This is a genomic window from Salinimicrobium flavum (assembly GCF_042684505.1).
Classification (GTDB): Bacteria; Bacteroidota; Bacteroidia; order Flavobacteriales; family Flavobacteriaceae; genus Salinimicrobium; species Salinimicrobium flavum.
Map to the genome: position 1 here is coordinate 692,060 of NZ_JBHULT010000006.1, position 56,174 is coordinate 748,233.

Consider the following 56,174-nt stretch of genomic DNA (forward strand, 5'->3'; position numbering starts at 1 on the left):
AGGCGAACAGGTTGAAGCTGCGTTACAAAACTGCCGACGGCAAAAAGCAGCTGGCCCACACCCTTAACGGAAGTTCCCTGGCATTGCCCAGAGTACTGGCGGGGATCCTTGAGAATTACCAGACTCCGGAAGGAATTCAGGTGCCGGAAGTTCTTATACCCTATACCGGTTTCGATATGATCAATTGATCCCGGATACTAATAAATAGAATTAAAACCTCACAGTTTTCAAAACCTGTGAGGTTTTTTGTTTGATTCAACGAGAAAATATTTCGGAAGAAATAGAGTCTTTTCCCTCTAAAACTTATTTACCGGTCAATAATTCCCTCTCTTTCAAAGTTCTGAATTTGCATTTTCTTATCTTTATTAAAAACTACTGAATGCGGTTTATTTACGCCTTGATCCTGATGCTTTTTTTCGCTGTTTCCGGTTTTTCACAAACTGAGCAATTGGCGAAGAATTATTTTGATAGAGGGGAGTTTGAAAAAGCGGAAAATATCTATGAGAAACTGCTGGACAATGAACCGAATAATGCAGAGATCTTTTTTGGCCTTATAGCGACCTATCAGCAACTGGAAAAGTTTGGAAAGGCAGAAAAACTGTTGAAGGATAAACTCAATACTACGGCCAATTCTCCTCACTACCTGGTAGAGCTTGGCCAGAACTTTGCCCTTCAAAAGAACCCGGCACAGGCAGAGAAATTTTTTGATGAAGCCCTTCGGGCAATAGAATCAAGACCAAATTTCGCATTTTCGATCGCACGTACTTTTGAAAAGTACAGCATGCTTGACAATGCCGTTGCTGCTTACGAACTTGGAATGAAGATGAACCCAGATGCCGAATACAGCATTCAACTCGCGCGTTTGTACGGGGAGCAGGGGGAGATCGAAAAAATGTTTAGCAACTATATAAATGTATTAGGTAACAATCCTGCACTGTTGCCGGGAGTAAGCCGTATCTACGGGCAGTTCATAACAGATGATCCGGTCAATGAAGCCAATATTATCTTCAGGAAATTACTGCTGAAAAAACTTCAGGAAGACCAGAACATACTCTATAACGAAATGCTAAGCTGGCTTTTTATTCAGCAAAAGGAATTTCAGAAAGCTTTTTTACAGGAAAAAGCAATTTACCGCAGGTCGCAGGAGGGCTTAGCTTCTTTAATGCGCCTTACGATAATGGCCAGCGAAGAAGGACAGCCAGAAACCGCCCTTGAGGTACTTGACTTTATTATTGAGGAAACCCCACAGGAGGAAGTTAAGCTGCAGGCGCACCAGTTAAAGCTTAATATCCTTCAGGATACTCTTCCGGAGAAACAGTATCCCGAAATTGAAAACTCCTATCGTGAACTTTTCAACACTTACGGTACCGGCTTAAATATGCTGTCACTGCAGATCGACTTTGCTAATTTTCTCAGTTTCCGGCAGGGGAAGATCGCAGAGGGGGAGGCCATTCTAAAGGCATATCTTGACCAGGGATTAAATAAATTCCAGGAAGCTGCCGTTAAAATGGCCCTGGCCGATATTCTCGTGCTGGATGAAAAATTTAACAGTGCACTTATTTATTATACTCAGGTCCAGAATCTGGTTGAAAATGATGTGCTGGCGCAGATGGCCCGTTTTAAGGTGGCCAAGACCAGTTATTATAAAGGAGATTTCGAATGGGCAACCATCCAGCTTGATGTGTTGAAGTCGGCAACTTCTCAATTAATCGCCAACGATGCAATGGAATTAAGCCTGCTCATTTCTGAAAATTCAATTGAAGATTCCACTCAAACAGCTTTGAAGCAATATGCCCGGGCAGATCTCCTGGCTTTTCAGGAAAAAGACTCGCGGGCAATTAAGATCTTAGATACAATTCTTATCCAACACAAAGGGGAAAGGATCGAGGATGATGCCCTTTATAAACAGGGACTTCTGTATGAAGATTCGGGGGATTTTACCAAAGCTGAAGAAAACTACCTGAAGATCGTGGAGTACTATAAAGATGGTGTGTTAAGTGACAATGCCCATTTTCGTCTTGCCGAGTTGTATGCGCTGCAATTGGGACAACCACAAAAAGCGCAGGAGTTTTATGAAAAAATTATCTTTAATTACGCTGATAGTATTTACTTTGTCGACGCCCGGAAGAAATTCCGGAAATTAAGAGGTGACGAACTCGAATAGTCTCTTCTTTCCCAAAAATTTTTTAGCGATGTATATCTATAATGTTACTATAAACATCCAGGAGGACGTTCACGATGAGTGGGTGGAATGGATGAAAACCCGGCACATTCCCGAGATGCTCAACACCGGGAAATTTCAAAAGGCCCTCATGACCAGGGTTATGGTAAACGAGGAAATGGGCGGGGTCACCTATTCTGTACAATACACAACGGGAAGCCGGGAGATGCTCCAGAAGTATTATGAAGAGGATGCACCACATATGCGGGCGAAAAGTGCGGCTTTTGAAGGTAAATTTGTGGCTTTCAGAACCGAGCTTGAGGTGATAAGCGAACAATAATTCCATCAGGCTTTTCAGGAGCCAAAAATCCGGTACATGAAGAAGAACTACGGCAAAAAAGGTCCGGCAAAAGGCCGTCGAACCAAATATGAAGAAACCCAGGGAGAGGTAAGGGCGAAAAAGTACCTGGGGCAACATTTTTTGAGGGATGAAGATGTAGCCTCAAAAATTGCTGACACCCTTACTTATAAGGGTTACGACCATGTACTGGAAATTGGTCCGGGAATGGGCGTTCTTACCAAATACCTTCTGAAAAAGGAAATTGATGTTCAAGTGATCGAGATCGATACCGAGAGCGTGGTTTACCTCCAGGAAAATTATCCCGTCCTTGAAGGGAAGATCCATGAAAAAGACTTTTTGAAATATGATGTAAGTGAGATCTTTGGAATGGATGAATTTGCCATCATCGGGAATTTCCCTTATAATATTTCCACACAGATCGTTTTCAAGATGCTGGAGTTAAGGAATTACATTCCTGAATTTTCGGGTATGTTTCAGAAAGAAGTAGCACAACGCATCTGTGAAAAGGAAGGAAGCAAAGCCTACGGGATCTTATCTGTCCTGGTACAGGCTTTTTATGAAGCCGAATATCTTTTCACCGTTCCGCCCACCGTGTTTGATCCGCCGCCAAAAGTTGACAGCGGGGTGCTGAGGTTGACCCGGAAAGCTGATTTTTCCCTGCCCTGTGATGAAAGACTTTTTTTCAGGGTGGTGAAGACCGCTTTTCAGCAAAGACGAAAAACCCTTCGCAATAGTTTGAAGATATTTGACCTGCCAGAAGATATCAAAGAAGATAGTATCTTTGGACTGCGGCCGGAGCAGCTCAGTACTGCCCGATTTATTGAATTGACCCAAATTATCGAACCACATGCAGTTTGAGGTAAGCGAAGAATATATCGACAACATTCAGCTTCTCATTGAAGAAAAGCGTGATACAGAGCTCCTGCAGTTGCTGGAGGAGGTCCACCATGCCGATATTGCAGAGATCATCAGCGATCTTGATCTCGATGAAGCTACCTATATCATCAAACTTCTCGACAGCACGCAAACTTCCGAAGCCCTTATGGAGCTTGAGGAAGACGTGCGGGAGCGTATTCTTGACAACCTTTCGGCCAAAGAGATCGCCGAGGAGCTCGAGAATATGGATACAGATGATGCTGCCGATATTATCGCCGAGCTTTCCGAAGAAAGAAAACAGGAGGTAATAGGGGAGATCATTGATGAAGAGCACGCCGAGCATATTGTGGAACTGCTGCGATATGACGAAAATTCAGCCGGGGGTTTAATGGCCAAGGAGCTGGTGAAGGTCAATGAGAACTGGAGTGTTACCGGTTGCATGACCGAAATGCGTGCCCAGGCAGAGAACGTTACCCGCGTGCATTCCATTTATGTAGTAGACGACAAAGGGAAATTAAAGGGCCGACTCTCTTTAAAGGATCTTCTTACCGCGCCCAGTAAGGCAAATATCAGTGACATATATATCCCTAAGGTAGATTATGTGAATGTGCACACCAAAGGTGATGAGGTCGCCCGTATCATGCAGAAATATGACCTGGAGGCAATTCCTGTAGTAGATGAAATGGGCCGGCTGGTAGGACGGGTGACCATTGATGATATTGTGGATTTTATAAAGGATGAAGCTGAAAAGGATTACCAGATGGCTGCAGGTATCTCTGAAGATGTAGAGGCAGATGACTCTATTTTAAGGCTCACCCGCGCGCGTTTGCCATGGTTGATCCTCGCACTGCTTGGAGGTTTTGTATCGGTTACCGTTTTGGGGACTTTTGATGCGGCCATGCAGGAACATGCCGCCCTGTTCTTTTTCGTCCCTTTGATCGCTGCAATGGCCGGGAATGTGGGAGTACAGTCTTCAGCCATTATTTTACAGGGTCTGGCAAATCAAAGTCTTAGCGGTTCTTTATGGAACCGTCTTGTTAAGGAAATCCTGCTTAGTTTATTGAACGGCGCTGCCCTTGCTTTGCTCCTCATTGTGGGAGGAATATTTTTGCTAGGCTTCGATTTCTGGTTTGGGATGACCGTGGGGATCTCGCTTATTTCTGTGATAGTGATCGCATCACTTATCGGGACTTTTGTTCCTATTATCCTCGATAAATTCGGAATTGATCCTGCAATGGCTACCGGGCCTTTTATCACTACCAGCAATGACATTTTTGGGATCCTTATCTATTTTACCATCGCAAAAGTTATTCTGGGATTTTAAAAAAGCAAAGGGACTTCTAATTCAGCACCTGCTCAGTGCTACTTATTTGAAGATTTGGATTTTGGAATTTGTTATTTGGAATTTCTTTTTTGGAGCTGCTGCGCACCGGGCCTGCAGGCTTTCCGCTATATTTTTTTGTCCCAAAAGGCCAAAAAAGATGCTGCTGCAATCCCTGCCCCCAATTTGATTTAGTAATTTAGTTTCTACTGAAAAAGAAGTTTCCAAAAAGCGATTTATGAAAGCTATTGATCCAAAGGAAAAACTTACCCGGTTTAGTCAGCACTGGCACCCCCACCAAATAGGTGTGGTCAATGACATGCAGGTGCTGGTAGCGAAAGTGAAAGGGGAATTTGTGTGGCATCAACATGATGAAGAGGACGAATTGTTCCAGATTTTGAAGGGTACTTTATACCTTCAGTTTGAGGACAGGACCGAGACCGTGAAGGAGGGTGAGATCATCATTGTTCCTAAAGGAGTGAAGCACTGCCCCATGACCAAAAACGGGGAGGAGGTCCATATCATGCTTTTCGAGAAGCTCAGCACCCGGCATACCGGGAATGTGGAGGATTCGCTCACTCAAACCGATTATCCAAAAATCTGATTTTCTATGATCATTCTGCATGCAGACAGTAACCATCCTACCTTAATTCAACAACTCGCAGCCGCGGGACATGAAAATATTGAAGCCTATGATCAGTCACCTGAGCAGATCCTGGAGAACCAGCATCTCTATGACGGGATCGTAATTAGAAGCCGCTTCAGGATAGACAGGGATTTTCTGAAGGCTGCCCCAAATCTTAAATTCATTGCCCGCGTAGGGGCAGGCCTGGAAAGTATTGATGTAGATTATGCCAAAGAAAGAGGGGTGGCCCTTTTCTCTGCCCCCGAAGGTAACCGGAATGCAGTTGGAGAACATACCCTTGGAATGTTGCTTTCCCTGTTCAACAAATTGAACCAGGCGGACAGGCAGGTGCGTGAAGGCTTGTGGTATCGCGAAGCGAACCGCGGAGTCGAACTGGAAGGGAAAACAGTGGGTATCATTGGATACGGGAACATGGGGAAAGCTTTTGCGAGAAAGCTTCAGGGTTTTGATGTTAAGGTGGTCTGTTACGACATTTTGGACGGAGTGGGAGATGAATTTGCCGGGCAGGTTTCCCTTGAAGAATTCCGCCGCCAATGTGACGTCGTTAGCCTTCATACTCCCTGGACCCCTGAAACCAACAGGATGGTAGACAAGGATTTCATTGCCGCTTTTGCGAAACCTTTCTGGCTGCTGAACACTGCACGCGGTAAAAGTGTAGTGACCGAAGATCTCGTGGCTGCCTTACATTCGAAAAAAATCATGGGAGCAGGCCTTGATGTGCTGGAGTATGAAAAAGGCTCTTTTGAACACCTTTTTACCGAAGGGGAGGTCCCAAAGGCACTTCAGGAATTACTGGTATTGGAAAACGTACTGTTTAGCCCACACGTGGCTGGGTGGACCTATGAGAGCCATATCAAATTAGCCGATACTATTGCTCGAAAGATCCTAGATCATTTTAAGGAGGCGTCCCGGTAATATGGTACAGTCCGTCTATTAAATCGACTCCATATACTAAACTTATACTAAAACTGGACTAACTTTTTACCTGCCGGGATACGGCTTTTACCTTTGCAGGTTTGAAAAGGAAAAAACCTGGTGATTTGAAAAACTACTTTTTCTTCCTTAAAAGAAACTTCCGAACGGTAAGCTTTGGATGGCTGCTCACGCTGCTTTCCGGCTTCGGCCAAACATTTCTTATTTCCCTTTACGTCCCGGAGATCATCAGGTCTTTCAGAATTTCTGAAGGGGCTTTTGGAGCCATTTATGCCGGTTGTACAATTGCCGCTTCCTTCGTAATGCTTTCTGTGGGTCATACGGTAGATCATAAACCGGTAAAAAAGGTCACCACTTTTACCATTATTGGTCTTGGACTTTCAAGCATCCTCCTGGGTGTTTCTCAGAATATTTTCCTCCTCATTATTGCAATTACAGGTCTCAGGCTCTCCGGCCAGGGACTGCTTACGCATATAAGCATGACGATCATGTCTAAACAATTCGTAGCCGATCGTGGAAAAGCCCTGAGTTTTTCCTCCCTGGGCTTTTCTGTGGGGGAGGCCGTTTTTCCACTTATCATTGCCTTTTTGATAAGTTGGTTTGACTGGCGTGTAGCGGCAATAGCAAGTGGAGGGGGTTTACTGCTATACTTAATTCGGCTGAAGTTTAGCAGGCTGGAGAATTTTGATGAAAAGCTTTCAAAAAAGGGAAGCCCTTCCCCATGGTCCTTACTAAAGGATTATAAAAGTGTGGTTTTTGACAGCAGGTTTGGGGTAATGATGCCGGCTAGTTTTATCCTTAGTTTTGCGGCTACGGCCATCTTCTTTTATCAATACGTGTTCGTGGAGAACAAAGGCTGGTCGGTTCAGCTTTACGCAACTTTCTTTACCGTGTATGCGGTCACCAGGTTCCTTTTTTCTCTCTTTGGAGGTATCTGGGTGGATAAGTATACAGCCAGAAGACTGTTTAGGTATTATTTGATCCCTATCAACATTGGGCTCCTACCATTTGCCTTTATGGACGGGATACTGGGGGCCCTTATTTTCCTGGTTACCGCGGGAGTAAGTATGGGAGTATCGGGAACGGTGAAAACTGCTCTTATTGCTGAACTCTACGGCACTGAAAAAATGGGCGTGATAAGAAGTGTCTTTACTATGTTCTCTGTCATTAGCACAGCTTTGGGACCATTGGTCGTTGGATTACTCATGGATGCCGGAGTTAGTTTTGAATACATCATGGCCGGTATCTTTACAGTAATGGGGACCATTATTCTGAACAACCAGCGAATCAGATCGTATCAGGATCAGACAAAGAGTGAGACCGCTTGAAAATGCACCATTTACTAAAAACAGGTGAGTGAGATCAACCGGGGTCCTTCCCGAGCTTCTGAACTCTTCCTACTTCCCCTGTCTCCAGCCTTACTTTAATTCCGTGGGGATGGGAAGGGGATTTGGTGAGAATATTAGCGACGATCCCCTCTGTTAATTTCCCGGAACGCTGGTCCTGTTTTTGAACAATACTGACGTTTGTTCCGGGAGTGATATCTTTCCGAAGTGGCTTCATTATCCGCGGCTGAGTTCGATCATTGCCGATTTGATGGGTTCATCTCCTTCCACAGCCTCAAAGGTCATGTTTTGTACTAATGGGTCGGCAAGGGACATGATGAGCAGAAAAGCCACATCATCCCTGGGGATTTCTCCCGGCGCTCCCAATTTGCCCGCCAGTTTCACCTTTCCCAATCCCATATCATCGGTAAGTGCTCCGGCCCTTAAAATTGTATATTTCAGGCCGCTTTCCCGAAGATGTTCATCAGCTTCGGCCTTTGCCTCCAAATAATGCTCCAGGTCTTTGTGTTTTGAAGGTTCATCGGCACCCATAGAGCTTAGCATGATAAACTTCTTGATTTTTGCTTTTTTGGCGGCATCAATAATCTTGATTGCTCCTTTTTCATCAACTTCGGTGGTTTTGTCCGGGCCGGTTTTACCGCCAGATCCTGCTGCAAATATCACTTTATCAATTCCTTTTAAAGCCTGGCTAAAATCATCCTGCTCCAAATCGGCAAGCACCCATTTCACCTCCATATCTTCAAAAATGTCCTTTTGCTCTTCTTTTCTTATCATGGCGACAGGATCAAAACTCTGGCTGTTATTGAGGATCTCAATAATGCGTTTTCCTGTGCTTCCTGTAGCACCAACAATCAATATTTTTTCCATTTTCTGAATTTTATTTCTGAAATAGCAAGTTAAGCATCAAAAGAGGCAAATCCAACCTGAAGTTATTTAAAGGAAGAAAACTCTTAATTCGAAGCCTGGGCATTTTTCCTCATTTCGGTAACCTTGTGCTCCAGCTCCTTCTGTAATTCTTCCATAACCGGTTTTACCGTACCTTCCGGTAGGTCTGCGATCTTTATGTACATAAGTCCATCAACGACATCATTGAACAGAGGGTCCACATTGAATGCAATTACCTTTGCGTTTTGCTTGATGTATTTTTTTATGAGTACCGGCAGGCGAAGGCTTCCCGGTTCTACTTCATCAATGATCTTGTCGAACTTATTGAGGTCTGCCCGGGTCTCATCAAAGACAAAATCCTTGTCCCCATCCTTCAGCTTCACTTTAAACTCTTTTTTAGGCCTTACGAATTGCGCTATATAAGGATCATAATAATGAGATCTCATAAATTCGATCATAAGGGACTTTGAAAAATTGGAGAATTTATTGCTGATGCTTACTCCCCCTATCAGAAATTTATGGTGAGGGAATCGCAGGGTACAATGAACTATGCCTTTCCATAAAAGGAACAGGGGCATAGGTCGCTGCTGGTATTCCTTACAGATAAAGGCGCGGCCCATTTCAATGGATTGGCTCATCATTTCGTGAAGTTCGGGTTCAAACCTGAACAGGTCCTGAAGATAGAATCCATTGATCCCGTATTTTTCATAGATCTCAGCTCCCATTCCCATTCTGTAGGCTCCGGCAATCTGGTTGGTCTCATTGTCCCAAAGGAACATGTGGTAGTAATAGTCGTCAAATTTATCAAGGTCGATAGGTAGATTGGTTCCTTCTCCAATAGCCCGGAAGGTGATCTCCCTTAACCTCCCTATCTCCTTTAAAATATTGGGGATTATTTCTTTTTTGGCCAGGAAAACCTCGTAATTCTTACTTTCCAGCAGGCGCTTATCCAGTCTTCGGCAGGTTTCCACTTCTTCCATCATTAGATTTTGAGCGGTGGGATCTACGATCTTTTGAGGTGGTTTTGTTTTTTTTAGGTTCTTTGGCAGGTTCTTGTAAAAAGGTTTTTTTTCAAAGGCATTGGCAAGCATGTAGGTTTTGCGCCTTAAAAAAGCAGTAAGCGCTTCAATAGTAGGTGTCTCCTTTATATCCTGTGGTGAAACCGGATTTCCTATGCGTACCTTTATCTTCCTTTTCTTCTGGGAAAGCATTTCACTGGGTAATTTTGCCGTGCGCAATACATCGCTGACAGAAGCCAGCCTGTAAAAGAACGTGCTGTTCTTCGCATGGAAATAAATAGGTATCACAGGTACTCCGGCCTTCTGGATAAGTTTAATGGCCGCAGGATCCCATGGCTTGTCCACGATCATCCTTTTATCCCTGTAAGTAGATACTTCTCCTGCCGGAAAAATGCCCAGGGGCTTCCCTTCCTTAAGGTGTAAAATGGCATCCTTGATCCCTTTCATGCTGGATTTGGCCTCTTTGTGTTCCTCAAAAGGATTAACGGGCATAATATATGGCTGTAAAGGGTCAATGCGCTGCAACAGGAAATTGGCGATAACTTTATAATCTTCCCGCCGGGATAGCAATAGCTTTAAGAGGATCATCCCGTCTATACCACCTAAAGGATGGTTGGAAATGGTGATAAAGGCACCGTTCTTTGGGATACGTTTCAGGTCCTCTTCCGGGATCTCAAAATCTATTTCGAAGGCTTCCAGAATAGAATCTATAAAACGGGGTGCCGGAAAGTCTTTTCTCTTTTCATATTCTTTATTGATCACTGAGAGTCGGGTGGTTTGCAGAATGATCCATCCCATTGAGGTACCTAAAAATCCGAATTTATCGAGATTCATTACCTTGGCAACTTCCTTTGCACTTACAATTCCCATTGATTGCTTTTTTTTATTCTGAATAATTAAGGAATTGCCACCAGTTGTACCGTCTCTCTTGTAATTTGCTTTAGCAGTACCTTTTTGTCCTTTTCAAGCTCCTTAATAGCTGCTTCATCAAAATGACGAATGGTGTAAAGAGATACGCCGGTATTATAAGTGACCCTGTATGTGGCTTTTAATTCCTGGATTAATTTCTCCAAGTTATTAAATTTATTATCAACACAAACTGAAAAGCTGATGGCCGAATTCTGGATGAGGTCTACTTTAACCTGGTGATGATGCAGTAAATTGAAAATATGGCTAATATTCTTTTCCAGAATGAACGAGAAATCAAGGGAGGAAAGGGATATTAATACCTGGTCCTTTTTAACGATGAAACATGGCACTTTTGGGGATATTTGCTGTCCTTTTCTTACCGTAGTACCCGCTTTTTCCGGATTTATAAAAGAGCGTACATAAAGGGGGATTTCCTTTTTCTGCAAAGGTTGCAAGGTTTTAGGATGAATAACCGATGCGCCGTAAAACGCAAGTTCAATGGCCTCTTCATAAGAGATCTGCTCCAGAAGGCTGGGATTGTCAAAAAATCTGGGATCGGCATTCAAAACTCCCTGCACATCTTTCCAGATGGTGACACTATCTGCACTAAGACAATAGGCAAAGATCCCTGCGGAATAGTCACTTCCTTCCCTGCCGAGAGTGGTAGAAAAGTTATTGCTGTCAGCTCCAATAAATCCCTGGGTGATGGTGAGGTTTTCAGGCTTGACGTTTTTCCTTATTTGAAACTGGGTTTCGTCCCACTGTACCTGGGCATCCCGGTAAGTGTCGTCAGTCCTGATACAATTACGGGCATCAAGCCAGTCATTTTTTATCTCCCGGGAAGAGAGATAATCACTAACAATAGTTGTCGAGATCAATTCGCCATATATTACTACCTGGTCATAGACAAAATCATATTGTTGCGACCTGTTATGTTGCAGGAAATTCTCCAATTCCCTGAAATACCCGTTGATCTTAGCCAGAGTCGTGGCCTTCCCGGGTCCAAATAGATCATCGAGTACTTTATAGTGATATTCCTTTACCGGCTGAAGGCTCTCCTGATATTTTCCCGTTTCAAGATATTGCTTAAGTACAAGTTCCAGAGCATTGGTTATTTTACCCATGGCAGAGATCACAATCACCTTATTGCTGTTGCCATTGGCTTCAAGGACTTTCAGCACATTTCGAACACCCTCGGCATCCTTTACTGATGCTCCTCCAAATTTGAATATTTTCATGAGTTGGTTTCAACATATTTAATGATCCCGTCCTCGTCCATTTGTACGGTGTACCAGTCCTTTAAAACATTGGCGCCACTACGTTCATAGAAATCTATAGCGTGTTTGTTCCAGTCCAGAACTACCCATTCCACCCTTTTCAAACCTTGCTCCCTGGCGAATTCCAGGACCTTTTTGTAAAGTGCGTTCCCAAGTCCGGTCCCTCTTTTTTCCTCTTTTACAATAAGGTCCTCCAGGTGCAGGGTACGGCCTTTCCAGGTAGAGAAGCGGTAATACACCAATGCCATACCTTCGATCTTCCCGTCAACTTCGGCTACAAAAACATGAAAAAGAGGGTTTTTACCGAATCCTTCCTTCTCCAGAGTTTCCACGGTGGTGATCACCGCATCGGGTTCCTTTTCAAATGCTGCCAGTTCTTTGATCAATTCAAGAACGGCCGGCATATCTTCTTTTCTTCCTTTTCTAATAACAGTTTCCATAGACCTGGTTTTACAACAAAAGTAGAAATTGATTTTTAGATAAAATTTACGAAATCGTTATAGTTGCTTAAATTAATTTGGGTTAGTTTTGTTCGGTATCAAATTCAAGTGTATAAAATGGTCCAAAAAAACCAAACTTTAGGGGAGTTTATAATTGAAAACCAGTCTGAATTCGCCTATTCTTCAGGGGAACTTTCAAGGCTTATCAATTCCATACGTTTGGCTGCAAAGGTAGTGAACCATGAAGTAAATAAAGCCGGACTTGTCGACATAACAGGTGCTGCCGGAGAAACCAATGTACAGGGAGAAGACCAGCAAAAACTGGATGTTTATGCCAATGAAAAATTCATCCAAACCCTTACTAATCGCGAGATTGTGTGCGGAATTGCTTCCGAAGAAATGGAAAATTTTATCACTATCGCCGGAAGTAAGAATGACCATGCAAACAAGTATGTGGTCCTTATGGACCCGTTAGACGGAAGTTCCAATATTGACGTCAATGTCTCTGTAGGAACCATTTTTTCTATCTACCGCAGGGTTACTCCTGTAGGCACTCCCGTTCAAATTGAAGATTTTTTACAACCCGGAAATAAACAGGTAGCTGCCGGATATATCGTTTACGGTACTTCTACCATGCTGGTTTATACCACCGGATTCGGAGTGAACGGCTTTACCCTCAACCCGGCATTGGGTTCGTGGTATCTGTCTCACCCCAATATGCAATACCCTGAAAAAGGCCATATTTACTCGGTAAATGAAGGTAACTATGTGCATTTTCCTCAGGGAGTGAAAGATTATATCAAATACTGTCAGGAAGAAAAGGATGACAGACCTTATACCTCAAGGTATATAGGTTCATTGGTCTCAGATTTCCACCGGAATATGATAAAAGGCGGGATCTATTTCTACCCTACCAGCTCCAAGGCGCCACATGGTAAGTTGAGGTTGCTATACGAATGCAACCCCATGGCCTATATCGCCGAACAGGCCGGGGGCAAAGCCAGCGACGGGTTTACCCGTATTCTGGACATTGACCCTACTGAGCTGCACCAGCGTGTGCCGTTCTTCTGTGGTAGCAGGGACATGGTAGAAAAAGCAGAAGAATTCATGGCCAGATATAAATAAGACGACTCTGAATACCCAATAAAAAAAGGACCTCAAAAAGGTCCTTTTTTAGTTATGTGAAAAAAGTTATTCGTCTTTGTTCAGCAAATATAAGTAGTCGTCAAAACTAATTTGCCCATTGAAAATCTGGATCGATCTTTTGATGATCCCTTCAGAAACTTTAGGTGAAAATCCGAGTCCTATTGCATATTTTCTCAAAAGATCCTCTTCCTCCTCATCGATATAGTGGTCTGAATAAATAATTTTGAACAGGTCATGCAATCGCTCCAGCCTACCCTGTACGCTGTTGTTCGGGTGGATTGGAAAAGCAGTAGGGTTTTTTAAAACTTTCTTGTACTCCTCTTCATGAATATCCAGTTTGCTGGCAAACCGCTTTAATTGAGCTTCCTCTTTTTCGTTGATTTCCCCGTCCACTGCGGCCAGGTTTACAATGGCCGCAAAATGGCCCAAATTCCTCAGGTGTTCCCCTGTTCCAAATAGATCTGAAAATGACATATTTTAATGTTTTACCCAAAGATAAATAATCTGTGTTTACTATGAATAAAACTTTGGGGTTTCCCTCCAAAAAGTCGGGGCCGCACTTTCCGCTTATCGTCTCTTGGTTTATGGGCACCTTCGGAAGCTATCCTTGCCTGCCGGCAGGCAATTGCTAACCTGCTAAAGAAGACTTTTAATTTTTTCCTAATGCCTCAGCTGCCCTGCAAGAAAAGTCCTAACTTGAAACTATGCCGGTACGAAGAGATAAAAATCCCCTGCTTGTTTTCAATGACAAAGGCATCTACTGTGAGCAGGCAGATGTCTACCTGGATCCCTGGAGGCCGGTAGATAAAGCCATTATTACCCATGGGCATGCAGATCATTCCCGCTGGGGCCACAAGCAGTACATCACCCACCATACCAATGTACCCATTATTAAACACCGACTGGGAGATATTGAAGTGTCCGGCATTGGACATGGAGAAACCATCAGCATCAATAATGTAAAATTCTCCCTTCATCCGGCAGGCCATATCATAGGTTCATCCCAGGTGAAGGTGGAATACAAGGGAGAGGTGTGGGTTTTCAGCGGTGATTATAAGACCGAAGATGACGGTATCTCGGTTCCTTTTGAACCTGTAAAATGCGACGCTTTTATTACCGAATGCACCTTTGGTTTGCCGGCTTTTAAATGGCAACCGCAACAACAGGTGATGGAAGAGATCAACACCTGGTGGCAGCAAAACCGGGAAGAAGGTAAAACCTCAGTTCTGTTTGGATATTCCCTGGGAAAGGCGCAGCGTTTGCTTAAATTTTTGGATCCTTCGATAGGAAAGATCTTCACCCATGGGGCTATCGAAAACATGACCGAGGTACTGCGACCTCTGGCAGATTTCCCTGAAACTACCAGGATCACAAGGGAGGTTAAAAAAGAGGAAATAAGAGGCGGCATGGTGTTGGCTCCGCCAGGTGCGCAAGGCAGCACCTGGATAAGGAAGATGGTACCTTATGAAACCGGAATGGCAAGCGGCTGGATGGCTTTCAGGGGTGCAAGACGAAGAAGAGCCGTTGATCGCGGCTTTGTTTTGTCAGATCATTGTGACTGGCAGGGACTGCTTTCATCCATTAAAGCCACAGGCTGCGAGAGGGTCATCTGTACCCATGGATATTCAGAAATATTCTGCAGGTTCCTGAATGAACAAGGTTACGACGCCCGCACCGCCGAAACTCAGTATGAAGGAGAACTGGCAGAGATGAACGCCAAAGCTGAAGATACGGACGAAATCAATGATCAATGAAAAAGTGGACAGTGGACAGCGGTCCGTGGGCAGGAAAAAGAAAAGGCTCCTCTCCTAGGAGAGGAAAACAACTCATAAAAGCTCCCTCACTTTTTTCTAGGGAGGGCCGGGACAAAAAAAATAACTTTAGAATACGAAAAAATTCCCTCTCCTGTTAGGGGAGGGCCAGGGAGGGGTTATGGAAGAATTCGCAGCACTCATAAGAGAACTTGACAGCACCAATAAAACCACGGTGAAGGTGGCGGCGTTGACGCGCTATTTTCAGACGGTTCCCGGGAAGGATAAGGTGTGGGCTATTGCCATCCTCTCTCACCGGCGGCCGCCGCGACCTGTAAATACGACTTTGCTGCGGACATTTGCTGCCGAACTCGCTAATATTCCACTATGGCTCTTTGAAGAATCATATCACATTGTGGGTGATCTTGCAGAAACTATTGCGCTGGTCATTCCGCCGGCAGAGGAGTCCAGTGAAAAGAGTCTGACACAATATCTGGAGGAGATCATCGATCTAAAAAAAGCCTCAGAAGCCGACAAAAGAGAATACCTACATGAGAATTGGGCAACGCAGAATTACTATGAAAGATTCGTTTTTACCAAGCTCATCACCGGAAGTTTTAGAATTGGGGTGAGTCAGAAGTTAATGACCCGCGCACTATCCAAAGCAACAGATATTGATGAAGATGTACTTGCCTATAAGCTAATGGGCGACTGGGATCCGCAGAAAATTACCTTTCAAAAACTTATTTTAGAGGAAAATGAGGAAGACTACCTCTCCAAGCCTTACCCTTTCTACCTGGCCTATGCTATTGAAGGGGAACCGGTCGATCTGGGAGATCCTGCCGACTGGTCTGCCGAGCATAAATGGGACGGTATACGATCTCAGGTGGTGATTCGTAACCGTGAGATCTTCGTTTGGAGCCGGGGAGAAGAATTGGTGACAGATAAATACCCCGAATTTTCCAAATTTTTGGAGGTTATTCCCGACGGAACAGTGATAGATGGGGAGATCCTTCCGTTTCCCGATGGAGACATTGGCACCTTCAAGGACCTTCAAACCCGGATTGGTCGTAAAACTGTTTCCAAAGCTCTGCTAAATAAAACTCCTGTGATCCTGAAGGCTTATGATGTATTGGAGTGGGAAGGGAAAGACATCCGCACTTTACCCTTTTTGGATCGGCGGAAGATCCTTGAGAAATTACACGCCACTGTTGGAACAGAGGAGTTGCCATTTCATCTATCTGAAACCATTTCCTTCAATAAATGGGAAGAAGCTACTGCAGAACGGGAACGTGCCAGGGAGGTGAAAAGTGAAGGTTTGATGCTCAAGAAATGGGATTCGCCTTACCTGGTGGGTAGAAAAAAGGGAGACTGGTGGAAATGGAAAGTGGAACCACTCACCGTTGATGCCGTGTTGACATACGCCATGCGCGGTCACGGGCGCAGATCTAATCTTTTTACAGATTACACTTTCGCCCTCTGGCAGGATGAGGAGCTGGTGACCTTCGCCAAGGCATATTCAGGCCTGACCGATGCCGAATTCAGGCAGGTTGATGCGTTTATCAAGAAAAATACACTGGAGCGATTTGGACCTGTACGTTCCGTAAAACCTGAACTGGTATTTGAGATTGCCTTCGAAGGTATAGCCGAATCCAAAAGACACAAAAGTGGCGTTGCAACCCGCTTCCCGAGAATATTGAGGTGGAGACAGGACAAGAAAATAGAAGAAGCAAATACCATAGAAGAATTGAAGCAGTTGATCCCGAAATAAACCACCCCGTCTCCCTGCCGGCCGGCAGGCGGGCGCTACCACGGAGCCACCCCTCCTTGAAAAGGATGGGAACTATTACGCTTCTGCTAGCAGAAGCTGTAAAATTACTGGGTTTAAAAAAATATAATTTGAAGTAGAATTTTAAATAGTAGCACAAATAGCTCCTTCCCTTGCTAAGGGAACCTGCCTGCCGGCAGGCAGGGGTGGATCCGCCGCAAGGCGGAGACGGAAGGGTCCAACGGCTGCTTCTAAATTATTACACAGTTAAAATGAAACGCAGAATCCACAACCGAAAACCCCTCGAACCCTACCGCAAAAAGCTCCGCCACCACGGAACTACAGCCGAGGCCTATTTGTGGACACATTTGCAACAAAAGAAACTGGAAGGAAGAAAATTCAGGAGGCAACACAGCATCCTGAACTTCATTGTGGATTTTTATTGTGCCGAGGAAAGGCTGATCATAGAACTCGATGGGCAATACCATATGAATCCAACAAACGAAGAAAAAGACGCTGCCAGAACTAAAAAACTGGAAGAGTTAAATATGAAGGTGCTGAGGTTTGAGAACAGAACAGCTTTTGAGAATCTGGATTGGGTGCTGGAGGAAATTAAGAGACATTTCGGGAGTGGACCACCCCGTCTCCCTGCCGGCCGGTAGGCGGGCGCTCCCTCGGATCCACCCCTCCTTAAAAAGAGGAAGGGGAGCTTTGGGAACAGCTTTGCTGTTCCTGTGGTCAAATGTGGGTTTAGCAAATTTTAATAGTGAAGTAGAATTTTAAATGGTAGTACAAATAGCTCCTTCCCTTGTTAAGGGAAGGTGGCATTCCGAAGGAATGACGGAAGGGTCCAAGCTTGCAGAATCATGAATAAAAGAGAACTCATAAAACTCGCCGAAGACTGGTTCAAATCCCGGTCCTGGAAATCCTTTGCTTTTCAAAAGGAGACCTGGAAGGCATTTTTGTCAGGTAAACACGGCCTACTAAACGCCCCCACCGGGAGCGGAAAAACCTATGCACTGTGGATTCCGATTGTTCTGGATTACATCCGGCAAAACCCTGATTATAAAACCAAACACAAACCCGGCCTCAAAGCTATCTGGATCACGCCGCTGCGGGCCCTTTCCGTAGAGATAGAGCAGGCGGCAAATAGATTTTCCCAGGATATTGGCAGCGGACTTACAGTGGGAATCAGGACGGGAGATACTTCTCAAAAGTTACGGGCTGCCCAAAAAAAGCAAATGCCCGATCTCCTTATTACAACACCTGAAAGTTTGCAGTTGCTATTATCTTCCAAAGGTTATGAAAAAACATTCAAAGATCTTAATGCTATTGTCATTGACGAATGGCACGAGCTGCTGGGAACGAAACGCGGAGTTCAGGTGGAACTTGCCCTTTCCCGACTTAAAAATGTTTCTCCAAAAATGAAGATTTGGGGAATATCGGCTACAATCGGGAATCTACAGGAGGCACGGGAGGTGCTGCTGGGACCGGAGTCGCCGGCATTCAAAAATTCAGTGTTGATCAGGGCAGATATTAAAAAGAAGATCACAGTAAAATCCATCATTCCGGAGAAGATGGAAACCTTTCCCTGGCGGGGACATCTCGGGCTGCACCTCATTGATGAGGTGGTCCCCATTATTCGCAATTCCAGGACTACGCTGCTTTTTACCAACACTCGCTCCCAGTGCGAGATCTGGTTTCAGAGGATACTTCAGAAGTACCCGGAATTCGCCGGGGAACTGGCCATGCATCACGGGAGCATCAATAAAGAAACAAGAATATGGGTAGAGCAGGCAATTCGTGATGAGCGGTTAAAGGCGGTGGTGGCAACCTCCAGCCTCGATCTGGGAGTGGATTTTGCGCCGGTGGAGACCATTATCCAGATTGGGGGACCAAAAGGTGTGGCGAGATTTCTTCAGCGGGCAGGCCGAAGTGGTCACCAGCCTGGAAAAGAGAGTGTGATCTACTTTTTGCCCACCCACGCGATGGAACTCATAGAGGCTTCAGCTTTACAAAAGGCGGTGAAAAATACGGTAGTTGAAGATCGGATCCCGTACCTGAACTCCTTTGATGTTCTGGTTCAATATCTCACAACCCTGGCAGTTTCCGACGGATTTTTTCCGAAGGATATCTGGCCTGAGGTTAAGTCGACTTTTTGCTATCAGGCAATTTCCGAAGAGCAGTGGGAATGGCTCCTTAATTTTATTACAAAAGGAAGTCAGACTCTGCAGGCTTATGACGAATATAAAAAGGTAGAAATAGAAGAGAACGGACTTTTTAAAGTGAATAACCGCGCCATTGCGATGAGGCACCGGTTGCAGATAGGAACAATAGTAAGTGACGCCGTTCTGGCGGTAAAATACCTGGGCGGTGGGTATATTGGAACAATTGAAGAATGGTTTATTTCGAAGTTAAATCCGGGGGATGTATTTACCTTTGCCGGGAAAAATCTGGAGCTGTACCAGATCAAGAATATGCAGGTGATCGTAAAGAAATCGAAGGTGAAAAACTCCCGCTTTCCCAGCTGGGCCGGGGGAAGGATGAGTTTTTCGGCGCAGATGAGTGAGCTGCTTAGGGAGGAAATGTTTGTAGCTTCAGAAATTGAAGAAGCCGAATCGTCGCAGAATGTCACCCCGAGCACCTCGGCTGCGCTCGGCACAGGCTCCGTCCAGAGCTCAGTGGAACTGCAGGCCATGACCAACATCTTCAAAAGGCAGAAAAAGGAATCCATTATCCCCAAAAAAGATGAATTCCTCATTGAAACCTTTAAGACGCGCGAAGGATATCACGCCATTTTTTACCCCTTTGAAGGGCGGTTTGTACACGAAGCCATGGCCAGTCTGCTCGCCTACAGGATCAGCCTGCTGTCACCAATTACTTTCTCCCTCGCCTTTAATGACTACGGATTCGAGCTGCTTTCCGATCAGGAGATCGATATGCAGCAGGTGTTCGACAATGATCTGTTTTCTGCGGAATACCTGATGGATGACCTTCAGAAGAGTTTAAATGCGACAGAAATGGCAAGAAGAAAATTCCGTGACATTGCGGTGATTGCCGGAATGGTTTTCACCGGGTTTCCGAACAAGATGATCAAAACAAAACATTTGCAGTCGAATTCGCAGCTATTGTTCAGTGTTTTCAGGGATTATGAGCCGGACAATTTATTGTTTCAGCAGGCGTTTAGGGAGACATTCGAGCACCAGTTGGAAGAAGGAAGGTTAAGATTGGCTATGGAACGAATTTCGGAACAGAAGTTGGTTTGGAAACAATGTGAAAAACCCACACCATTCGCTTTCCCGATCATCACCGACAGGATGCGCGAAAAATTATCTTCAGAAAAACTGGAGGATAGAATTAAGAAAATGATGGCTCAATGGGGAGACCTGTAGCTTCAAAAATGACAAAAACACTTACTCTTTATAATCAGAATTTTATTTTACATCCATCCGGCGCTATGTTTTGGGAGGAAGAAGATATACTGGTGATAAGCGATGTTCACTTGGGAAAGATGTCGCATTTCAGGAAATTTGGCAGTGCCGTGCCGCAGCAGGCGGTGAAAGGCAACTTCCAAAAAATGGATTCAGTAATCGCATTTTTCGCACCTCAGAAGATCGTTTTCCTCGGAGACCTTTTTCACAGTTCAATGAACAAGGAGTGGCTAATGTTTGAGACCTGGCTGAAAAATATCCCTGCGGAAGTCATTCTAGTAGAAGGAAATCACGACATTATTTCTCCCCTAAAATATGAAGCCCTGGGAGTCAGGATTACATCCGAAATTGTGCTCCACAATTTTCTTTTTACCCATCACCCCGAAGAAAGGTCCGGACTTTTCAACTTTTCGGGACATATACATCCAGGGGTAAGGATCAACGGCCTCGGCCGGCAGCAACTTAAGCTCTCCTGTTTCTTCAAATCCAAAGACCAATTGATCCTTCCTGCATTCGGGGAGTTCACCGGTAAATACATTCTCATACCGCAGGGAGATGATGAGGTGTATGTGGTGACGAAGGAGGAAGTGATTTGTTTGAATGATTAAAAAAGAATCAAGAGCCTAGAGCCAAGACTTTTTTCTGAATTTTGGGCTTAAGCCCAATCATAATCCTGATCCTTTAACCACAGGCTGAAGCCAGTGGTAATTCCTGGGTTGCAGAATATAAATCATTTCCCAATTCATGAATTGCCTCCGCTGAATTGCCTCCGCCTTCAGGCGGAGGATCAGAGAATGATGAGAACAAGGGCTTTAGCCCAATTTTCTATCCTCAAATTTTTTGAAATTATAATTCTTTATGTATACTTCATATTCCTCCTGAAATGATTTCTTCCTGTGATGCTCTTCCTGATTTTTAATATAATCTCTCACCCTATTAAGATTGGAAGCAGAAACAGAGACAGCGAAATAATCATTTTGCCATTCAAATCTTTCTGAAGTTAAATTATTTTTGTTGATCCAATGAGAAGATTCTCCTTTGATCAAATTGATCACCTTTTGAATGGTTTGATCAACTCCTAAAGAGACAAGACAATGACAATGATCTGCGTATCCATTGACGAAATCTACAAATATTCCTTTTGATCTGGCATTTTCTGCTATATGCTGCCACACCTGTTTTCTGAGTTCTGGAGTTTTGAGGTGAGGAACTCTGTTTTTAGTGCTCCAGACAAAATGGATGTAAACCTTTATGTGAGGCATGATGTTGTGCTAATTGGCTGATGCTGAATTTAATAAATTAATTTGAGACAAAAAGATTGGGCTAAAGCCCTGTTTTGATTCTGCTCTTAAACCACTGGCTGAAGCCAGTGGCCATTCATGAAAAGAGGTGTTCTGTTTTGCTCGATCTTTTATGCCTTGAGCAATTCATGGGTTGCAACATAAATTATTTTCAAATTCATGAATTGCCTCCGCTGAATTGTCTCCGCCTTTAGGCGGAGGACCAGAGAATGATGAGAAATAGGGCTTTAGCCAATTCTCTTGGAAGCGATACAAAGTAGACAACATCTAATTTAACTCTTCCTTAATTCCTTCAGCTTTAGCTGAAAGGCAATAACTTCTTATCTTTGCACCAAATTTTTAATTTTTGACTAAATCTTCTATCGCCCAAAGCTTTGCACAGTCGGCTCAACAGCTTGAACTGGGGAAAGCCCTTGCCCTGCCGCGAACTCATGTTGAATTAAAAGGCCTTGTTGGGTCGGCACTGTCTTTCGTGATTGCCAATGCTTTTGAGCAGGCAGAAAAGCCATTTTTGCTGATCTTCAATGACAAGGAAGAAGCAGCGTATTACCTCAATGACCTGGAGCAACTGGTGGGGGAGAAGCACGTCCTCTTTTACCCCGGAAGCTACCGCCGGCCATACCAGATAGAAGAGACAGATAATGCCAATGTGCTTTTGAGAGCAGAGGTGCTCAACCGCATCAACTCCCGCAAGAAGCCCGCGCTCATAGTCACCTATCCCGATGCACTTTTTGAGAAGGTAGTTACACGAAAGGAACTTGAGAAGAACACCCTGAAGATCCACGTGAACGATGAGCTTTCCATTGATTTTGTCAACGAGGTGATGTTCGAGTACAAGTTCAAAAGAGTGGATTTTGTGACCGAGCCGGGAGAATTCTCAGTTCGCGGTGGGATCCTGGATGTGTTCTCCTTCAGCAATGATGAGCCATACAGAATTGAATTTTTCGGAGACGAGGTGGAGAGCATCAGGACATTTGATGTGGAAACCCAGCTTTCTACGGAAAAAGTGAAGAAGATCAGCATTATTCCGAATGTGGAACACAAGAAGCTGGAAGAGGTTCGGGAAAGTTTTTTGAAGTACATATCCAATAAAACGGTAGTCTTCGCCAAAGATCTTGAAATGCTTTCGGCACAGATCGACAAGCTTTTTGGGAAAGCCATTGAAGCCTTTAAGGAGCTTTCCGAAGAAGTGAAACACGGCACGCCTGAAGAATTGTTCTGTAATTCTGCACTTTTAAAGGACCAGTTGCAGGAATATTCTTTGGTGGTAACAAATTCCAACCAGACCCTGAAACCAGTTCAGGGTGACGCGGAAGTCTTGCAAATAGAATTCAACACCAAACCCCAACCTTCTTTCAACAAGCACTTTGACCTGTTGATACAGGATCTGCACGAGCGTTCTGAAGAAGGTTATTCCAACTATATTTTCTGCGTTAGTGAGCAACAGGCGAAGCGCTTTCACGACATCTTTGATGATGTTGACAAGGAGGTTAAATACAAAACCGTGGTGCTTTCCATGTACCAGGGATTTATTGATGAAAATTCAAAGATGGTCTGCTATACCGACCATCAGATCTTTGAGCGTTATCACAAATTTCATTTAAAAAATGGTTATGCCAAAAAACAGGCGATAACATTAAAAGAATTGACGAGCCTCGAGGTGGGGGATTATGTCACGCATATTGACCACGGGATTGGAAAATTCGGCGGACTTCAAAAAATAGATGTAGAGGGTAAAAAGCAGGAAGCGATCAAGTTGATCTACGGTGAGCGTGACATTCTGTATCTGAGCATTCACTCGCTGCACAAGATCTCCAAGTATAACGGGAAAGACGGAAAGCCGCCAAAGATCTATAAACTGGGCAGCAACGCCTGGAAGAACCTGAAGCAGAAGACCAAGGCACGGGTCAAGCACATCGCGTACAACCTTATCGAACTTTACGCGAAGCGTCGTTTGCAAAAAGGCTTCGGATTTGGTCCTGATTCCTACCTGCAGCACGAGCTGGAAGCCTCCTTCCTTTACGAAGACACCCCCGATCAAAGTACTGCCACGGCCGATGTTAAGGCCGATATGGAAAACGAACGCCCCATGGACCGCCTGGTGTGCGGGGATGTTGGCTTCGGAAAAACTGAAGTTGCGATAAGGGCAGCCTTCAAAGCGGTAGATAATGGGAAACAGGTGGCCGTTTTAGTGCCTACTACCATTCTGGCATTTCAGCATTATAAAACTTTCACCGAACGCCTGAAGGATTTCCCGGTTACCGTAGATTACCTGAACCGTTTCAGGACCGCCAAAGAACGGAGAACAACCCTGGAAGAACTGGCAAACGGAAAAGTGGATATCGTCATTGGAACTCATCAGCTGGTGAATAAAGCGGTAAAATTCAAGGACCTCGGATTGCTCGTCGTGGATGAAGAGCAGAAATTCGGGGTAGCCGTAAAAGACAAGCTGAAGACCATTAAAGAAAATGTGGATACGCTTACATTGACTGCGACGCCTATTCCGCGGACGTTGCAGTTCAGTTTAATGGCCGCGAGGGATCTTTCCACCATTACCACTCCGCCGCCAAACAGATATCCAATCGAGTCTCATGTGATACGGTTTTCCGAAGAGACCATACGCGATGCCATTTCGTATGAAATTCAGCGGGGTGGGCAGGTGTTCTTTATTCACAACCGGGTGGAGAATATCAAGGAAGTTGCCGGAATGATACAGCGACTGGTGCCCGATGCTAAGATCGGGATAGGTCACGGGCAGATGGAAGGTAAGAAACTGGAAACCCTTATGCTGAAATTCATGAACGGCGAATTTGATGTACTGGTTTCGACCACGATCGTAGAGAGTGGACTCGACGTTTCTAATGCCAATACTATCTTTATCAACAACGCCAATAACTTCGGACTTTCAGACCTGCACCAGATGCGGGGAAGGGTTGGAAGAAGCAATAAAAAAGCATTCTGTTATTTTATTACTCCGCCGTTTTCGGCCATAACCGATGAGGCGCGGAAGAGGATGACAGCTCTCGAGCAATTCAGTGAACTTGGCAGTGGTTTTAACATCGCTATGAAGGATCTGGAGATTCGCGGGGCAGGAGATCTATTAGGAGGTGAGCAAAGCGGGTTCATAAACGAGATTGGTTTCGATACCTACCAAAAGATCCTGAACGAAGCCATTGAAGAACTCAAGGAAAATGAATTTAAGGAGCTGTATGCAGACCAGGTGAAAGAGGATAAGGAATACGTGAAAGATACACAGATCGATACCGATTTTGAACTGTTGTTCCCCGACGATTACATCAACAACATTTCCGAAAGGCTGAACCTCTATACCCAGCTCAACAATCTGAAAACCGAGGAAGAGCTTCAGAAATTTGAAGCTGAACTCGTAGATAGGTTTGGAGAACTACCCACCCAGGCAGAAGATCTGCTGAACAGCGTCCGCATCAAATGGATAGCGTCGAAGATAGGGCTGGAGAAGATCGTGATGAAGCAGGGAAAACTCATCGGCTACTTCATTGCCGACCAGCAATCACGTTTCTACCAGAGCCAGGCTTTTACAAGAGTGCTGCAATACGTGCAAACACATCCGCAGAGCTGCACGATGAAAGAAAAGAAAACCCGCAGCGGGTTGAGGTTGTTATTGACTTTTGAGAAGGTAACTTCTGTAGACAGAGCATTAAAGGTATTGCAACCGCTGGATGTTAAGGCGCCGGTGGAGGTGGAGGAAAAATAAAACCTCTCAAAAATGGAATTTTTGAGAGATAAATTCCAGAGCAGACCTAACAGGTTTTAAAAACCTGTTAGGTCTTTTAATTTTCCTCCAATCCTTAAATTTCCCTTAAGGAAATGACTCTTTTTATCGCTTTCCGTTATATTGGATAAAAGGCAGGTCCTCAGAACTTTGATCTGCAGCTAAACAATAATTTCATGCGACAGCTTATACTCAAGATCCCAAAAGGCAATAAAGAGGAGGTACTTAAAACGGTAGAAAAATTTAACGGTAAGAATACCATTTTCCTTCCCAATAAGGAGCATGATGTTTTCTTTGTCTACCTGCCAAACCAGAAAGTAAATGACTTTTTAAAACAGATCGATGAGTTCGGGGAGCCCGAGGTAAACCTGATCCCCCGGGGAGTGATCTCCATGTATCCTCCGGCTTCCGAAGCACCCGACCAGGTGGCCGATGTACAGCCAAAAAGTTCGCTGGAGATATACCTTGGGGGAATTCAAAGCGTGGGCTCCATGTTTGGTCTTATAGGTTATTCATTGGTGGCAGGGATCATCGTGTGGATAGGTTTGTTCACTAACACCGCTTATTTACTGGTTGCGGCTATGCTGGTGGCTCCTTTCGCAGGGCCTGCAATGAATGCCGCTTTGGGAACGGCCGCCGGAAAAGCAGATCTTCTTAAGAGCAGCTTGAGCAGGTATGGAATTGCGATCTTCACCGGGATCGTGGCGAGTTTTCTTATGACTTTAGCGTTTCCGTTAAAAACACTTACTCCGCTAATGGAAGAGATAAGTCAGGTGTCGAAGTTTGCTGTCCTGCTGCCATTAGTTTCAGGATTTGCGGGAGCGGTGAATATTTGCCAGAGTGAGCGGGACAGTCTGGTCTCGGGAGCAGCGGTGGGTATTTTAGTTGCAGCTTCTTTGGCACCTCCTGTTGGCCTGGTAGGTGCCGGGATTTATATGATGGACTGGCAAGTAGTTTGGAGCAGCGTTTTCAGGATCCTGCTGCAACTACTGGGAATTCATATAGCCGCCACCCTGGTATTTTATTACTACGGGAAAGTAAGTCCCGGCGGAGTGAGATTTTTAAAAGGGAACAGACTAACCGGTCTCATAACCACCGGTATTGTAGCTGTAGGAATAGCCGCCATGATGTTCTGGCAATTCAGTAAGCCCGCTTTCCTGCGTAAAGCCAGTATGAATACCGAACTTAATGAGGTGCTTGATGCCGAACTGCAAAAGATCCCATACATCCTGGTGTTGAACAAGGACGTCACTTTCACCAACGAAAAATATCGGGATACTCCTGTAGCTAACTTTGCCGCAACGGTCATGCTCAAGGATACTTTACTGGAAAAGGGGGAGGTAAAAGCCAGGGTGATCGAACATTTGAAGAAGAATATGAACTATGATATTGAAAATTTATTTGAGGTTTACGATATAAAGGTGGTAGACCAATAGGTAATTCTTCTTTCGGGAGCAGGAGATGTTTACTCTAGAAATGGAGAAAGGCATCTTCCAGATGTTCTATCCTGGTGCCGGCTTTGTTCTTAATGATCGCCACGATATCAAACCTCACATTTACATCAAGTTCGTGGTCATTGACAAAAAAGTCAATAGCCTTGACGAGCTGGTTGATCTGTTTCTTTTTGACAAAATCCTGAGGATCCCCAAAATCTGGTGTGCTGCGGGTTTTGACTTCAATGACGGCCAAAACGTTCTGTTTCCTGGCAATGATGTCAACTTCAGCCTTTTGATAACGAAAATTTCGGACTACGATCTTGTACCCCTGTTCCACGAGGAATGCTACTGCCAGTTCTTCCCCTTCTTTTCCAAGTTCATTGTGGACTGCCATAGGTTACTCTTCCATTTGGAGTAAGATGGTCTTTACTGTGAGGTTTAGTTCCTCGATCTCTTCCCTTGAAGCCTCAATTATCTGATCTCCATAAAACTTAGTATTGGGTGTGTTGGTGGGGGCAAGGAATACCCTCACATTTGAATCGGCAAGTTTCCCGCCATTCCAGTCTACCGCACCACTGTAATCCCATCCAAAACCGTAGAATTTGAAGGGACCGTTCATTTTCTCCAGTTCGGCATACCCGGTTCCTATTTTTATTCCTGTAGCCGATTTCCAGCGGCCATTGTTCTCAAATCTTATCTGGTGAACCTTGCTTCGCGCATCATCTGCCCAGATCACCAGGATCTCATCTGGGGTATTGGGATACAAAATGCTGTAGGGTCTTTCGACGGTACCTTCTTCAAAGAAATCTGTTCCTTCAGTCATATTTGCTTCGGGATAGACCTGTTCCATATTATTTTGTGAAATGACATCTGCCAAATTCTCCACCTTGAATTTTTCCGCAGAATCAGTAGAGATATTTCGGCTTTTACAGGCAACGATTCCCATCAGCAGGAAGAGAAATATAATTTTACGCATTTTATTTTTTATTAAAAGTAGCCACATTTGCCGCAATGCCATGGCCTTTTACAAGAATTTAACTTGTAATCCACAGTACTTGCTTAACTTTACAGCCTTTAAAATCGAACCTGGAAATTGATGGAATCACCTAAGAAATATACGATCACGGCAGCCTTGCCTTATACTAACGGACCAATTCATATTGGTCACCTGGCGGGGGTTTATGTACCGGCAGATATTTATGCCAGGTTTATGAGAATGCAGGGCAGGGATGTTGCTTTTGTCTGCGGAAGTGATGAACATGGGGTTCCTATCACGATAAAGGCAAAAAAAGAAGGAGTTTCCCCGCAGGATGTGGTAGATAAATATCATAAGATCATCAAGCAGTCTTTCAAGGACTTCGGAATTTCTTTTGACAATTATTCCCGAACTTCAGCAAAAATACACCATAAAACAGCTTCAGAATTCTTTAAAAAATTATATGACGCGGGGAAATTTACTGAAGAGACCACCCAGCAATTATATGATGAAGAAGCCGGGCAATTCCTGGCAGATCGTTTTGTGGTAGGTACCTGCCCGAAATGCGGATTTGAAGAAAGCTATGGCGACCAGTGCGAAAAGTGCGGTACCAGCCATAACGCAACAGATCTTATCAATCCAAAGTCGGCTATCACAGGAGCTGTGCCTACCCTGAAGGAAACCAGGCACTGGTTCCTGCCACTTGACCAGTATGAAAACTGGCTTAAGGAATGGATCCTTGTGGGCCATAAAAAAGACTGGAAACCCAATGTGTACGGGCAGGTAAAATCCTGGATTGATGACGGTCTGCGCCCCAGGGCGGTAACCCGCGATCTTGACTGGGGAATTCCTGTACCGGTTGAGGGAGCAGAAGGAAAAGTGTTGTACGTGTGGTTTGATGCGCCCATTGGGTATATCTCTTCCACAAAAGAGTGGGCAGAAAAACACGGGAAAGATTGGGAACCTTACTGGAAAGATAAAGACACCAAACTGGTGCATTTCATTGGCAAAGACAATATCGTTTTTCATTGTATCATTTTCCCGGCCATGTTAAAGGCCGAAGGAAGTTATATACTCCCTGATAATGTGCCGGCAAACGAATTTTTGAACCTCGAAGGCAGGAAACTCTCCACTTCAAAGAACTGGGCTGTATGGCTACATGAATACCTGGAAGAATTTCCCGGGCAGCAGGATGTGCTGCGCTATGCACTCACTGCCAATGCGCCCGAAACAAAGGATAACGACTTTACCTGGAAAGACTTCCAGGCGAGGAACAACAATGAGCTGGTAGCCATCTTTGGGAACTTCATTAACAGAGTAGTGGTACTGACGAACAAATATTACGAGGGGGTTGTTCCGAAGCCGGGAGAATTTTCAGCAGTTGATGAACAAACCTTAGCGGAACTTAAGGCCTATCCTGCAGTGATCGCCAGTTCTATTGAGCGCTACAGGTTCAGGGAAGCGCAGGGAGAATTGATGAATGTCGCACGTCTGGGTAATAAATATTTAGCTGATGAAGAGCCATGGAAACTGATCAAGACTGATGAAGAAAGGGTGAAGACCATCATGTACGTGGCCCTGCAGATCGCTTCTGCGCTGGCTACCCTGAGCGAACCTTTTCTGCCGTTCACTTCTGAAAAACTGAAAAGGATGCTTGATTATGGTAAATCTTCTTCTGAAGCAATTATAACTACCAGCGGAGTGTTACTGGAAGAGAAGGAAGAGAAGGAGTGGGAGCAGATAGGCCAAAATTCTGACTTGTTGCCTGCCGGACATGAAATAGGAAAAGCCGAACTGTTGTTTTCAAAAATCGAAGATTCCCAGATCGTGGAACAACTGGATAAACTGGTGGCCACCAAAGCCTCTAACGAGGCAGAGAATTCTGTCGTAGAACCCCAGAAGGGTATCGCCACTTTTGAAGATTTCACTAAAATGGACCTGAGGGTGGGTACTATTGTGGAGGCCGAAAAAATGCCGAAAGCGAACAAACTTTTGGTACTTAAGGTGGATACGGGTCTGGATGTGCGCACCATAGTTTCGGGTATTGCGCAAAGTTTTAAGCCTGAAGAGATCATTGGAAAGAAAGTAACCGTAATGGTGAACCTTGCCCCCCGAAAACTCCGCGGAGTGGAAAGCGAGGGCATGATCCTGATGACAGAAAATAAAGAAGGAAAACTGGTGTTCCTGAACCCTGATGAAGACGGGGTGAAGAACGGGACGGTAATTTCCTAAATTAACAAACCTAACAGGTTTTCAAAACCTGTTAGGTTTCAATTTTGTTGACCTTGCTCAAAATCGCCTTCCATCCCATTTACGTGCTGCCTTTGCCAAAAGGCCACCGATTCCCGATGGAAAAATACGAGCTGGTGCCGCAGCAACTCTTGCACGAAGGCACCTGTACCCGGGATAACTTTTTCGAACCCGAGTTTCCCGATGAAGCAGATATCCTTGCGGTGCATGATAAGGATTATGTAGAGGCCCTGAAACATCAAACGCTTAGCTATAAGGAAGCAAGGAAGATCGGGCTACCGCTGTCTGAAAGACTGGTGGAACGGGAATTCATCATAGCCTCGGGTACCATTAAGGCAGCGGAATATGCTTTGAAGTATGGCATAGCCATGAACATTGCCGGCGGCACCCACCACGCCTACACCAATATGGGAGAAGGCTTTTGTATGTTCAACGATCAGGCGGTGGCTGCGAGATGGTTACAGCGCAACAACAAGGCTAAAAAGATCCTTATGGTCGATCTCGACGTCCACCAGGGTAACGGCACGGCGGAGATCTTCCAGAATGATCCTTCTGTTTTTACTTTTTCAATGCACGGAAAGAACAATTATCCGTTCAAAAAGGAAAAAAGTGATCTGGACATTGAGTTGGAGAACGGTACCGGGGATGAGGAATACCTGAAGATCTTAAAAGAAACCCTACCCCGGCTTATTCTAGAACAAAAGCCCGATTTCATCTTCTACCTCAGCGGGGTGGATATCCTGGCTTCAGATAAGCTGGGAAAACTGGCCTGCACCGAAGCAGGCTGTAAAGAACGTGACCGGTTCGTATTGCAAACCTGCCATGACTTGAAGATCCCTGTCGAGGTGAGTATGGGCGGCGGCTATTCCCCTCATATCAGAAATATTATTGACGCCCATGCTAACACTTTCAGGCTGGCACAGGAGATCTTTTTTTAATTCCTCTACAGGTAGATTGATATAAATCAGGATTTTTATCCGGCGGTTTTTCTAAATTGAGATAGAAAATCTTTTCTCTCTGATAGGAGAAAAGAGTGATAATTGGACATTATAACATATCCGGATGTCACCTTTTATGCTCGTTCCAACTGAAGAAGAGTACATAATAAGTATGTACCAATTTTATTTTATGTCAGGTTTGGCGTTGATGGTCATGTCAAGCCTGCAAGTGCTGGAGCTGCTTGGACTTTCTGAAATTAACTATTCCTATTTATATGAAACGATATCCGGATTCTTACTGGCTTTTTCTTTTCCCCTTCTTCTTTTCTTTTTGACCTTCCTTCCTTTCCTGTTAGAACTGATAAGGTATTGGCGGAAAAACTTATGGTTGAGTCTGCCTCTGATTGCCATTTTTTCTCAACTAATTTTCCTGGGCCTTTCTGTAGTCGTTAAGCTTTTTATTGTGCCTGCAGTTTTATGTTTCATAGTTTATAACATTATTGCAACTGCCGCCGGAATTTATGGATTTTGGGAGGTGAGGTCTCTTGACAATCCTACATTGAACAGGGAGTAAGAAGTATGATTCCGGTTCATGGATCTTCTGTTTCTTTAGATCTTAAAGGCTCGCTTAAATATCTTTTTTATAATCCCTTCCAAAGGGTGTCGATTGATATAAATCAGGTTTTTTTTCTTTCTTTTTTACTACTTTCAAAGGTGATTCCCCGTTCTGTCGTTCTATGATTTAGAGTAATGGGATCAATTGTCAAAAAGCGGAAAGCCAGGCGTAAAATATTTACGGTCTACATCATCTATTTGGTGAGCAGTGTGGCTTTGTTCCTGGTCTACCTTCAGTCTCAGCTATACGACTGGGGTGTATGGCCGTTTTCCTATCCCGAAATCTCGTTTATAGCCTTCTCATTCCTATTTCTTTTTTCAGTGCTACGCCTGCTTGTTTCCCTGCCTTTTCTTGTAAGATCGATTAGAAAAGAACCAAAGGATCTAAGCCTTAGTTTACCTCCCATTTTGGCAATTTCGATCCTGGTGGTATTCGTTTCCGGTATTGGTAATCAGGATGTTTTGACGGTTCTGGGAGGGATGTATATGGTTAGCGGCTTTATTTTTGGAATATATGGTATTCAAAAACTGAGGAGAGGCCAGGAAAAATTGCCGGTTTATCATCCTGAAGGAGAGGTGAGAAGAAGGGAAAAAACAGCGAAATTCCTCTATTTTATCTTTATCGCCACCGGAATGATCGGCCTGTTTTTATCGCTGGTTTCCTATTTCCCTGAAAGGAACTGGTGGCCTGCAAATGCGCTTTTGGATCTCGAAATGCTTATCACCATTCAGCTCTTTCTATTGGGTGCCGGAATTTTCAGATTGTTGTATCACTTTTCTTTTTTCATGTTCCTGTTCCGTCATGGCAGGTCAAACCTTAGCCTCACCGTTCCTCTTATCATTTTATTCGTGGGAGCGGTGTTGAAATTGCTGGTCCCGGGAAGTGTCCTTTCGGTGGCCACCGACTTATTATATTCTATCAGTGCCATTCTCTGCGGAATAACAGGTTTTTTCAAAAAGTCGGGAGAAGGAGGATACGCGATCCAACATGATGATCAAATTAGATGATTGATCCAATGAAAATGATCTTTCATCCCGAAATTCAAAGTGAAAAGGAGAACAGGACTCAACTCTACCTGTTCATGTTCTTTTGGTATCAGGACTGAGTGTCCTCTTCCTGGTGACCGGAGGAATCCTGGAAGAATTAAGGATTGGGTCTTATGCACAGTCAGAATTCTTTACCACCATGACCATCATGATCTTATTTGGATTTGCCAGGGGATTTTTCTACCTCATTTTCCTTCTTCCTGTATTCTTAATTATTCTGAAAAAGCATTTTCGACAGACAATTATTTCTTTGCCGCTGATCCTTTTGATCAGCGGAATCCTCATTTTAGCCATTTCTTTTTCCTTCGATAGTGCGGAAGGAAGTATTATGGAAGATGTGCTGATATATATATTAACACTGGTTTTCGGTTTTTATGGATTCACCGCCTTTGTAAGTGGAATTTTGGGTCTAACAGCCTTTTTAAAATACAAGAAGCATAAAAAGAATTCCCTTCATTGATATTTGTCAGGCTTTTTCTGCACTGTCTTACCTAAATTGAATAGTTTAAAAGCTGTCCATGGCCCGGACCATTAAAGAAGAGTCGAAAAATTAAAATCCTAAGCGATGTTGCCTGAAATGCGATTGCTTTCTGAAGATCACTACATAGCTGTTATGTACAAGTTCTATTTTACTACCGGGCTTATCCACGTGATCATTTCTATTTTAATGCTGCTGGATCTTCTGGGAATTTCAGAATTCAGTTACTCCAATTTTAATGAGGTGTCTTATATTTTTATGGTCTATTCCATCATCTTTTTCTTTATTCCATTTTTATTTATGGTTCCGTTCCTCTCCAAGTTAATAAGGTACCGCCGAAAAAATAAATGGTTAAGCCTTCCGCTGGTGCCATGGGTTCTTCAGGTACTGTTCGCGCTACTGGCCGATTATTCCTCAATTTTCCTGGTACTGGCCTACTTTTGTTTCATATCCTACGGAATTGTAGGATTTGCCGCAGGGCTCCATGGACTCAAGCTTATAAAGCTTCATGACGAACTTACTTTAAACCGGGATTAGATATAAAACAATAAACCCGCTGCAGAGAGCGGGTTTATTAGTCACGGGGAGAGTATTTTACTTTTCGATCAACTGGAGTTCTCTGCAAACCACCTCTGTGATGTGGCGTTTTACCCCCTCTTTGTCCTCATAGCTGCGGCTGCTGAGTTTTCCCTGGATCTCGATTTCCAAACCTTTTGGGACCTCTTTCTCTACCATCTCGGCCATCTTGCCCCAGGCAACGATGTTGTGCCAGTGGGTGTCGGTTACCTTTTCTCCCAAATGATTCCTGTAGGTTTCCCTGGTGGCGATCGAGAATCTGGCCATTTTCTTTCCGGAGCCAAAAATCAGGATCTCGGGAGCTCTTCCTACATTGCCTGTGAGCTGAACGTTGTTCTTTAGTGTGTTCATAATGATATGTATTATGGTTGACAGATCCTTATTTTCCGAGTAACAGCAGCTCATTGCAAACAACTTCAGTGATGTATCTTTTGATGCCATCCTTATCCTCATAGGTGCGGCTGGTAAGTTTTCCTTCCACGCCAATCTCTTTTCCTTTTGGGACATAGTTCTCCACGAGTTCTGCGGTCTTGCCCCAGGCCACCACATTGTGCCACTGCGTATCTGTGATCTTTTCTCCTTTGTTGTTCTTGTAGGTCTCATTGGTGGCGATGGAGAATTTCGCGAGCTTCTTGCCTGATTCAAGGGTTAGGATCTCTGGTGCGTTGCCTACGTGTCCAATCAACTGTACTTTGTTTCTTAATGTATTCATGATGTAAAGAATTTAATTAGTTGAAAATCATTCGTTCATTTCAACGAGACAAACATACTACCGGTAAAAAACGATAATCGGTTGATACTGATTTGTTTTCGTTTACATCCGTTTGTAAGCGTTTGTACGCGGATAAACCTGCAGCTTATTTAATTTTTGTAATATTACAGGAGAACCAAACTCCGCTTATGAAACAACTAACTTTCCATTTCTTTTGAAAAGATCACATGAATCAAAGAGCCTTTTGGAAATATTACCGGGATTTCAATTTATTTAATCTTGGGTTCTCGGTGATCAGCGGGATTTATTTTGGGCTACTCCCCGGGTTGCTTATCTTCCTTTCCTTTGGAATGTTAATTGGATATCTGGGATTTCATTATTTCAGGAGGGACGAATATTATTTGTATTACAATCTGGGCTTCACTAAAAAGGTTTTGCTTAAAAAAGTGTGGGTCTCTAATCTCATTTTTGCGGGTCCGGTTCTCCTAATTCTATTTCTATTTTCATGAGGCTGTTGGAGGTAAGCGAGGTGAATAAAGCCTTCGGGAAAAGACAAATTCTCGATAACGTTTCCTTCGGCTGTAAAAGGGGAGAACTTTTTGGCCTTTTTGGACGGAATGGTTCGGGGAAATCTACTTTGCTTAAAGCCACGATGGGAACTTTAAAAGTAGATTCAATAAGTCTTAGTATCGACAGGAAAGCAATTAATCCTTCAGAAATTATTCCGCAGCAAAAGATCGGCTATCTACCGCAGGATACATTCCTTCCAAAGGAGATGAAAGTACGGGATATTATCCCCCTGGTGTTTCCGAAGGGGGAGGAGCAGGACAAGATCTTTTATTCTGCCGGAATTTCAGCTTTTGATAGTAAAAAAGTCGGGAAGATCTCTGCCGGCCAGTTAAAATACCTGGAATTATTATTACTTGCCCATCTGCCGCATCCTTTCCTGTTGCTGGATGAGCCTTTTTCAATGGTGGAACCTCATTATATTGAAAAGATCAAAGAGTTGCTGCTTTCCCTTAAAGCTACCAAAGGTTTAGTGATCACAGACCATTATTACCTGGATGTACTTGAGCTTGCTGACCGTAGTATGGTATTAAAAAATGGAAAGTTATTCGGGATTGAAAATGAACAGGATCTCGCAGCGCATGACTATTTAAAAGCTAAAAAACAATGAAACCCGCATCGGTCAAAGAACTCAAAGATGAATTAAAACACCGCTCCCCGCAGGAACTGCTGGAGATCGTGTTGCGGCTTTCCCGCTTCAAAAAAGAGAATAAAGAATTACTCACCTACCTGCTTTTTTCCGCAGCAGATGAAGAAGGATATATTGAGGCGGTAAAACAGGAAATGGATCTACAGTTTGAGGAGATCAATCGCAGCAGCTACTTTTATATGAAGAAAAGCATGCGCAAGATCCTGCGGAATGTAAAGAAATTCAGCCGCTATTCGGGGAAAAAAGAGACAGAAACAGAGCTGCTTATCTATTATCTCAAAAAGATGCATGCCTATAGTCCTTCCATCCATCGCAACATTACCCTGCAAAACCTTTACGACCGACAACTGGCGCTGGTGAAGAAGAACATTGATAAGCTACACGAAGACTTGCAGTACGATCTTAATCTCGAGCTGGAAAAACTTAGTAGGTAGAATTGAGTATTGAGTAGTTAGTATTGAGTATAATTTTTAAGCACCAAGCACCAAGCACCAAGCACCAAGCACCAAGCACCAAGCACCAGGCGCGGGTATTCAAAAAAATCAGGAGAAATGATCTGATTATTGCTAATTGTTCATTGATAATTGAAAAAATACTAACTTTAGTAATATGGAAAAAGCCTGTTTGGAATGCGGGGAGAGAATAGTTGGCAGGACCGACAAGAAATTTTGCAGCGACTACTGCCGTAATGCCTATAACAACAACCTGAACAAGGACCGTAAGAACCTGGTACGAAATGTAAACAACCTGTTGCGCAAAAATTACCGTATCCTGGAGGAACTCAATCCAAACGATAAAACAAAAGCCAGCAAATCGAAATTGCTGGCCAAAGGTTTTAATTTTGATTATTTCACAAGCATCTATACCACCAAGACCGGAAACACCTATTATTTCGTGTACGACCAGGGATACCTGCCGCTGGAAGGGGATTATTACGCCCTGGTGAAGCGCATTTAAGTACGCCAGTTATCCCCTTTAAGATTTAAAGCTGCCCGCAGCACATCCCGCTGACTTATCTGTCCTATTAGTTTTCCATCCTTGACAATTGGAAAACGACGGAATTTACACTCAATGAACTTCTTGGCAGCATCGAGCACGTTCATACCGGCATCTATGGTTTCCACGTTGCAGGTCATACGTTGTTTCACTGTGTTGTGATCATCGGGCATGTTGTAATAACGACTATCAGATATATGCTTGATACAATCCCCTTCAGAAATTACTCCTAACAGTTTATTTTTTTCATCTACCACACAACCTCCCGAGATCTGGTGTTTCATGAGGGTGTCCATCACCTCATAAATGGTTTGTTCCTGCCTGAAGGTTATCAGGTTGGTCGACATGAAATCTGATACTGCTACCGGAGGCGTTTCCGCTTTTTCGGGCTCTGCTCTTCTTCCTTGAAAACTCTTTATTCCCATAGCAAAAGTATTTGAAAGTTAATTCTTAAAATATGATTTTTGCAGCAAATTCAAATGGCAATTAGCAATTATTTATGATATTCTGTGCATAACTTTCTGCCATTGCAGGTCTTTTAAATATCTTTGAGCTATGGTGAAAAAATTACAGGTCCAGATCTCCTTCCTCCTGCTTATTGCTGCTGTTTTCTGGAGCTTCTATGGAACCGGGCCGCATGTTGAATTAAGGGATGATGTTCCTGCGGAAGAATTTTCAGTGAAAAGGGCATTTTCCCACGTGGAGGCCCTTGCCCGGGAACCGCATTATGTAGGAAGTGCCGCCCACCGAAAAGCCCGGAATTACATCGTAGATCAATTAGAGGCCTTGGGGCTACTGGTCCAAACCCAGGAAGCCTGGTCGGTAAGTAATAAAGGTACCGTCACCCGGCCGCAGAATATCATTTCCCGCATAGAAGGTTCCGGCACCGGGAAAGCTCTTTTACTGCTCACGCACTATGACAGCGCCGTGCATTCCTCCCATGGAGCAAGTGACGCCGCAAGTGGTGTCGCTACCATCCTGGAAAGCGTCAGGGCCTATCTTGCCTCGGGAAAAACCCCCGTGAATGACATTATCCTGCTTTTTACCGATGCTGAAGAACTGGGCCTTAATGGAGCAGGTATATTCGTGGAGGAACATCCCTGGGCCGATGAGGTAGGACTGGCCCTTAATTTTGAGTCCCGCGGAAGTGGCGGAAGATCGTTCATGTTCCTTGAAACCAACGAAGGGAACAAAGTATTACTTGAAGAATTCCTGGAGGCAGGAGTAGAATACCCGGTGACAAATTCTTTGGTATACAGCGTTTATAAGATGCTGCCCAATGATACAGACCTTACGGTACTACGGGAGCAGGGAAATATCAACGGCTTCAACTTTGCCTTTATTGACGACCATTTTGACTATCATACCGCAACAGACCTTCCGGAAAATCTTGATATCAATACCCTTGCCCATCAGGGCAGTTACCTGGTGCCGTTACTGGAATACTTCAGCGAAAAACCTATCGAAAAAATGGGATCTGAAGAAGACCTTATTTTTTTCAATGTTCCCGTCTTTAACCTGGTGATGTACCCATTTTCCTGGATATGGCCCATGCTACTGCTTGCCATCATCATTTTTCTTGCAGTGCTGGGCTATGGGTTTTTTAAAAAACACCTGCGGCTTTCAGCAGTTTTGAAAGGCTTCGTTCCTTTACTCATTTCCCTTGTGGGAAGCGGGTTGCTTGGTTTCGGGCTTTGGAAACTCGCTCTGTTCCTGTATCCGCAATACCTGGAAATGGAACACGGCTTTACCTACAACGGCTACTATTACATCGCAGCGGTGATCTTTCTCTCCCTCGCTGTTTGTTTTTATGTCTATAACAGGTTCCGGAAGCCCGAAACTGCAGCCGATTTCTTCGTTGCTCCGCTTTTAGTCTGGATCCTGCTGAGTACCCTCACCGCTGTCTATCTGCAAGGTGCAGCATATTTTATTGTGCCGGTATTCTTCGGACTCATACAACTATTAATACTTTTCCAAAGACCGAAATTTGACCTTTTGGCCCTCACTTTTCTCAGTCTTCCAGCCATATTCCTGCTGGTCATTTTCATTGTAATGTTCCCGGTGGCACTGGGGCTCGGCATTTTGTTCTTATCGGCGGTGTTGACCGTGCTGTTATGGAGTCTGCTGTGGCCGGTATTTTCGTATTACAGGAAACTTCAGCTACTTGGATTTCTGAGTTTTCTCACATTTCTGACACTTTTTATAGTAGCGCACTTTACCTCAGATTTTTCTGCGGAAAAGCCCCGACCCAACAGCCTGGTTTATTTGTTGGATAAAGACAGGGAGGTCGCTACATGGAACTCTTATGATCATATGCTTGATGAATGGAATGCCTCTTATTTTCAGAATGCTTCCGAAGCTGTCGTGCAGGAAACGGTTTTCAGCAGTAAGTATAGCTCAGGGTTTACCCATACTGCTGTTGCACCTCAGATAACTGTTGCCGAACCTTATATAGGGATCCGTAAGGTGGCTTCAGAAGATCCGGAAGCAGATGCTTATTCAGTGAAAATAGCTTCTAACCGACCTGTGAACAGGATCGAACTGTATGCCGAAAAAACTTTGGATTTCCGCAGTTTTACCGTGAATGGTAAGGAAGCGCCCTATTTGCAACCGGGCGAAAGTGACCTGCACGTGTTCACCAACCGCTGGAATAACCGGGTGCTGGAATATTATCCCGTAAGCCGAGATACCCTGAGGCTTGAAGTAAACGTGGAAAAGGGAATGCACCCTAACATTGAATTATACGAAGCGGCCTATGATCTGTTTACCCATCCTGAACTGGATGTAAAACCCCGAAACTCCGGAATGATCCCCCGACCTTTTGTGCTGAATGATGCTATTGTTTTAAAACGTTCTTTTAAATTAGAGTAGAAACAAGAGTAAAGAGCCAAGAGACAAGAATCAAGACCAAAAGCACCAAATTTCAATTTTAAGAGGACAGAGGACAGAGGAGACAAGACTTAAATTAAGCACCAAATTCCAAGCACCAAATTCCAAGAAATGATTTGTAAATAAGAGGATTTGAAAATTTGAAAAATAAGTTAGTTTTCATGAAAACTTGTTAAGTTTGATCACTAAAAAGTAAGATCACAACCCGTAACCCGCAACCCGGAACAGATTTTACAATAACCAATTACTAATTAACCAATCCCTAATCACTATTATACCGTTAAAGAACATATCGATTTTAGGAACCGGCTGGTTGGGTATGCCGCTGGCAAAAATGCTTCTTGCTGAAGGAATTTCAGTAAAAGGTTCCACAACTTCTGCGGAAAAATTGCCGCTTTTAAGAGATGCCGGAATAGAATCTTATGAGATAAGGGTTGCTGCGGAAGGAATTCATGGAGATATAGAAGGTTTTCTGGCATCTACCGATGTTCTGATAATAGATTTTCCTCCGGGGCTGCGGAAGGATCCAAAATTGGATTATTCGGGAGCAATTGAGAGACTTTCTGAAGCTATAGAGGAATCAGGGGTTGAAAAGGTAATATTTGTAAGCTCCATTTCGGTTTATGAAGAGACAGAGAGTTTCAGGATCTATACAGAAGATACTGCCCCTAACTCGACCTCAATTTCAGGAAGAGAGATCATTTCCGCAGAAAGAATTCTGCTCCATAACGCCCTTTTTGACACCACTGTAATTCGTTTTGGAGGCCTCATTGGAGCCGGGCGACATCCCGTGAAGTACCTGGCCGGCAGGACCGCCCTCTCAAATCCGTTAGGGCCGGTAAATCTCATTCATTTAAACGACTGCCTGAAGGTGATAAAAAATGTGCTTGAAAATGACATTTATGGAGAAGTATACAATGCCGTTTATCCGCTGAACCCGCCACGTGAAAAGTATTACACAGAAAAAGCCCGTGAAGCGGGATTAGAAATTCCACAGTTCGATCACTCCAAACCTTCGGTCGGCAAAGTGATCTCGGCCTCCAAAGTGATGCGGGAACTGGGAGTGGAGTTTCGGGAGAAAATCTAGATCAATGATCAATTAACAAGGATCAATTATCAGTCTCACATTAAACCTGCATTTTGGGTTTGTGCAGAAGCGGCATGGTAGTTGGATATATAGTTAAAAACCTACAGATCATGAAAAAATTTACATTAATAATTGCAAGTGTTTTATTTATGCTGTCTTCATTTTCTGCTATTTCCCAGAATAAAGGAAAGGGTCAAAGCGAAAAGATGAAGGCGCGTAATGAAGTGGCTAAGGAGGAAAGAAAAGAGATCAAAGCCGACGCGAAATTGTATAGGGAAAGAGCCCGGGAAGAAGCTAAATGGCACAGGGAACGTGAAAGGGAATTAGATAAGCTTGGAAGGGAAGAAAGAAAAGATGAGGCCCAAGTTTACCGCGAAATGGCCAAAGCAGATGCTGAATTTTACAGGGAAAGAGCCAGGGAAGCAGCCGAAAGAGCGAGAGACATGCGTAGATCTTCCAATGAACTGGAGAGAGAACAGGCAAAAGCTGATGCTGAATACTATAAAGCACGAGCTAAAGAAGCTGCAGAAAGAGAAAGAGAACTTAGGAAAGAGAAGGCCGAGTGGAACAGGGAACGTGCTAAGGAAGCCGCCGAATATCACCGTGAACGTGCCAAAGAAGCAGCAGAGCGCGAGAGAGAACTCCTGAAAAAGGAACGTGAGCTAAGACGCAAAGGAAGAAAATAAAATGACCTGAGTAATCAGACTTGAAAAGAGATATAAGCCGGCAATTTGCCGGCTTTTTTTGTGTTGCAGTGATGGCACGGCACGGGATTTTGTGGGTGAACGGCCCGGATTACAAATCCGCGCCAACGCCCGATTTTTTATATTTCCTTATAATTCTTTCTTTTCTCGCAGAGATCGCGAAGCTCTCGCAGAGGACGCTGAAGTTGTGGCCCGGATTTACAGATTATTCTCTGCGGTCTTTGCGCCTGCTTCTGCGGATTTTGCGTGAAAGATCCTCCAATTAACCTTTTTGGAATTTGGCCCACCTTCGCTCCTTCTTTGTAAAATACTACGAAGGATAAAAAAAGCTCCGGTGGGTAAAAATTTGGAATTTGGGATTTGGAATTTGGAATTTGTTTTGTGGTGCTTCCCTTCTTGATAACTTTTGAAACTTTATGAGTTGCTTCCCACGCCTGATTTTTTAGATTTGAGGTTTTGAAAAATTCCGGGAAAGCCTATGAGCGCATTTGTGATAAGTAAACGAGATAATGGGAATTATAAATTCACCTTTGCCTCACGAAGAGGGAAGACCCTCTTCACCAGCATTGCCTGCAGGGAGAAATCAGACTGCGAGAAGATCATAGAGACCATCCAGAACGATCTGGACTCTTTTACTTTTCGAAAGGCCAGGACAGGCTCGGGAAAGCATTTCTTCAGGATCACCCGCGGCGGACTCGTGCTTGCCACAAGCCGTAAATTCTCTACAGAGCTTATGCTTCAAAAAGGCATTGACCAGTTCCTCAAATATGTTCCCGAGGCAGAAACACTTGATTTCTCCCTTAGTGAAGATGTTTTTGCTGAAGTGGAGGAATGATCAATTAACAATGATCAATTAGCAAGTAACAAATAAGTGAACAGGGATTATGAATGCAGCTGAATTGGAGTGGAAGAACTTGGGTTTTATTAAGTATTATATCTCAGATCAATGTTAAGGCAAATCTTCCGTAAATGGCTTTTTTCCATTTTAGCGGTATATTTAGGCAGCGGGGAGCTCTAATATTTTCGAGAATAACGCCTTATATTCCTGAACCTGCTTATTAAACTCCTTCTGTAAATGGAGACCAACTAAAACTCCTGTTGCTAATAAAATTCCTCCCACTATGAAAATATAGGAATTGTTATTGTATTCCAAAACCATCCCGGCTAACAAACCAACCCCCAAAAAAATATGTCCATATAACAGCAATTTAGATAAAGGGTGTAGCTTAAAAGAAATGTCTACGCTGGTGTTATTTTCAGAATTTTCTTTATATATTTTTCCGTTTACAATTAGATTATTTTGGCTATTTATTTCAAATGCAAGTAGCATCCGTTTTCGTAATTTAAATTTCACCAGGTCTTTTTTATTAGAATCTATTTTAAAGACAAATCTGTTAGTTCGTCCAAGTGAAGAATCTAATTTTCTGCTGATCTCATTAGGATCACTTTGTACATTAAAATTCCATGCTTTCATTTTAACTTTATTAGAAATTTTGCCAGGGTCTTGTATAAACAGCGCGAGCTGTGAGCTTTGCTAAGGATAAAAAAGCTCTAATGAAGAGCTTAAAAATGTCATTTAAGAGAGGTGCTTCCTGAATTGTTCTTTATTCCTTATTGGTTATATAGTATTGGACATTTACCAATTCATAGGACTCGATTATCACGATATCCCGGGATTCCTGCTGGTCATAAGTCAATATGCAACTAGAGTTGGCAGCAATTTCATAACAGGGAATTGAAGCGTTTTTAGAAAAACTGCTGGTTGTTTGGAGCCCATCTACATCAACAGTGAGAACAGGTACTCCAGAAACAGGATAATCGTTAGGATTGTTTAGTTTGATTTCAAACTGCAGCCTGGATGTATTGTTTCCTGTGTCTGGTGTAAATTCGAACTTCAAAACCTCATAGGAAAAATCATCTAACCCGGGTGGTTCAATTAATTTAGACTCTGTTGGTTCAGGAGTATCGCAGGAAACTTCCTGGCTAATGTCATAACTATAAGATTGATTGTTGACATAGTAATATTGAGGAATAGTAATTGTTTTCATGCATTCCTCATCTGTATCATTCGAAGAGCATCCTAACAATAAAACTGCAGTTAAAAATAATACAGGAAATTTCAATCTTTTATTCATTTCTATCATGTGTTTATTAACTCCACGGGAGTATATATAAAGTTTCTATTCAAAATCTGGATCCAAAATAGACAAACAGGTTCAAAACCAAACCGGTTGATCAATCGTTACATATATTCATCAATAACCTGGCGGCAGTTGAGGCTTATTTCGTTGTAGGGAGATAGTAAAATTAACAAATATTTAGTATTCATAGCATCTTTTTCGTTCAATGGTTGAAATTTATTTGGGCGATTTTTTCCAAAGCTTCACAGCTTTCAGCAGCGAATTCCTGCTGAAATTTTCCCTGCTCTGCCGCTTCACAATCTTTTTAAATAAGAGGTCAAAAAATTGACTTTCAGGCTATTAATAGTTAAATTATGGCTAATTCTAATTCGCTGATCCTTAGGGAAAGTAGATATTGAATGTTTAACTAAAAAATAAAGATTATGGAAAATGTAGCGAATAAGAAGAATGGTGTAAATGTCGATCAGCTGGTCGACACGATCGAGGCGGTAAAAAATGATCCTGAAGTGGCCGATTTTCGGTTCAGGGCGAAGACAGAATGGTTGGGCGGCGGACACAGCCGTACTACCTTTAAAAATTTTTACGGGGCAAAGCAGGAGGATAGCTCCCGCAGCAAGCCCATTGTAATGGAGGGTGATGAGCCTCCCGTACTTTTAGGGAATAACTGGGGCGCCAACGCGGTAGAAGCCGTGCTTCATGCTCTGGGTTCCTGCCTTAGCGTAGGCTTTGTCTACAATGCGGCAGCCCGTGACATCAGCGTGAAATCCCTTGAATTTGAACTTGAGGGAAAAATGGACCTGCACGCCTTTTTGGGGCTTTCTGAAAAAAGTCGGCCCGGTTACGAACACATAAGTGTGAAGTACAGGGTAGAGGCTAATGCCCCCAAAGAAGAGCTGAAAGAACTATGTGATTATGTACAGAAAACTTCCCCGGTCCTGGATATGCTGCGCAATCCGGTGAAGGTGGATGTGGAAATGATATGAGCTTGAACTTTACTTAAGGGTCAGTGATCAGGAGGGCGGGATTTTCCGCCTTTTTGAATGGGCAATTGGACCCCTAAATAATAAATTCGTTCTATAAAGAGAGATGAAAGTTCGCCGGGGGAAGCCTTGGCCGGGATGCTATTCTTACTAATAAAACGGTCTTATAGCCTTCGGAAAAATGAGAGTCCTAAAGGCCAAAGAAGATTCTTAGCTGTTCTTCTCCCGGCTGCCCCATTCGGCCCAGGAACCGTCATAAACCGATTTCTTTTGGTCAAGGACCAGTTCGCTGGCCAGTAACAGGATGCAGGCCGTTATTCCCGAGCCACAACTAAAGACCAGTTCCTTTGACGGGTCATTTACTTCTTTAAAAACAGCTCTCAGCTCCTCTTTTTCTTTGAATTTTCTATTATCAAGGACTTCTTCGAAAGGAATATTGACCGAACCCGGAATATTCCCGCTTCTCACTCCTGCCCGGGGTTCGGGAACAGTCCCGATAAATCTTTCCCGGCTTCTGGCGTCGATGATTAGCGCCTCTTTTGCGGTGAGGTTTTGCTTTACAAAATCCAGGTCCGAAACCAGTTCCGGCTTGAAACGCGCAGTAAAATTGCCAGACTTCTTTGCCGTATCATGTGCTGTTTGTGTGGGATATCCCGACTTTACCCATGCCGAAAGTCCACCGTCAAGGACAGCGATCCTATCGTGCCCCATGGCCCTGAACATCCACCATACCCGGGGACTAGTGTAAATTCCAAGATTATCATAGACCACGATCTCACTGGAATTGTCAAGCCCCAGTTTTCTGCAGTTCTTCCCGAACTGTTCGGGAGACGGAAGCGTGTGAGGAAGACCGGAGGTGAGGTCACTAAAATCGGTATCAATATCGAAATACCTCGCGTTCTTAATAACCGTGTTCCCAAATTCAGGTTTGAGCCCCGACACGTTGGACTGCGGACTGCAATCCAGAATGATGAGATTGGGATCATCTAACCTCCGGTTCAATTGTGCAGCGCTTATTATTGGGCTTTTCATAGGAAAAAGTTTTTAATATTGAGGAGGGGCTTTTTGTTGTTGATCAAAACCAGGATTTAAGAGGTTTTAAAATAGGTGTGGAAGTCTTCAAACCGGATTTTTAATTCCGTAAGCTGTTTTTCTGCTTCAACTATTGACTTTGCAGCGATAAGGCCGTGCATGTTGGTTTCTATGCCATTGAAGAAAATATGTATCTGGTCGAATAATTTCCCATTATAGGAATCGTCCAGGAGGATGACCTTGGCATCATCAAAGATCTCTTTTCCCAGTTGGTTGTAATCGGAAAGCTCGTTCGAATTAAAGCTGTTTATCTTCTCAATAGCTGCGTTCATGCGGTCCATAGTTTCTTTTTTCAGGACCCATTTGCTGCCATTGTTCAACTCCAGCTCTCCAACCGGATTTTGCCTCGCCATTGCCGGGGCAGTACCAAAATCGTGTTCATAGAGGGTTTCTGCTATTAAACGGAGTTCGTTATCCTCATAAAGTAATTTAGGCATTAGGTTGAATTTCTTTACCGCTCCCGGCATCAAGGTTGTTTCCAGGGAAGGATCCTGGATGAAAGAGACCATGGCATTTATAAACTCCTCTTTATCCGGATAGGTGGGTTTATAATGCTCCTGCACCTGTACCATGGGTGGGGCGATCATCTGTGCTTTTTTTGAAGGATCGGGTTTTGCGAGATGACAGATAAAGCACTTTTGAGTCATTAGTTCGTAGCCCCGTGTTTCGGGCGGAGTATTTTGTGCAACTTCCGTGTACCGGGAATTACTGGTTTGCAGGGAATCTGTGGTCTTTTGATCCTGTTTGTTCTCTTTTTGGCTCGTATTGCAACCTGCCAGGCTAATAAGCAATACCACCAGGAATAGGCTTGTTCTCATTGATGTAAAATTTGTCACAGGGACTGTTAGGGGGATAGGAAAGTATTTACCGCGATCTCTCATTCGCAAGTGAGGTAATAACAATTAAATTTTTCCGCAGAAAATGAAGAAGCGCGGCCTCGTAAAGTTACGGCAAATTCCTACAAGCTGGTGATGAAAAATCAGGAAAAAAACAGCCCCTGTAAAGGGTTTTGAGGAACCGGGAGAGACCCTAAGAATTATTAAATTCGATGATCGTAGATCTATCTTCCTTTTTCACCAGGTATATTACGTAGATGAGGAGACCACAGGAAATAAGGGAAAGCAGGATCATTACGTTCCAGGTAAGGGTATATCCAAATTTGTCGATCAACTGCATTCCTGAATTATGTCCAAAAATATGTCCTATCGAGAACCCTATGCTATATAATGCCATGTAAGCACCCTGTTTTCCGCCTTCGGCTCGTTTGAGGGCGAAGCTGTTGGAAAAAGGGAAAGCGATCATTTCCCCTACCGTCAAAAAGATCATCCCCACCACGACGATCCCAATCCATCCAAACAGGTTGATAAGCAGAAAACTTATGGCTACAAGAACGGTTCCCGTGATCACATGAAATAAAGGGGAGCGAATCTTCGATTCCAGGTATTTGATGAGGGGCATCTCAAAAAGGAATATCAGGAACCCGTTCATTCCCAACAGCATTCCTATTTCGAATTCGGTTAGAAAATGTACCCGCGCGTAATACAGCGGCATGGTCGAAAAATACTGAAGGAAAACAAAGCCGAATAACATCATGGCACCTATAAAGATCAGGTAGGGTTTGTCTTTCATGGCGGACTTCGGAATGCTTATGAACTCTTTTGGATTTTCCACAGCTTTCTTTGGGTGGAGCAGTTTAAGCAAAAGCACCCCGGCCAGCATACAGGTGATCCCATCTACCCAGAACAGTCCGCTGTAACCGGCACCTGCAATGATCAATCCGCCCACGGCCGGACCTGCGGAAAAACTAAGATTGATGGCCAGTCTTATGAGGGTAACAGAGCGGGTCCTGTTTTGCGGTTTGCTGTAGGCGTTGATAGCCACAAAAACTGCCGGCCTAAAGGCATCGGCCACCAGCATCACTATGAAGATCCCGGCACAGATCCCCCAGAAAGAAACGGGGAACTGTAAAAGGATAAAGAGTACGCCCGAAAGGAGCAGGCTTAAAGCCATGGTCTTATAATGGCCTATCCTGTCCACCAGTTTCCCGCCCAGCCATGCGCCGGCAACAGATCCCAACCCAAAGAAAGTGAGGATCCAACCTACTTCGTCAAGAGAGAAGCCCCTGTTTTTGGTCAAATAAAGCGAAAGAAAGGGGATCACCATGGTCCCCGCCCTGTTGATGAAGGTGATGAACGCCAGGAGCCATACCTCCCGCCTCAGGTCACTGAAGGAACCTACATAAGCCCGAAATACCCGCTGTAGCATTGTTCAAATTGAAGGGCTGAAATTAATTTAAAAAAGGTAAATTTTAAGTAAGGAGTAAACTAATTATTGATCAATAAAAAAGCCCCTTCAAGAGAAGCGGCTTCAAAAAAATGGCTTTTTCCCCCGAGCTTTAAAAAGTCAGGACATTGGCCCATTTTAAAAGGAACATTACTAAAAACGTCACCCCGGTAGCGGAGAAAATGGCTCCCTGCCAAAAATAAAGCCTGGAATACCATTGTTTATACACCTTTTCACCTATCGCTTTTTTGCTATAGGATCGCATGATCCACCAGTAAATAAAAATACTTATTACAAAAACCGATATTGCTGTTATGGCTGAAATTGCGGGCATGTGGATTTTTTTAGTTGGTATATTTGCAGGTTCCTTTCAACGTTCCCGGTTAACGCAATGCGGAGGAGGGGACACGAATTCATCTTTTAACTGCTCTTTTTAAAGGTATTCAAAAATGTCATATTTAAATGGTCGGTTGGAATTTACTCATTTACCAATGCAGGCAACAGCTTTTTATTCCAATGCACAGTTATTATTATAGAATTCGACCATTTTTTCCAATCCATCTCTAAATCGGAGTTTTTTGTTTTCAATTTGTTCAAGAAGCTTTGGGCAATCTGAAAAATAATTTTTAACCTTACTTGTATAATCACTAAATACAGGGTCATAAATACCTATTTCAGTCAATTTTTCTTCATCACTTTTTTTCAAATAATTGGTTACCGTAGTCACTGGGAATGAAAATCCACCGGCAACTGCTGCATTACCAGTTGCCACAATAGCATATAACTCTAAAGGTCCACCTACCATAAGTTCCTCAACACGAATGAACTTATCACTATTATTAGTTTGGAAAAATTTAAATGTTTTCCATTCCTTACCTGAAAATTTTTGTTGGATAAAATCAATTGCTGAATATTCAATGTAATATGGTTTTTCAGCTGAACCGGATCTGAATTTAAATCCTTTATTTTTGGTTTTTCCCATACCGGTTAAAGTGTCTCCGGAATGTAAAACAATTTCTGTAGCCCTATAAGGTTCGCCAAATTGAGAATATGAAAAATTAGCTGTGGCTAAAAAAAGAAAAAGTAATGTAAATTTCATTTTAGAGGATATTTAGTTATAATTATTGCCGACGAGTCTGCAACAACGGTAGGGAGAGCAGCAGAATCTTCCTGCTAATATAATGTTAATTTCCTACAAGCCTTGCGGAAGGTTATGACAAAGCCCTTCAAAAGATGCGGCTTCAAAATCTCATTTTTGGAAGCTTTTTCGGGTTCAGGTTTTTTGAAGCAAGCTGTGCTTTAGCAGAATGCTTTCAAGCTTCAAGAGATCTTCTTCAGCGACCTGAGAATTATGGTAAGACAGCCGGTGAAAATGTCCACCCGGTATCCCTGATTTGGCATATCCTACTGAGTTAATGCACTGCCGCTTCTAATTCATCTTCAATGTTTTTCAGGTATATCTTGTCCATGGGACTTAAATAGGGGTCGGACAAATTATTTCCCTCCAGATAAAGCTTTTTAGCCTTTTCCAGGCCGGTCTTATATTCATCCTGTTTTCTTAAGGCTTTATACGCCAGAGCGGAGTAATACTGATTCTCGGCCAGCTCATTGTGATCAGATTGTTTTTCAAATGCTGCCAAAGCTAGCTGGGGATCATTGGTTTCCAGGTACAGCACTCCCAGGTGCAAATAATCGTAGGTGCCCATAAAATCTTCTTCGATGTTCAGCTTTATTTGATCTTCCATGATCCTAATTGCCTTCTCCTTTTCTCCAATGGCTTTATAGCAAAGTCCTTTGGCGATGTTCAAATGGTAGGTCCCGTTTTGTGACTGTCCTATATCATAGGTCACCAGGCTGTCCAGTTTTTCGATATCCCGGATCGCTCCTTCGTAGTCCCTGAAGAATTGATAGCGACACCAGCCTCTGTATCCAAGATGACCCTCCGGATTTAGTTCTACCGCTTTATCTATCAGTTTTTTCCAGGTCACAAAATCCCCACTTTTAAGATAGGCAACAGATTTTGCCCAATAGGCGTAATCAAATGTTGGGTCGATCTTTATTGCTTCATCCAGAATAGTTTGGTATTCCTTACTGAATTGATAATGGCCTTTAATCTCCATCGCTTTTTTACAGGCTTCATATTTAACCATATCCCCCAAATATTTATATGCTTCGCAATTAGGTTGGGCATACGTGCTGTAAAAAGGGATCAGCAGTAAGAAAAGATATAACTTCTTCATTAGGGTAAAATTTCGGTTATCCGGCCATTCTTTATTTTGAAGATGAGGTAGAAATAGTAATCGACCGGTATTTCATGCCTGTACATTACTTTCCAGGATTCGATTCCTTTGGTGATCTCCAGGAGTTGATTAGTAATTCGCTCATCAAATTCAATTTCATTATAATCCTTATCGGCCTGTAAGATCCTGAAACGGCTGGCCTTTCCTTCGCAGTTCACCACAAACCTTATCCTGATAAATCCGTTCTGGTCGTTAGTTTTTACAGGTTCATATTTGGATTCGAAGGTCTCTACAAGTGTCGATTTTTCCTCCGGAAATATTGGCCCTGCTCCCAGGTTAAAATATTGCAGGATCTGTTCATCTCCATTGCAGATCTTAAAATCCGGCTCATCTGTAGTTTCGTTATGCTCAATGTCTCCAACCCACCGCAGGTACTCATTCTGTGTATCGGCCTGCTTCTCAGTTTTACAGCCCAAAAGAAGTAATGGCAAAAAACTGAGCAAAAGAAGAGGCTTTGGGAAGGTCATTTTGGGGGCTTTTAAGTAGTGTCTGCTTTCCTACAGTTTTTATTGCCTGGAAAAAGGCATATCCGGTAAAAACCCACTATTGGATCATCAAATAAACTGTTCTGGAAACTGTACCCGAACCCGAACCAATTATAGTTTCATATTTTAGGATCTGTCCTGCCGAAAAAAGGTTTGAAGGGATCATGATGTCAATATCCTTCACATGTCTGGTAGCGCCATTGTCATGCTGGTAGAATCCTCCCATGGGAACTTCATTAGTGATCTCTATTCTCTCTCCCTCATCGATGGTCCTGAAGAACCTGGGCGAACTACCATCGTTGGATTGAGTTCTAATTTGTAGGATCAGGGGTTTTTCGGGAGTGGTGAAAGACGCGTATATAGTGTCTCCCGTTACTTCCTGCTTATTATTTTGGCCATAGTCATCAAAAGTGGCATACTCTATCCAACTTTCACTATAATCAAGTTCATTACTACAGGATGCGGATAAAAGCGGCAAAGAAAGAATAAGAATAATTAATGCTGATCTTTTCATGGTTATGGGTTTTTATTGCAGTTTAAATTTTCATTAGAATCTGTAGCCTCTCAGCGCGATCTCACTGGAGAGTGCAGCCTCATTATGGAACCAGAGGCCTAAAATCCCGCTTTGGATGCCGTAGGTGGATTGTTCTACGCTGGCGTCCTGGGAATGAGCAAAAAATGGAATAACACAGAAGACGAGGGACAGGAAAATTCTTTTCATCAAATAATAATTGTAGCCCGGGATTACATTCCCGCATCCTTTTTAGAGCCGGAAAAAACGGACGATTTTTCAATTAAAGATCTTCATGAAGTAGGGAAGGAAAAGAAGACCCGGTGACGAATATAGTTAAAAATTTTAACAGACTTTACGGAAAACCATAGAAGCCGCTTTTAAGAAGAAAAGGCAGTCAAAAATGTCATTTTTGAGAGGTATTTCACAATTGGTGCAATTCATTGTTGCCCACAGTACTTTTTAACCATTGCTTTTTAATCTTATCTGCGTTATTATCTCGTTCACTTCTTTAAACAAGTCCGAAAATTCCGATTTTCCTGATTCCAGATCTGTCATATTTTGAGTAACAGAATAGATCCCATTTTTGGTTAGAAAATTGAAATTGACTGTGCCTTCTTCCGGAAGGCTGGGTTCGTCAATTTTCCTGGCTTTTGACAAATAGTTTTGGAATCTGTCAACTTTTTGGGCAAGCATTTGTCTCACCTCTTCGTGTTGTCCCGCTCCAATAAATCCACCACCGGAACTCAAATATAAACTTGTGTCGCCGGTGAGAAACGAGATCACGGTTGCACTTCCCGGATTCATTGCCATCTCGGTAATCAATCCATAAACCTTATCATCTGCTATGTTTGGAAGTCCGAGCTGCTCAGCCTTTGTGGAAAATGCCATATTTCGCATTTCCATGTACGGATTTTGTTGAGGAGTTTTCCCGGGCAGTTGTACTTGTTCGGCGGATGCTTTATTTGTTTTGACAGTCCTGCTTATGAAAAATCCGATTGCAATAATGGCCACTATTCCGATTATAATATATTTCATTCTTGTTTATTTTTTCGGTGTTGTGGGCAATGTCCCGGTTAACACAAGTGCGGAATGGGGAACGAAATTGATCTTTTAATTACCGTTTTAAAGGTAGTCAAAATGCCATTTTTGGAGAGTCAGCCGTATTTGTCTTAACCGTTGTTGGGCACTAGCAGGTTGTTGAGACAATTTTTTATTCCGGATTTTTGTTTAACAGAGATTCAACAGGTACTTCTAGAAGAATTGCAATCTCAAATAAGGTTTCCAACGAAGGTTGCATGTCATTTGTGCACCATCTTGAAACGGTTGATTTGTCCTTATTTAATTTCTCTGCAAGCCATTTATTTGATTTCGAATTTTCAACAAGGGCTATTTTAATCCGATTAAATTTTTTGTTTCTTTTCACGAAATTAAAATTGCGTTAAACGAAAATTTAGAATATATTTGATGATTATGCATATACTTTCTTGACATTAAACGTCTAAATTAAGTTTCTTTGACCTTTTAGGAAGAAAAAACATATTTTTAATGTCAAATACCACTGATACATTAAGTGTCATTTTAGAGAAATACTCAGCCAGTTTTAAAGAAAAAGTATATGAAGATAGCTTTACAGACTCTGATGTTTTAATGGAAGCTTTTGGAATAACTCAAGAACTAAAAAGCGAAAATAAACAGTATTGGGGAAGAGAATTAGGTAAATGCTGGGAAAATTTATTACGAGATTTATTTGAATTAACATGCAAGGACTTTGAGCCTCCTAGAAGATTTGGTGCTGATGAGCCTGCAGACTTTTATTGCGGCGGAGATGCTATTGACACGAAATATAGGGTTGGGTCAGGTGACTCTGGAACCTTGAAAAAGTTTGAGAGCTATGGTAAACTCCTTCAAGAGGAAGGTTACAGACCAGTTTTTTTGTTTCTTAGAACAGATAATTTAGGTGCGGCTTTGAGCAAAATGAAGGCGGGAGGATGGACTATCTTCACGGATGATGAAACTTTCGAGTACATTGAGGAAAAAACTGGTTTTGACTTGAAAACATGGTTGGTTGAATTAAGAGAAGAAGGAACTTTTTTAATTGAAAGATAATGGAGTTTGAGAAGAATAAAGTTTACTCAGGTGACTGCATCGAGGTAATGTCAAAAATGCCTAGAGAATCTATAGCGTGCTGTATTACCGATCCTCCTTACAACTATGAATTTATTGGTCATAAGTGGAGTGATTCTGAAGTGAAAAGAAGAACTTCAAGAATTAAGGATAGTAAAACTATGGTGAAAAATATTCCATATGGAAGTGGTCTTGCAGGTGGAGTAAGAAATAAAAGGTGGTATGAAAAAAACCGAAATAATGATTTAGAGTACATGAATTGGTGCCAACTTTGGACAGATCAACTTTTTGAAGTTTGCAAAGCAGGAGCTCCAGTTGCGATTTTTAATAGTAATCGTTCTATTGCGCATGTTCAAATTGCTTTGGAAAACAGTGGTTTTTATACAAGAGATATGTTAGTTTATCGCAGAAACTCTGGAATTCCTCGAGGTCTGAATTTGGAAAAGAAATTGGAAAAAATGGGGCACGAAGACTCAAAGGAGTGGGAAGGATGGCACAGTGCATTTAGAAATGAATGGGAGGCGATTATTATCGCTCAAAAACCCTTAAAGAATAATTATTGGGAAACTTTACAGGAAACAAATGTTGGTGTCTTTAAAACTGTGAATGAAGATGGATCTTTTCAATCAAATATTTTAGAGAATTACAGCAAAAAAGACAAATCCGAAAAATTTGATCATTGCACGGTCAAACCACTTGGTCTGATCAAAAAGTTAGTAGATACATTATGTCCATTGTATGAAGATAATATCATATTGGATCCATTTGCAGGCAGTGGAACAACTTTAGTTGCAGCGCAGGAACTAGGATTTAACTATGTAGGAATAGAAATTGAAGAGAGTTATATTCCTATTATTAATAATCGTTTGCAAGCTTCCAAAACAAATAAAGATTTAAATCCAACTTTATTCTAACAAAAAAATTTCAGCTTATGCCCAACGTCGCAGGTTAAGGAATCATTTTCAGGCGTAATGCGTTTTTCTTATGGAAATAAATGTAGGAAAATAACCCTCAAAAAAACCATTTTTGATAACCGTTGTTAGCTGCTGGTACTAATACCTAATCTTGATTTCATTTCTTCAACAGAAATATCTGGATCTTCAGCTACTATTTTCATTAGTTCTTTATTATCTGCAACTTCTAAAACCGAAAGTTGAGCTTCCATTAACTTTTGAAATTCCTCACCTGAAGTTTCTCTTTTAAGTTCTTCATCTGTGAAATTTTCGTAATGAGGTAATTTTCGAAGGAAATCAAAATAGTTATTGATTAATTCTTCTTTAATCTCATTCGATTTAACTTCTCGAGTTATTCTTTTTTTTAGCAATTTGTAATTACCCTTGTTGGCCTTCCTGGAAATCGATAGAATATGAGTTTTAATTTCTTCGATCAAACCATCTAAATATCCTTCAGATAGATTCGAATTTAACTCTTGGTTATTTTTTGATGTTATTAGAGGCGTAATAAAGTTTGATTGTAAATAGTCAAATCTCTCTCCAATCCCATTTATGTCATAATATGTTACTGGATCATATGATTTTAAAAGTTTTATAGATTTCTTCAGTTCTTGAAGACAACTTTCGTCTATCATTCCTGATTGGATTAGTATAAAAGAAAACATTCTTGGAGGAAAAGGCAATTCTTCTTTATTTAAATCGGAGATACTTTTTAGACTTTGTAGGAAGTAAAAAACATCTAATAAATCGGATATTACAATATTTAATTTTTTCTCTTTTTCAAGATTCACATCTTTTCTTTTTCCTCTAATAGCAATAAAATAAGTAAGAATTGCAGTAATTATTGGGGTCAGTATTAACCAGATTTCTTTAAAATATTCCAATCTTTTTTTCTTTAGTGCTTGAAGCAAACGGTCTCGGCTATGAGTAGTTGCGTGGTTTAGTAATAAACTTTGCGAGTACGCACCAAGTTGGAAATTCCGCAGGAATTTCCAAAGTAGGCGAGGACAAGCAATTACTTATAGCCATTGTTGTGCATAGGGTTTTAATTTAATATCCAGTTTATACAACCTCTAACTTCCGCGTGGTCATTTGGTAGAGTAGCTTCAATTCCATTTGTCTCAATGTCATTTGTGAATCTAGCCCAAGCTTGTTCGGTTTTTCCATTGATATTTAGATGTTTTTCTATTGTTCCTTTAGTCCAAATCCAAATTCCTTTAGCTTGTAATTTTGCCTTCAAATTTAGAATGTTTTGTTGAACATTTGCTCTTTGCGCTAACAATGCAAAAGCTTCTGCTGCCGACATTGAACTATTTTTATTTGTGGGTAAGCCATTATCTAAAACAATTCCGTTTGCAGGTGCTAATAAAGCTAATTCAGCGATACAGGCAGCTATATCAGGGTCGTTAGCTTGCAAAAAGCCATCTGAAACTCCGTGCTTAAAAGCATAATCCAAGTCTACAATGGCTTTACAGGGTAAATCCATGGCATTCAAAACTAACATTGACTTTTTTGTATTACCTGAACCTCCTTGTTGGACTAGAGCACATTTATTTAAAGCTAAAGTTCTATTTGATATTGTATCTATAAGAAAAGGCAATAGTTTATTTTCAGTTTTTCCTTCCGCAAGAATTACTCTTTCAGAAAATAGAATATTACTTGAATTGCTTAAAGCAAACATAAGTGTAAGTTGATGTTGTGCATCTTGTTCAACTGTCGGTATTGCAGATTTTAGAGAGTTTCTTTTATGTGTGCCTAATTCTTGATTTTTTCTTATCAAAATTGTATTAGCAACATCTTTTTCAGTAATCATAAATGGTGAATGCGTTGAAAATATAATTTGATAACCTTGAGTTGATAATGTTTTTAAAGATTCCCTTAAAATCTCAATTGCCTGTGGGTGTAATAGAGTTCAGGCTCGTCAATTAATAATAAAGTCGTTGTTGTCTGTTCACCTTCATTTATTTTTAGGTCTGCAAGATGTCTTATCAGAGTCATTTGGATTGAGCGTTGTGCTCCATGTCCCAAAGCAGAAACATCTGTACCTATTTCATTTTGGT

Annotated in this window: 59 protein-coding genes (1 of these 59 cut by a window edge); 33 read left to right on the forward strand and 26 right to left on the reverse strand. The window is 42.8% G+C overall.

Annotated features, from left to right (window positions below; translation table 11 throughout):
- The 8 genes from serS to ACFSTG_RS06570 form a co-directional block, all read left to right on the forward strand.
- On the forward strand, positions 1-188 hold the final stretch of the coding sequence (gene serS / locus ACFSTG_RS06535; RefSeq protein ID WP_380749904.1) for a serine--tRNA ligase. It extends 1,084 nt beyond the left edge of the window; the window shows 188 of its 1,272 coding nt (coding positions 1,085-1,272); the start codon falls outside the window, past its left edge; the stop codon is at positions 186-188.
- A 191-nt stretch (positions 189-379) separates the two neighbouring features.
- The gene (locus ACFSTG_RS06540; protein WP_380749907.1) at positions 380-2,164 is read left to right on the forward strand and encodes a tetratricopeptide repeat protein; all 1,785 of its coding nucleotides are present in this window, start codon (positions 380-382) and stop codon (positions 2,162-2,164) included.
- 28 nt (positions 2,165-2,192) lie between these two features.
- Positions 2,193-2,501 carry a DUF4286 family protein gene (locus ACFSTG_RS06545; RefSeq protein WP_380749910.1) on the forward strand — a complete coding sequence of 103 codons (309 nt, stop codon included), beginning with the start codon at positions 2,193-2,195 and terminating at the stop codon, positions 2,499-2,501.
- Positions 2,502-2,537: 36 nt separating this feature from the next.
- Entirely contained in the window at positions 2,538-3,380 is an 843-nt protein-coding gene (gene rsmA / locus ACFSTG_RS06550; protein ID WP_380749913.1) for a 16S rRNA (adenine(1518)-N(6)/adenine(1519)-N(6))-dimethyltransferase RsmA, read from the forward strand.
- The gene (gene mgtE / locus ACFSTG_RS06555; protein WP_380749916.1) at positions 3,370-4,722 is read left to right on the forward strand and encodes a magnesium transporter; all 1,353 of its coding nucleotides are present in this window, start codon (positions 3,370-3,372) and stop codon (positions 4,720-4,722) included. Before rsmA ends, mgtE begins: the two co-directional genes overlap by 11 nt.
- A gap of 235 nt (positions 4,723-4,957) precedes the next feature.
- On the forward strand, positions 4,958-5,323 hold the full coding sequence (locus ACFSTG_RS06560) for a cupin domain-containing protein (protein WP_380749919.1): 366 nt from the start codon (positions 4,958-4,960) through the stop codon (positions 5,321-5,323).
- 6 nt (positions 5,324-5,329) lie between these two features.
- Complete coding sequence (locus ACFSTG_RS06565) at positions 5,330-6,280, forward strand: 2-hydroxyacid dehydrogenase (protein ID WP_380749922.1); 951 nt, start codon at positions 5,330-5,332, stop codon at positions 6,278-6,280.
- A 125-nt stretch (positions 6,281-6,405) separates the two neighbouring features.
- Entirely contained in the window at positions 6,406-7,626 is a 1,221-nt protein-coding gene (locus tag ACFSTG_RS06570; RefSeq protein ID WP_380749925.1) for an MFS transporter, read from the forward strand.
- Positions 7,627-7,660: 34 nt separating this feature from the next.
- Here the strand turns inward: ACFSTG_RS06570 and ACFSTG_RS06575 are convergent, their stop codons facing one another.
- The 5 genes from ACFSTG_RS06575 to ACFSTG_RS06595 all read right to left on the reverse strand — a co-directional run bounded on the left by ACFSTG_RS06575 (position 7,661) and on the right by ACFSTG_RS06595 (position 12,174).
- Entirely contained in the window at positions 7,661-7,861 is a 201-nt protein-coding gene (locus tag ACFSTG_RS06575) for a YwbE family protein (RefSeq protein WP_380749928.1), read from the reverse strand.
- Complete coding sequence (locus ACFSTG_RS06580; protein WP_380749931.1) at positions 7,861-8,511, reverse strand: SDR family oxidoreductase; 651 nt, start codon at positions 8,509-8,511, stop codon at positions 7,861-7,863. The genes ACFSTG_RS06575 and ACFSTG_RS06580 overlap by 1 nt, the downstream gene beginning before the upstream one ends.
- An 83-nt stretch (positions 8,512-8,594) precedes the next feature.
- The gene (locus ACFSTG_RS06585; RefSeq protein WP_380749934.1) at positions 8,595-10,418 is read right to left on the reverse strand and encodes a GNAT family N-acyltransferase; all 1,824 of its coding nucleotides are present in this window, start codon (positions 10,416-10,418) and stop codon (positions 8,595-8,597) included.
- A 26-nt stretch (positions 10,419-10,444) separates the two neighbouring features.
- The gene (locus ACFSTG_RS06590) at positions 10,445-11,695 is read right to left on the reverse strand and encodes an aspartate kinase (protein WP_380749937.1); all 1,251 of its coding nucleotides are present in this window, start codon (positions 11,693-11,695) and stop codon (positions 10,445-10,447) included.
- A complete protein-coding gene (locus tag ACFSTG_RS06595) occupies positions 11,692-12,174 on the reverse strand; it encodes a GNAT family N-acetyltransferase (protein WP_380749941.1) in 483 nt (160 codons plus the stop codon). Before ACFSTG_RS06595 ends, ACFSTG_RS06590 begins: the two co-directional genes overlap by 4 nt.
- A 117-nt stretch (positions 12,175-12,291) precedes the next feature.
- Here ACFSTG_RS06595 and fbp point away from each other — a divergent pair, with 117 nt between their 5' ends.
- A complete protein-coding gene (fbp, locus tag ACFSTG_RS06600; protein ID WP_380749944.1) occupies positions 12,292-13,299 on the forward strand; it encodes a class 1 fructose-bisphosphatase in 1,008 nt (335 codons plus the stop codon).
- Between the two features lie 66 nt (positions 13,300-13,365).
- On the opposite strand, the gene ACFSTG_RS06605 is transcribed toward fbp, so the two are convergent.
- On the reverse strand, positions 13,366-13,794 hold the full coding sequence (locus ACFSTG_RS06605) for a tellurite resistance TerB family protein (RefSeq protein WP_380749947.1): 429 nt from the start codon (positions 13,792-13,794) through the stop codon (positions 13,366-13,368).
- 230 nt (positions 13,795-14,024) lie between these two features.
- Here ACFSTG_RS06605 and ACFSTG_RS06610 point away from each other — a divergent pair, with 230 nt between their 5' ends.
- The 5 genes from ACFSTG_RS06610 (at position 14,025) to pdeM (ending at position 20,878) form a co-directional block, all read left to right on the forward strand.
- Entirely contained in the window at positions 14,025-15,074 is a 1,050-nt protein-coding gene (locus ACFSTG_RS06610; RefSeq protein ID WP_380749950.1) for a ligase-associated DNA damage response exonuclease, read from the forward strand.
- Between the two features lie 178 nt (positions 15,075-15,252).
- The gene (locus tag ACFSTG_RS06615) at positions 15,253-16,842 is read left to right on the forward strand and encodes an ATP-dependent DNA ligase (protein WP_380749953.1); all 1,590 of its coding nucleotides are present in this window, start codon (positions 15,253-15,255) and stop codon (positions 16,840-16,842) included.
- Between the two features lie 269 nt (positions 16,843-17,111).
- Entirely contained in the window at positions 17,112-17,501 is a 390-nt protein-coding gene (locus tag ACFSTG_RS06620) for an endonuclease domain-containing protein (RefSeq protein ID WP_380749956.1), read from the forward strand.
- Between the two features lie 204 nt (positions 17,502-17,705).
- A complete protein-coding gene (locus ACFSTG_RS06625; RefSeq protein ID WP_380749959.1) occupies positions 17,706-20,231 on the forward strand; it encodes a ligase-associated DNA damage response DEXH box helicase in 2,526 nt (841 codons plus the stop codon).
- A gap of 8 nt (positions 20,232-20,239) precedes the next feature.
- Entirely contained in the window at positions 20,240-20,878 is a 639-nt protein-coding gene (pdeM, locus tag ACFSTG_RS06630) for a ligase-associated DNA damage response endonuclease PdeM (protein ID WP_380749962.1), read from the forward strand.
- Positions 20,879-21,082: 204 nt separating this feature from the next.
- Here pdeM and tnpA read toward each other — a convergent pair whose 3' ends face one another.
- The gene (tnpA, locus tag ACFSTG_RS06635; RefSeq protein WP_380749965.1) at positions 21,083-21,532 is read right to left on the reverse strand and encodes an IS200/IS605 family transposase; all 450 of its coding nucleotides are present in this window, start codon (positions 21,530-21,532) and stop codon (positions 21,083-21,085) included.
- A 385-nt stretch (positions 21,533-21,917) separates the two neighbouring features.
- Here tnpA and mfd point away from each other — a divergent pair, with 385 nt between their 5' ends.
- Complete coding sequence (mfd, locus tag ACFSTG_RS06640) at positions 21,918-25,304, forward strand: transcription-repair coupling factor (protein WP_380749968.1); 3,387 nt, start codon at positions 21,918-21,920, stop codon at positions 25,302-25,304.
- Between the two features lie 194 nt (positions 25,305-25,498).
- The gene (locus ACFSTG_RS06645; RefSeq protein ID WP_380749971.1) at positions 25,499-26,758 is read left to right on the forward strand and encodes a DUF389 domain-containing protein; all 1,260 of its coding nucleotides are present in this window, start codon (positions 25,499-25,501) and stop codon (positions 26,756-26,758) included.
- Between the two features lie 34 nt (positions 26,759-26,792).
- On the opposite strand, the gene ACFSTG_RS06650 is transcribed toward ACFSTG_RS06645, so the two are convergent.
- On the reverse strand, positions 26,793-27,152 hold the full coding sequence (locus ACFSTG_RS06650) for a YraN family protein (RefSeq protein ID WP_380749974.1): 360 nt from the start codon (positions 27,150-27,152) through the stop codon (positions 26,793-26,795).
- A 3-nt stretch (positions 27,153-27,155) separates the two neighbouring features.
- A complete protein-coding gene (locus ACFSTG_RS06655; RefSeq protein WP_380749977.1) occupies positions 27,156-27,734 on the reverse strand; it encodes a hypothetical protein in 579 nt (192 codons plus the stop codon).
- 120 nt (positions 27,735-27,854) lie between these two features.
- Between ACFSTG_RS06655 and metG the strand changes: the two genes are divergently transcribed.
- The 6 genes from metG (at position 27,855) to ACFSTG_RS06685 (ending at position 33,599) form a co-directional block, all read left to right on the forward strand.
- On the forward strand, positions 27,855-29,966 hold the full coding sequence (gene metG, locus ACFSTG_RS06660; RefSeq protein ID WP_380749979.1) for a methionine--tRNA ligase: 2,112 nt from the start codon (positions 27,855-27,857) through the stop codon (positions 29,964-29,966).
- A 53-nt stretch (positions 29,967-30,019) separates the two neighbouring features.
- A complete protein-coding gene (locus ACFSTG_RS06665; protein ID WP_380749982.1) occupies positions 30,020-30,922 on the forward strand; it encodes a histone deacetylase family protein in 903 nt (300 codons plus the stop codon).
- 124 nt (positions 30,923-31,046) lie between these two features.
- A complete protein-coding gene (locus tag ACFSTG_RS06670) occupies positions 31,047-31,496 on the forward strand; it encodes a hypothetical protein (RefSeq protein ID WP_380749985.1) in 450 nt (149 codons plus the stop codon).
- A gap of 176 nt (positions 31,497-31,672) precedes the next feature.
- Positions 31,673-32,545 (forward strand): hypothetical protein, encoded by an 873-nt coding sequence (locus tag ACFSTG_RS06675; protein WP_380749988.1) that lies wholly within the window; start codon positions 31,673-31,675, stop codon positions 32,543-32,545.
- An 82-nt stretch (positions 32,546-32,627) separates the two neighbouring features.
- Complete coding sequence (locus ACFSTG_RS06680) at positions 32,628-33,044, forward strand: hypothetical protein (RefSeq protein WP_380749991.1); 417 nt, start codon at positions 32,628-32,630, stop codon at positions 33,042-33,044.
- A gap of 105 nt (positions 33,045-33,149) precedes the next feature.
- Positions 33,150-33,599: a hypothetical protein gene (locus tag ACFSTG_RS06685; RefSeq protein WP_380749994.1), complete on the forward strand. Its 450-nt coding sequence runs from the start codon at positions 33,150-33,152 to the stop codon at positions 33,597-33,599.
- A gap of 57 nt (positions 33,600-33,656) precedes the next feature.
- Here the strand turns inward: ACFSTG_RS06685 and ACFSTG_RS06690 are convergent, their stop codons facing one another.
- Together ACFSTG_RS06690 and ACFSTG_RS06695 are read right to left on the reverse strand one after the other, a co-directional pair.
- Positions 33,657-33,989, reverse strand: a complete 333-nt coding sequence (locus tag ACFSTG_RS06690; protein ID WP_380749996.1) for a single-stranded DNA-binding protein — start codon at positions 33,987-33,989, stop codon at positions 33,657-33,659.
- A 28-nt stretch (positions 33,990-34,017) separates the two neighbouring features.
- On the reverse strand, positions 34,018-34,350 hold the full coding sequence (locus ACFSTG_RS06695) for a single-stranded DNA-binding protein (protein WP_380749998.1): 333 nt from the start codon (positions 34,348-34,350) through the stop codon (positions 34,018-34,020).
- Between the two features lie 505 nt (positions 34,351-34,855).
- On the opposite strand from ACFSTG_RS06695, the gene ACFSTG_RS06700 reads away from it, so the two are divergent.
- From ACFSTG_RS06700 to ACFSTG_RS06710, 3 genes are all read left to right on the forward strand, one after another.
- Positions 34,856-35,527, forward strand: coding sequence for an ATP-binding cassette domain-containing protein (locus ACFSTG_RS06700; RefSeq protein ID WP_380750001.1), 672 nt, complete (start codon positions 34,856-34,858; stop codon positions 35,525-35,527).
- On the forward strand, positions 35,524-36,000 hold the full coding sequence (locus tag ACFSTG_RS06705; RefSeq protein WP_380750004.1) for a hypothetical protein: 477 nt from the start codon (positions 35,524-35,526) through the stop codon (positions 35,998-36,000). Before ACFSTG_RS06700 ends, ACFSTG_RS06705 begins: the two co-directional genes overlap by 4 nt.
- Positions 36,001-36,175: 175 nt before the next feature.
- On the forward strand, positions 36,176-36,523 hold the full coding sequence (locus ACFSTG_RS06710) for a hypothetical protein (RefSeq protein WP_380750007.1): 348 nt from the start codon (positions 36,176-36,178) through the stop codon (positions 36,521-36,523).
- On the opposite strand, the gene ACFSTG_RS06715 is transcribed toward ACFSTG_RS06710, so the two are convergent.
- The gene (locus ACFSTG_RS06715; protein ID WP_380750010.1) at positions 36,520-36,987 is read right to left on the reverse strand and encodes a CBS domain-containing protein; all 468 of its coding nucleotides are present in this window, start codon (positions 36,985-36,987) and stop codon (positions 36,520-36,522) included. The two genes, ACFSTG_RS06710 and ACFSTG_RS06715, sit on opposite strands and share 4 nt — an antisense overlap.
- A 130-nt stretch (positions 36,988-37,117) precedes the next feature.
- Between ACFSTG_RS06715 and ACFSTG_RS06720 the strand changes: the two genes are divergently transcribed.
- From ACFSTG_RS06720 to ACFSTG_RS06735, 4 genes are all read left to right on the forward strand, one after another.
- A complete protein-coding gene (locus tag ACFSTG_RS06720; protein ID WP_380750013.1) occupies positions 37,118-39,433 on the forward strand; it encodes a M28 family peptidase in 2,316 nt (771 codons plus the stop codon).
- Between the two features lie 331 nt (positions 39,434-39,764).
- Entirely contained in the window at positions 39,765-40,538 is a 774-nt protein-coding gene (locus tag ACFSTG_RS06725) for an NAD(P)H-binding protein (protein WP_380750016.1), read from the forward strand.
- Between the two features lie 110 nt (positions 40,539-40,648).
- Complete coding sequence (locus ACFSTG_RS06730; RefSeq protein ID WP_380750019.1) at positions 40,649-41,224, forward strand: hypothetical protein; 576 nt, start codon at positions 40,649-40,651, stop codon at positions 41,222-41,224.
- 496 nt (positions 41,225-41,720) lie between these two features.
- Positions 41,721-42,077, forward strand: coding sequence for a DUF1508 domain-containing protein (locus ACFSTG_RS06735; protein WP_380750022.1), 357 nt, complete (start codon positions 41,721-41,723; stop codon positions 42,075-42,077).
- A 162-nt stretch (positions 42,078-42,239) separates the two neighbouring features.
- On the opposite strand, the gene ACFSTG_RS06740 is transcribed toward ACFSTG_RS06735, so the two are convergent.
- Together ACFSTG_RS06740 and ACFSTG_RS06745 are read right to left on the reverse strand one after the other, a co-directional pair.
- Entirely contained in the window at positions 42,240-42,716 is a 477-nt protein-coding gene (locus ACFSTG_RS06740) for a DUF423 domain-containing protein (protein WP_380750025.1), read from the reverse strand.
- Positions 42,717-42,846: 130 nt separating this feature from the next.
- A complete protein-coding gene (locus ACFSTG_RS06745) occupies positions 42,847-43,377 on the reverse strand; it encodes a hypothetical protein (protein WP_380750028.1) in 531 nt (176 codons plus the stop codon).
- 428 nt (positions 43,378-43,805) lie between these two features.
- Between ACFSTG_RS06745 and ACFSTG_RS06750 the strand changes: the two genes are divergently transcribed.
- Complete coding sequence (locus tag ACFSTG_RS06750; RefSeq protein ID WP_380750031.1) at positions 43,806-44,366, forward strand: OsmC family protein; 561 nt, start codon at positions 43,806-43,808, stop codon at positions 44,364-44,366.
- A gap of 207 nt (positions 44,367-44,573) precedes the next feature.
- On the opposite strand, the gene ACFSTG_RS06755 is transcribed toward ACFSTG_RS06750, so the two are convergent.
- From ACFSTG_RS06755 to ACFSTG_RS06790, 8 genes are all read right to left on the reverse strand, one after another.
- The gene (locus ACFSTG_RS06755; protein WP_380750034.1) at positions 44,574-45,395 is read right to left on the reverse strand and encodes a sulfurtransferase; all 822 of its coding nucleotides are present in this window, start codon (positions 45,393-45,395) and stop codon (positions 44,574-44,576) included.
- A gap of 56 nt (positions 45,396-45,451) precedes the next feature.
- Positions 45,452-46,273, reverse strand: a complete 822-nt coding sequence (locus tag ACFSTG_RS06760) for a hypothetical protein (protein ID WP_380750037.1) — start codon at positions 46,271-46,273, stop codon at positions 45,452-45,454.
- Between the two features lie 211 nt (positions 46,274-46,484).
- Positions 46,485-47,720: an MDR family MFS transporter gene (locus tag ACFSTG_RS06765; RefSeq protein ID WP_380750040.1), complete on the reverse strand. Its 1,236-nt coding sequence runs from the start codon at positions 47,718-47,720 to the stop codon at positions 46,485-46,487.
- Positions 47,721-47,850: 130 nt separating this feature from the next.
- Complete coding sequence (locus ACFSTG_RS06770) at positions 47,851-48,072, reverse strand: hypothetical protein (protein WP_380750043.1); 222 nt, start codon at positions 48,070-48,072, stop codon at positions 47,851-47,853.
- Positions 48,073-48,246: 174 nt separating this feature from the next.
- Entirely contained in the window at positions 48,247-48,837 is a 591-nt protein-coding gene (locus ACFSTG_RS06775) for a hypothetical protein (RefSeq protein ID WP_380750046.1), read from the reverse strand.
- A gap of 313 nt (positions 48,838-49,150) precedes the next feature.
- Positions 49,151-49,978, reverse strand: coding sequence for a tetratricopeptide repeat protein (locus ACFSTG_RS06780; protein ID WP_380750047.1), 828 nt, complete (start codon positions 49,976-49,978; stop codon positions 49,151-49,153).
- Positions 49,978-50,505 (reverse strand): hypothetical protein, encoded by a 528-nt coding sequence (locus ACFSTG_RS06785; protein ID WP_380750049.1) that lies wholly within the window; start codon positions 50,503-50,505, stop codon positions 49,978-49,980. The genes ACFSTG_RS06780 and ACFSTG_RS06785 overlap by 1 nt, the downstream gene beginning before the upstream one ends.
- Before the next feature lie 76 nt (positions 50,506-50,581).
- Complete coding sequence (locus ACFSTG_RS06790; protein WP_380750051.1) at positions 50,582-51,037, reverse strand: hypothetical protein; 456 nt, start codon at positions 51,035-51,037, stop codon at positions 50,582-50,584.
- Between the two features lie 111 nt (positions 51,038-51,148).
- Between ACFSTG_RS06790 and ACFSTG_RS06795 the strand changes: the two genes are divergently transcribed.
- On the forward strand, positions 51,149-51,361 hold the full coding sequence (locus ACFSTG_RS06795; protein WP_380750054.1) for a hypothetical protein: 213 nt from the start codon (positions 51,149-51,151) through the stop codon (positions 51,359-51,361).
- A gap of 135 nt (positions 51,362-51,496) precedes the next feature.
- Here ACFSTG_RS06795 and ACFSTG_RS06800 read toward each other — a convergent pair whose 3' ends face one another.
- Positions 51,497-52,072 (reverse strand): hypothetical protein, encoded by a 576-nt coding sequence (locus ACFSTG_RS06800; RefSeq protein WP_380750057.1) that lies wholly within the window; start codon positions 52,070-52,072, stop codon positions 51,497-51,499.
- A 175-nt stretch (positions 52,073-52,247) separates the two neighbouring features.
- Complete coding sequence (locus ACFSTG_RS06805; RefSeq protein ID WP_380750060.1) at positions 52,248-52,460, reverse strand: helix-turn-helix transcriptional regulator; 213 nt, start codon at positions 52,458-52,460, stop codon at positions 52,248-52,250.
- 122 nt (positions 52,461-52,582) lie between these two features.
- Between ACFSTG_RS06805 and ACFSTG_RS06810 the strand changes: the two genes are divergently transcribed.
- A complete protein-coding gene (locus tag ACFSTG_RS06810; RefSeq protein WP_380750063.1) occupies positions 52,583-53,143 on the forward strand; it encodes a hypothetical protein in 561 nt (186 codons plus the stop codon).
- Positions 53,143-54,075 carry a DNA-methyltransferase gene (locus ACFSTG_RS06815; RefSeq protein WP_380750066.1) on the forward strand — a complete coding sequence of 311 codons (933 nt, stop codon included), beginning with the start codon at positions 53,143-53,145 and terminating at the stop codon, positions 54,073-54,075. Before ACFSTG_RS06810 ends, ACFSTG_RS06815 begins: the two co-directional genes overlap by 1 nt.
- 125 nt (positions 54,076-54,200) lie before the next feature.
- On the opposite strand, the gene ACFSTG_RS06820 is transcribed toward ACFSTG_RS06815, so the two are convergent.
- Positions 54,201-54,998 (reverse strand): hypothetical protein, encoded by a 798-nt coding sequence (locus ACFSTG_RS06820; RefSeq protein ID WP_380750069.1) that lies wholly within the window; start codon positions 54,996-54,998, stop codon positions 54,201-54,203.
- 161 nt (positions 54,999-55,159) lie between these two features.
- Positions 55,160-55,927, reverse strand: coding sequence for a TOPRIM nucleotidyl transferase/hydrolase domain-containing protein (locus ACFSTG_RS06825; RefSeq protein WP_380750072.1), 768 nt, complete (start codon positions 55,925-55,927; stop codon positions 55,160-55,162).
- Positions 55,928-56,174: the final 247 nt, after the last annotated feature.

What these genes read in the sequence shown, in the direction of transcription:
- ACFSTG_RS06810 (WP_380750063.1), top strand. Translation starts at nt 52,583, where the DNA reads ATGTCAAATACCACTGATACATTAAGTGTCATTTTAGAGAAATACTCA.
- ACFSTG_RS06790 (WP_380750051.1), bottom strand. Translation starts at nt 51,037, where the DNA reads ATGAAAAGATCAGCATTAATTATTCTTATTCTTTCTTTGCCGCTTTTA.
- ACFSTG_RS06610 (WP_380749950.1), top strand. Translation starts at nt 14,025, where the DNA reads ATGCCGGTACGAAGAGATAAAAATCCCCTGCTTGTTTTCAATGACAAA.
- ACFSTG_RS06595 (WP_380749941.1), bottom strand. Translation starts at nt 12,174, where the DNA reads ATGGAAACTGTTATTAGAAAAGGAAGAAAAGAAGATATGCCGGCCGTT.
- ACFSTG_RS06625 (WP_380749959.1), top strand. Translation starts at nt 17,706, where the DNA reads ATGAATAAAAGAGAACTCATAAAACTCGCCGAAGACTGGTTCAAATCC.
- tnpA (WP_380749965.1), bottom strand. Translation starts at nt 21,532, where the DNA reads ATGCCTCACATAAAGGTTTACATCCATTTTGTCTGGAGCACTAAAAAC.
- ACFSTG_RS06565 (WP_380749922.1), top strand. Translation starts at nt 5,330, where the DNA reads ATGATCATTCTGCATGCAGACAGTAACCATCCTACCTTAATTCAACAA.
- ACFSTG_RS06685 (WP_380749994.1), top strand. Translation starts at nt 33,150, where the DNA reads ATGTTGCCTGAAATGCGATTGCTTTCTGAAGATCACTACATAGCTGTT.
- ACFSTG_RS06670 (WP_380749985.1), top strand. Translation starts at nt 31,047, where the DNA reads ATGTCACCTTTTATGCTCGTTCCAACTGAAGAAGAGTACATAATAAGT.
- ACFSTG_RS06755 (WP_380750034.1), bottom strand. Translation starts at nt 45,395, where the DNA reads ATGAAAAGCCCAATAATAAGCGCTGCACAATTGAACCGGAGGTTAGAT.
- ACFSTG_RS06575 (WP_380749928.1), bottom strand. Translation starts at nt 7,861, where the DNA reads ATGAAGCCACTTCGGAAAGATATCACTCCCGGAACAAACGTCAGTATT.
- ACFSTG_RS06615 (WP_380749953.1), top strand. Translation starts at nt 15,253, where the DNA reads ATGGAAGAATTCGCAGCACTCATAAGAGAACTTGACAGCACCAATAAA.
- ACFSTG_RS06540 (WP_380749907.1), top strand. Translation starts at nt 380, where the DNA reads ATGCGGTTTATTTACGCCTTGATCCTGATGCTTTTTTTCGCTGTTTCC.
- ACFSTG_RS06800 (WP_380750057.1), bottom strand. Translation starts at nt 52,072, where the DNA reads ATGAAATATATTATAATCGGAATAGTGGCCATTATTGCAATCGGATTT.
- ACFSTG_RS06675 (WP_380749988.1), top strand. Translation starts at nt 31,673, where the DNA reads ATGGGATCAATTGTCAAAAAGCGGAAAGCCAGGCGTAAAATATTTACG.
- ACFSTG_RS06760 (WP_380750037.1), bottom strand. Translation starts at nt 46,273, where the DNA reads ATGAGAACAAGCCTATTCCTGGTGGTATTGCTTATTAGCCTGGCAGGT.
- rsmA (WP_380749913.1), top strand. Translation starts at nt 2,538, where the DNA reads ATGAAGAAGAACTACGGCAAAAAAGGTCCGGCAAAAGGCCGTCGAACC.
- ACFSTG_RS06750 (WP_380750031.1), top strand. Translation starts at nt 43,806, where the DNA reads ATGGAAAATGTAGCGAATAAGAAGAATGGTGTAAATGTCGATCAGCTG.
- ACFSTG_RS06765 (WP_380750040.1), bottom strand. Translation starts at nt 47,720, where the DNA reads ATGCTACAGCGGGTATTTCGGGCTTATGTAGGTTCCTTCAGTGACCTG.
- ACFSTG_RS06730 (WP_380750019.1), top strand. Translation starts at nt 40,649, where the DNA reads ATGAAAAAATTTACATTAATAATTGCAAGTGTTTTATTTATGCTGTCT.
- mgtE (WP_380749916.1), top strand. Translation starts at nt 3,370, where the DNA reads ATGCAGTTTGAGGTAAGCGAAGAATATATCGACAACATTCAGCTTCTC.
- ACFSTG_RS06715 (WP_380750010.1), bottom strand. Translation starts at nt 36,987, where the DNA reads ATGGGAATAAAGAGTTTTCAAGGAAGAAGAGCAGAGCCCGAAAAAGCG.
- ACFSTG_RS06695 (WP_380749998.1), bottom strand. Translation starts at nt 34,350, where the DNA reads ATGAATACATTAAGAAACAAAGTACAGTTGATTGGACACGTAGGCAAC.
- ACFSTG_RS06690 (WP_380749996.1), bottom strand. Translation starts at nt 33,989, where the DNA reads ATGAACACACTAAAGAACAACGTTCAGCTCACAGGCAATGTAGGAAGA.
- ACFSTG_RS06705 (WP_380750004.1), top strand. Translation starts at nt 35,524, where the DNA reads ATGAAACCCGCATCGGTCAAAGAACTCAAAGATGAATTAAAACACCGC.
- ACFSTG_RS06605 (WP_380749947.1), bottom strand. Translation starts at nt 13,794, where the DNA reads ATGTCATTTTCAGATCTATTTGGAACAGGGGAACACCTGAGGAATTTG.
- ACFSTG_RS06560 (WP_380749919.1), top strand. Translation starts at nt 4,958, where the DNA reads ATGAAAGCTATTGATCCAAAGGAAAAACTTACCCGGTTTAGTCAGCAC.
- ACFSTG_RS06785 (WP_380750049.1), bottom strand. Translation starts at nt 50,505, where the DNA reads ATGACCTTCCCAAAGCCTCTTCTTTTGCTCAGTTTTTTGCCATTACTT.
- pdeM (WP_380749962.1), top strand. Translation starts at nt 20,240, where the DNA reads ATGACAAAAACACTTACTCTTTATAATCAGAATTTTATTTTACATCCA.
- ACFSTG_RS06650 (WP_380749974.1), bottom strand. Translation starts at nt 27,152, where the DNA reads ATGGCAGTCCACAATGAACTTGGAAAAGAAGGGGAAGAACTGGCAGTA.
- ACFSTG_RS06620 (WP_380749956.1), top strand. Translation starts at nt 17,112, where the DNA reads ATGAAACGCAGAATCCACAACCGAAAACCCCTCGAACCCTACCGCAAA.
- ACFSTG_RS06770 (WP_380750043.1), bottom strand. Translation starts at nt 48,072, where the DNA reads ATGCCCGCAATTTCAGCCATAACAGCAATATCGGTTTTTGTAATAAGT.
- ACFSTG_RS06585 (WP_380749934.1), bottom strand. Translation starts at nt 10,418, where the DNA reads ATGGGAATTGTAAGTGCAAAGGAAGTTGCCAAGGTAATGAATCTCGAT.
- ACFSTG_RS06745 (WP_380750028.1), bottom strand. Translation starts at nt 43,377, where the DNA reads ATGAATAAAAGATTGAAATTTCCTGTATTATTTTTAACTGCAGTTTTA.
- ACFSTG_RS06825 (WP_380750072.1), bottom strand. Translation starts at nt 55,927, where the DNA reads ATGATTACTGAAAAAGATGTTGCTAATACAATTTTGATAAGAAAAAAT.
- ACFSTG_RS06780 (WP_380750047.1), bottom strand. Translation starts at nt 49,978, where the DNA reads ATGAAGAAGTTATATCTTTTCTTACTGCTGATCCCTTTTTACAGCACG.
- ACFSTG_RS06655 (WP_380749977.1), bottom strand. Translation starts at nt 27,734, where the DNA reads ATGCGTAAAATTATATTTCTCTTCCTGCTGATGGGAATCGTTGCCTGT.
- ACFSTG_RS06710 (WP_380750007.1), top strand. Translation starts at nt 36,176, where the DNA reads ATGGAAAAAGCCTGTTTGGAATGCGGGGAGAGAATAGTTGGCAGGACC.
- ACFSTG_RS06735 (WP_380750022.1), top strand. Translation starts at nt 41,721, where the DNA reads ATGAGCGCATTTGTGATAAGTAAACGAGATAATGGGAATTATAAATTC.
- metG (WP_380749979.1), top strand. Translation starts at nt 27,855, where the DNA reads ATGGAATCACCTAAGAAATATACGATCACGGCAGCCTTGCCTTATACT.
- ACFSTG_RS06815 (WP_380750066.1), top strand. Translation starts at nt 53,143, where the DNA reads ATGGAGTTTGAGAAGAATAAAGTTTACTCAGGTGACTGCATCGAGGTA.
- ACFSTG_RS06775 (WP_380750046.1), bottom strand. Translation starts at nt 48,837, where the DNA reads ATGAAATTTACATTACTTTTTCTTTTTTTAGCCACAGCTAATTTTTCA.
- ACFSTG_RS06740 (WP_380750025.1), bottom strand. Translation starts at nt 42,716, where the DNA reads ATGAAAGCATGGAATTTTAATGTACAAAGTGATCCTAATGAGATCAGC.
- fbp (WP_380749944.1), top strand. Translation starts at nt 12,292, where the DNA reads ATGGTCCAAAAAAACCAAACTTTAGGGGAGTTTATAATTGAAAACCAG.
- ACFSTG_RS06645 (WP_380749971.1), top strand. Translation starts at nt 25,499, where the DNA reads ATGCGACAGCTTATACTCAAGATCCCAAAAGGCAATAAAGAGGAGGTA.
- ACFSTG_RS06580 (WP_380749931.1), bottom strand. Translation starts at nt 8,511, where the DNA reads ATGGAAAAAATATTGATTGTTGGTGCTACAGGAAGCACAGGAAAACGC.
- ACFSTG_RS06590 (WP_380749937.1), bottom strand. Translation starts at nt 11,695, where the DNA reads ATGAAAATATTCAAATTTGGAGGAGCATCAGTAAAGGATGCCGAGGGT.
- ACFSTG_RS06720 (WP_380750013.1), top strand. Translation starts at nt 37,118, where the DNA reads ATGGTGAAAAAATTACAGGTCCAGATCTCCTTCCTCCTGCTTATTGCT.
- ACFSTG_RS06545 (WP_380749910.1), top strand. Translation starts at nt 2,193, where the DNA reads ATGTATATCTATAATGTTACTATAAACATCCAGGAGGACGTTCACGAT.
- ACFSTG_RS06700 (WP_380750001.1), top strand. Translation starts at nt 34,856, where the DNA reads ATGAGGCTGTTGGAGGTAAGCGAGGTGAATAAAGCCTTCGGGAAAAGA.